Raw genomic sequence first — 43,118 nt, forward strand, 5'->3', positions numbered from 1 at the left:
AAGGGGAGGCTTTAAACCAGAATTATTTAATTATTAATTATTAATAATTGGGTAACTTAGAAATTGTATCGCAGTTGATTATGGTCAATAGCAAATTCTAAACAAGCTCTAATATCTTCTTTCGCCAGCTCTGAAAAGTCATCAATAATCTCAGCAATGGACATCCCTGATGGCACCCAGTCAGTAAGGTTGTAAACTGTAATTCACATTCGACAAATACAAAGCTTTTCCCCATCCAGTTATAATATAATATTTTGAGCCTTTATTAGACTTTATTTCCATGAACTCCAAGAAGGATCTCTTTAGGCTCTCCTTTTGCTTTATAAGTTGCATAAAGTAAGTATGGAAAACTCAACATACCTCCCAGAAAAATACTAAGAAAACCAAATATAAAGCCTTTTATAGTAAATCCTTCTCGCCAAGAAATCCAGGTTGCAAGTAAGAAAAGATGAATTAAAAAGTCGCTGTTAAACTGACTTCTCCAATCAAGATTAAGTAAATCGCCAAAATATACAGCAGGCCAATTAATGCCTTTTTTAGCTACTGCGTATATTGTTACTAGGTATATAATCACAGTAGAAATGCCAAGAAAAAACCGTAAAAATTTCATAATAACTACTTGATTTGCTTAAGAAGCCGAAAAAGAAAAAATTTTCCTTATTTTCCCCTTTCTATGTTCCCAGTTAAATATTCTCTAAAATCCTAAATATACCTTTTATCAAAACTACGGAATTTATTTTATCTTCCTATTCTACTCAGCACTTGATTCAATCAGGGGTAGCTATCCTCGCTTAATGGTGAGAATATACATTTTTTTCCTACACTCCCCACACTTCCTATAGCATTACTATGCACTACCATCCAATCATAAATATCTAGCACTTTTATAACTGTTTTTGGTGTAGGAAGCTGGTTATTAATCAGGTCAAGGTTTCCATCGCAAGCTAATCAAAATTAAACTCCTAAAATAGTTGTTAGTAGCCCTACTTGTGGTGTTAAGGTTAGCAATTATTTTTCATATTTTTTTAATACCCCTACGGCAGATAAGGAGTTATACTTAGGAAGCATTTACAAAGCACTTTCAGACTATCAGGATGCATCATAATCATCCCAGGCCAGAAATTTTCTGGTATTTCTGGGATGCCAATAGAAGAGTTTAGTTACGAAGAAACAGGACACTATTTTAGTAAATTTGCCTATAGGTTGGATAAATTTGTTGCTAATTATAGCGCTGTATCATTAGTAACTAAACTTCAACAATCTACTAGTAGTAATTTAACTTTTTTTCCAAGGTGTTATCAAGGAACAAACTTTACAATTAAATGAAAAAAATATTAGGAGTAGCAAGTAAAAACAAAGGAAAATAAAAAAATCTATTCCCTGCTGAATACCTGGAAAGTTCTGGAAATTTAAAATATAAGTATTTCACAAAAAATTACAGGAAATTATCAGATAGCTGTTTATTTTCTTGTATGATTCCATCTTCAAGATAAACTACTCTATCAGCAGAACTAACTATTCTAGGATCATGAGTTACCATAAGCACTGTACAGCCACCTTCTTTAGCTAGCTGACGCAGTAACTCAATAACTGTATGACCACTATGAGAATCTAAAGCTGCTGTTGGTTCATCCGCCATAACTATCCTAGGGTTTCCAGACAGGGCACGAGCGATCGCAACCCTTTGTTTTTGGCCACCAGATAAATCCCGTGGATGTAGTTTGGCTTGAGGAGCTAACCCTACCTGTTCCAAAAGCACCTGAGCTTCATGTTTTGCTGCCTTACCTTTGATACCCTTCATATTCAGAGCTACTTCTATATTTTCCGCTGCTGTTAATGCCGGGAACAAGTTAAATCCCTGAAAGATAAAGCCGATATTCTGAAGTCTAAACTTGGCCAATTGATGTCTAGACATTTTTGTGATTTCTTGTCCCAAGAGACACACTCTGCCAGATGTTGGTGTTAACAATCCTGCTAAGATTGACAGCAAGGTAGTTTTACCAGAACCAGATGGCCCCATCAATAGTTGGACATCACCCTTCTGTACTGTCAAGTCAATATTCTTGAGTACCTGGTAAGATTGTTGTCCGGTTTGGTAGGCCATTGTCACCCCACAAGACGTGATTGCTGCTGTTCTTAAGCTAGCAACATCTCTAGGATTACAAAGAGATAGGTTTTTAGTTTTAGTGGCAGCAGCCATGTACATATTAAAAGTAGTCATAGGTGCGACTTTTGGTAAGCTAGAGTGTTTTGGGGACATGAGGAATATACCTCTGATAGATAGTTCGCTTATGCGAAGTTTCTATAGTTTGCTTGAGTTTACTAGGTTTTTGAGTTTAACCTAAATTGAATCTCTCTCGTTAAATTAAATTTAATTTCAGGGATTGATTTAAGTTTAATGGCCTTTGAACATTTAGAAACTGAGGTAATTTACTTACATTGTATTTTAGCTTACTAAGTTTTAAGGTAATCAAGAACACTTAGAACTTAGATTAATTTTGACTAGGCTTTATCTGAGAGTTTACTAAGAATAGCTCAAGAGTAGTTGAAATTTATTCTGAAGTTACTCAATATATTTTTCTTCATTTTTCCCATTTAAAATTTCATATTTTGAGCATTTCACCTCAAAAAATGTGAAGAAAATATAATTTTTTTCTGTAGTCAAAATCATCAGGAAAAATTTTCATTAGATAATGAAAAATGAAAATTTTTCTATTTTAATGGTATCACTTAACAGCATTAATATGAGGTATTTTAGTTGTCAAAGCCATACATGAGTAACTTCAGTATTTCAATTTGTTTGGGCACCATAGTGGTACTTAAGTTTGCTACCTACAAGATATTTTAAGTATTTTCCTGGTTACTTGTGCCTACTTGATTAATAACTTTCTTTCTTGGGAAGAGAAATAAGTAATTATTAGTCTATCTATCTAAGATAACATATAGCAGTCTTATTTCGGTTTGATATTTTGGTGGCAGTTAGGAGTTAGGAGTCAGTAGTCAGGAGTCATAATTTTCAAAGTTAAGGGATAAAATTAATTATTATTAAAACTGTCACGACCAATGGGCAGATTGCTATACTAACAAACTTATAGTTAACAATAAATTCTCGTATCAAAAATAGCAGATATTAATCTCTGGTAGTGCTTAAATTGTGTATAATATTTTTATAAAAAAAGAATATATTTATTGAAAATCGTCAAATATATTGAAAAGATAGATGAGAGTATTTGCAATTTACTTTCTGCTAAACTGTTGTAATTAGTCGATAATATCCAAATATCTCAAGATTTTCATGATGGCGACATTTTTATTAGAAATTGGTACAGAAGAATTACCTGCAACTTTTGTCTCTGAAGCCATAGAACAGTGGCAAAAACTTATCCCCACAACCCTCACGGAGGCATACTTGACAAATGATGCAGTTAACGTATATGCCACACCTAGACGTTTAGCAGTGGTCATTAATGGTTTGCCAATTAAACAACCAGATCGAGAAGAAGAAATTAAAGGACCTCCGGCAAAAGCAGCTTTTAAAGATGGCAAACCTACTAAAGCAGCAGAAGGATTTACTAAAAAACAAGGAGTAGAACTTAATGACCTAGAAATACGTCCTACGGAAAAAGGTGATTTTGTTTTCGTTAATAAAAAAATTCATGGTCAACAAACAACAGCAATTCTGACAGAATTAATACCAGAATGGATTGATAAATTAGAAGGTAAAAGATTTATGCGTTGGGCAGATGGAGATATTAAATTTCCCCGCCCTATTAGATGGTTAGTAGCATTATTAGATGATGAAATATTGCCGATAAATTTAGAGAATGGTTCGGAGAAAATTACAAGCGATCGCCTCTCTTACGGTCATAGAGTTTTATCTCCTCAAATAATAAAAATTTCCCAAGCCAAAGATTATGAAGAAGAGTTGAGAAAAGCCTACATTGAAGTAGATTATCAACAAAGAAAAAGCAAAATTGAACAACAAATACAAACTGCTGCAAAAGAAGTTAAAGGAACAGCAGAAATTCCTACAGAATTATTAGCAGAAGTCACAAACTTAGTAGAATGGCCGACAGCAGTAGTTGGAAAGTTTGACGAAGAATTTTTAATTTTACCTGCGGAAGTCACAAAAACAGTAATGGTGACACATCAACGTTATTTTCCTGTTGTAAAATCTCCAAAAGCTGGTAAAGAAATAGAGTTGTTGCCATATTTTATTACCATTTCTAATGGCGATCCAGAAAAATCAGAAATTATAGCGACAGGAAACGAAAGAGTAATTAAAGCGAGATTAGCTGACGGACAATTTTTCTATAAAGCAGATTTAGCTAAACCATTAGAAAGCTATTTACCTGAATTAGAGGCAGTGACATTCCAAGCAAAGTTAGGCTCAATGGGAGAAAAAGTACAACGTATTGTTAATATAGCTAAGTTAATTGCTGAACAGTTACAAGTGAGTAAAGAAGAATCCAAAAATATAGAAAGAGCAGCTCTTCTTTGCAAAACTGATCTAGTAACTCAAATGGTTTATGAATTTCCTGAATTGCAGGGAGTAATGGGAGAAAAATATGCTCGTGCTGGCCGAGAAACTGAAGCAGTAGCAACGGCAATTTTTGAACATTATTTGCCTAGAGGGGCAGGGGATATTTTACCAAAAACTATTAGTGGTCAAGTTGTAAGTTTGGCAGATAAACTTGATACTTTGGTAAGTATTTTTGGGTTAGGAATGTTACCTAAAGGTTCCGGTGATCCCTTTGCTTTACGTCGGGCAGCGAATGCTGTGGTTAATATTACTTGGTCGGCTAATTTACCATTAAATTTACATCAGTTATTAGAACAGATTGCTGTAGATTTTGTTAAAACTTATTCTGAAATAAATTCTGAATTATTAACACAGTTATATGATTTTTTCTTGCAGCGAATTAGAACTATTTTGCAAGAGGAAAAAAATATTGATTATGATTTGGTAAATGCAGTTTTGGGAGATAATGATTCTGAATATCAGGAAAGGGCATTAAAAGATTTATTAGATGTGCGTAATCGGGCAGTTTTCTTACAAAATATTCGGCAAAATGGTATGCTTGAAAAAATCTATGAAACTGTCAATCGTTCAACTCGTTTAGCTGCTCAAGGTGAGTTGGATAAAATGCAACTTGCACCTTTAGAAGTTGTAGATTCAAAACTGTTTAAAAGTGAATCTGAATTAGCTTTTTATGATGCTTTGGTTGAATTAGTGCCTCAAACAGAAATATCTCAAAAAACCAGGAATTATCAACAGTTAGTCGATGCTTTGGCAAAAATAGCTCCCACAGTAAGTAATTTCTTTGATGGACCTGAAAGTGTATTGGTAATGGACCCCGATCCGAAAATCAAACAAAATCGGTTAAATTTATTGAGTCTGCTCCGCAATAATGCCAGGGTGTTGGCAGACTTTGGCCAAATAGTTAAAAGTTGAACTGTAGCAGGCAAAAGTTCCAGAAGGCAACCCAATAGTAGGAAAAACATTTCTTAGTCTAAGATTCATCATCAGTCTATGTCTTAAGCAACTCTTTCTTTGCTATAGGTATTAGGGGTTGGGGAAAATTACTAAAATATCAATAATATCAATGTAGTTGTGACGCTAGGCTTTGGAAATATAAAAAAGGGTATGGGGAACAGCTTAACTAGGGGATATTCAGCAATTAACAAGTAATACCATTTCTCAAAAACTTTTCAACCCGTATCTTGAACAGGGGAGTAGATATGGAGGTTGTATGCAACGTCCGTACTGGAGAAGTAAACATAAGAATAATTAACATTAACGTTACTTGTAATTATCAAAAAACTTTCATGTGCCTGTGTTAATTACTTAATAATTGAAGTTTCACCTAAGTATAGCATTAATGCATAGTAATTGGTATAAGAAGAGGTAACTATTTACCACTTTAACTGTAAAGGTTTGGTGACTCAACCAACTACCCTTTGATATAAAGGCTGGAATTTTAATACCATTTTGATTTGAAGTTGCACAGAATTATGAAATTTATTAACCTTTGTGTCTGTATATCAAAGTCAACTCTGATTTAAACTTTATTCTATGTAACTTCATATTCAAATCTTAATATAGGGTTTCTCACTGTTTTTGAGGTACAGTTATCTTTTTCTTTCTATTCCCTATTTCCTATTACTTATTGTCTTCTGTAGCTGTTGGCTAAAACAAATTTTGTAGTGAACTACTGATAATAACTGTTATAAATACAGCATTAAGTACCTTGAAAAGGGAAATAAATTCAACCAAATTTTTTGGGTAAATATTTTTTAATTAGATATTATTTCAGGAAAAAAACTAGCAACTACAACTATGTTTTATTTACTTTAGTTATTCAATAAGCATCAACTATAACACTATCTTTTATAGAAACTGTATAAATCCTAAATCCTACGGAAGTATCGTAGCTCAATCTGCTGTAAAATTAAAATAATTAGACTAAAAATTCGTTCTTCCAGAAAAATTTACTATGTCAAAAGCTCATATTATTGGTTTAGGAAAATCAGGTGTTGCTGCTGCGCGACTGCTGAAAAAAAATGGTTGGGAAGTTGAATTGAGCGATCGTAATACTTCCGACTTCCTGGAGCAACAAAAACAGCAGTTAATTCAAGAGGGTATTACTGTTAAGTTGGGTTATTCATTTCAACAAGAAACCTCTTTAGATTTAGTTGTTGTTAGTCCTGGTGTCCCCTGGGATTTACCTGCATTGCAACAATCTAGAGAAACTGGAATTGAAACAATAGGGGAAATGGAGTTAGCGTGGCGATATCTCAAGTCTTGCTCCTGGGTGGGTATTACCGGTACTAATGGCAAAACTACCACCACTGCTTTAACTGCTGCCATTTTTAAGACTGCCGGATTGTTGGCTCCTGCCTGTGGTAATATTGGATATGCTGCTTGTGAATTAGCTTTATCTGAAACTCCCCCGGATTGGATAATAGCAGAAGTAAGTAGTTATCAAATTGAGTCTTCCAATACTTTGAGTCCAGAAATTGCTGTATGGACTACTTTTACTCCTGACCATCTAAGTCGTCACTACAGTCTAGAAAATTATTTTAATATTAAAGCTGGCTTATTAAATCGCTCTCAAATACAAATTCTTAATGGTGACGACTACTACCTGCGTGAAAATGCAACAAATCTTTGGCATAATCCTTACTGGACAAGTATTCAAGGAAAAGCTAATTTGATTGGAGATATAGCTAAAGGAATTTATATTGAAGATGGATGGGTAGTAGGGTTGGAAGAAAGAATAATTCCTGTGGAGTCACTGCAAATGTTGGGAAATCATAATCAGCAGAATTTATTGATGGCAGTAGCGGTGGCGAAATTGGCAGGAATAGAAAAAGAGGCGATCGCTGAGGCGGTGAAAAATTTTTCTGGTGTCCCCCACCGTTTGGAATATATTTGCAGTTGGAATGAAGTAGATTTTATTAATGATAGTAAAGCTACAAATTATGATGCTGCAGCAGTTGGTTTAAAAGCTGTACCGGCACCTGTATTATTAATTGCTGGCGGTGAAGCTAAAGAAGGTAATGATAATGATTGGTTGCGACAAATTAAGGAAAAAGTTGTTTTTGTTTTATTAATTGGTGATGCTGCTGAGTTTTTAGCTAAGAGATTACAAAAGATTAATTTTCGTCATTATGAAATAGTGAAAAATATGGAACGTGCAGTAATTAGAGGTGCAGCATTATCGAAAAAATATGATGCTAAAGTCGTCTTGTTATCTCCTGCTTGTGCAAGTTTTGACCAGTATCAAAATTTTGAAGAAAGAGGAGACAGTTTTCGGAAGTTATCTTTAGCATTAAATCAGAAAAAAAGGTAGATTTAGGTGTTAGGTAGTAGCTGTTAAGTCTGAGGTTTTAGTTATTAGATTCAGTTGCTTGAATTAATGAAAAATACTTTTCATATATCTTTTGAGTAACTCTATTAAGTACCTAGTTATAAATAAAGTTAACTTTAAATTAGGACGAGTCAGGGAGCAGGAGTCATAATTCAGAATAGTTTAGGTAAATTGACTACCTAGAGTTTTTTAAGGTTGATTTTTCCTAGCTACTTAATTGTTCCCTATTGCCTAAGATTATATAAAAATTTAAGTTGCAAGGTTTGATTTCAATAATATATAAATAAACACAAAAAAAGGTTGATAATAATTATGTCTGGTTTAACAGTTAAAGATTTAGAAAAGCTGCAAATAGATTATCCAGATTATCGCATGGAATTAGTACGAGGAGAGATTATTGTTATGAGTCCTTCGGGTTTAGAATCAGATGAAATAGCAGCAGCAATAGTCGCTTATTTATGGAATTGGGTAAGACCAAGAAACTTAGGTAGAGTTATTGCTTCTGGTGGAGGTTTTCGCTTACCAAATGCAGATGAAGATATTCGGACTCCAGATGCTTCTTTTATTCGTGCGGAAAAATTACTTCGTCCTACAGAAGATTATGTTAAGTTAGTTCCTGACTTAATTTTTGAAGTAAAATCTAAGAGTGATCAATTACCAAAATTACGTCAAAAAATACAAGAATTTATAGAGTTAGGAACTATTGTTGGGGTGTTAGTAGATCCTCGCAGTCGGACAATGGAAGTTTATCGTTATCAGCAAGAAAAAATTGTCCTGAAAGATGGGGATGTGTTAGAAGTAGAAGAAATCTTACCAGGGTGGAAATTACCTGTATTTGAAGTATGGGCGCCAGAGTTTGGGTAGGAATTTATATGAGGTACACTGGAAAAATTAAACAAAAGATTATATAAAAAATTTAATGGAAGGAAAACAACTATTTTTATTTCCTAATTTTGAGTATCAAAGTGATAATAATTATCATAAAAAAGCTAAACTAGGTCGCTATGAGAAAATCCAATATGAATTAAACAATAACGACCTGCATATTTTTCTGATGCTACCTTTTGTCTTTCACAACTCTCTTTTGCAGATGCTTGTTTAGTCAGAATGAATGAGTTAATATTAGGCAGTAGCTTGTTAACTTTAGATAGTGATTTTCGCATTTATCGGAAAAATAAAACGGAAATAATTGATGTAATTATTCCCGATGAATTATAAATTTAGCAATTAACAGTCAGCTACCAGCTTTTCAATTTTTTTTGAATATCTAACTTTAAGAGTAGTTACTTTAATTTTATCAATATGAAAACTGCAATATCTTAACTTATAACTTTCCTTTCTTTTTGCTTTAATATTACTCTTAAAAAAACGTGATACTAGAACTATTATTATTAACAACTTTAGGATTTTTCGGTAGTTTCGGTCACTGCGTCGGAATGTGTGGTCCTCTGACTGCAAGTTTCTCTCTTTCCACAAAATCTCCAATTTCCTCTAACAAATGGCATCAATTTCAATTTCATACCCTACTTAACTTTGGTCGTCTCTGTAGCTACACCCTGACAGGTGCAGGTATTGGCGCACTAGGTTCCGTATTAGTGGCAAGCGGTCATTTAGCAGGTATTGACAGTGAGCTACGACGATGGTTAGCAATAATTACAGGTTTAATGCTGATCTGGTTTGGTTTGGCAAAAGTGCAACCGCAACTATTACCAAATTTACCAATATTTCATCCTCTGAAAAAAAGCAACCTGCATAACCGCTTAAGTGCAGTCATGGTAAACCTTTCCATGGAAAACAAATGGTGGACTCCTGCCTTACTAGGATTAGTTTGGGGTTTGATGCCATGCGGTTTTCTGTATGCTGCCCAAATAAAAGCTGCAGAAACAAGCAATATTTGGTTAGGTGGAGCGAGTATGTTCGCCTTTGGTTTAGGAACATTACCCTCAATGTTAGGAGTGGGAATGTTGACATCTTTTTTAAGTGCAGATAAACGCAGTCAACTATTTCAAATGGCGGGTTGGGTGAGTATCTTCGTTGGTATAATGGTAGTCATGCGGAATGGTGATATGGTTGACTATACTGGTCATGCTGCAATATTTTGTTTAATTTTAGCCTTGATAGCACGTCCCCTAAGTCGGTTTTGGAGTCAACCTCTACGTTATCGACGTGCTTTAGGTGTGGGAGCATTTGTTTTGTCAATGGCGCATACAGGGCGAATGTTAGACCACAGTTTAAATTGGAATATCCAGGCGGTTTCGTTTATGTTGCCTCAACATCAGTTGGCAATATGGACTGGTTTTGTCAGTCTGGGATTTATGTTACCATTAGCATTGACTAGTTTTGATGGAGCAGTCAAATATTTCGGTCAGTGGTGGCGGAGGTTACATTTATTGAGTGTACCAGCGTTTGTATTATCTGGAGTTCATGCAGTGGCAATGGGTTCTCATTATTTGGGTTCTTTAGAATGGAGTATGGAAAATCAGTTGCGAACTGTTGTTTTGGGAGTGGTAATATTAGTTGTATTAGTTGTGCGATCTCGTCGTTTTTGGTCTTTATTTTCTTTACAACGATATTATACACCTCCACTAAGGGAAATGGGGAAATGGGGAGACGGGGAGATAGGGAGATAGGGAGATGGGAAGATGGAGAGATGGGGAGATGGGGAGATGGAGAGATGGGGAGATGGGGAGATGGGGAGATGGGGAAGTTGAATATTGCAGTTAGCAGTTATAGATAGAATTATAAATTCAGATGATACCAATGGAGACAATGTCAGTCATACCACATTGATCGCCTAATCTCTTGTAAAATTAATAAATAGAAAAAAATTTTTGGAGTACAATATAATGAAAATTAGTATCAAAATTTTATTGTTAACTTTGGCATTTTCTGTTGGAGCAAAAGCAGAAATAATTAATCATAAACTGCACAATCAATTAATTCCTACTTATGCTCATAATGTAGAAATTTCTGAAGATGTAGCTTGTACTTTTCACATTACACCTAATCATAATCCGAAAGTCGGTAAATCTTCTTTAGCTTGGTTTGCTCTAACTCGTAAAGGTGGTAAAAGTCTTCCTTTTAGTGAATGTAATTGTCAGTTAAATGTTTATGCTGAACCCCGTAATTCTGATAGTAAACCGATAATGAATCCAGAATTAAAAGGAATTGATACTGAACAATATCAAGATATACCAGGAGCAGAAATCATGTTTCCCAAAGCAGGTATTTATGATTTAGAAATTATTGGTAGTGCCAAAGATGGAACAAGTTTTAAACCTTTTAAATTTAATTATTCTGTGACTGTTACTGGTGGATAATAAAAATAGGTAGTCATCAAAAAATAATCTTATATTCAGAAAATAATTAATTCTGGAAATTGATAACTGTTAAAAATTATTAGTGGAGTTTAAAAATTCAGAAGTAGGGTTAATCGGGCAAGTAAGCTAACACACATTTAAAATGAGTCTTAGCAAGTCATAAATCTGAAGTAATAAGGGTTGTACTTTTAACTTAGTACACAACAAGTTAAGTTATTTAAATGCAAAAAAGCTTACTATTTATAGTATCCTATTGATTTTATATGACCCTATAAATTAATATGTTAAACTCTAATCTATAACCTCTTAAATTCTGAAATGGGAGTAGTTTATATAGGCGATCGCGCCGTGGGAAAAACTCATTTAGCATTAGCATTGGCAAACCCCCAAGGAAATTATGTTCGGGTCGATTTAGTCAATCAAAATTATCAAAATCTCCGGGCAAATTTGCTTAATTTAGATGGTACAACTAAACCTACTCAAACTATTGAAAAGCGTTCTATTAATGTGGAAGTTAGACTGCCTATTGGTATTAGTAAAATTCCTGTAGATTGGATAGATTCTCCTGGAGAATTATTTCGTAGGTCGTGGCAGTCTGAACATATTAATGAATGGCAAGACTTTAAAGAAATAATGAGTCAAAGTGAAGGAATTTTTTTAATTGTTCCTCCCTATAGAGAAATTTTACAGCCTCATATTGATCCAGAAAATTATATTACTCGGCAACAATGGTGTAATAGATTTAATCGTTGGGCTGAGTTCTTTATTTATGATTGTCCTCAAACTCGACAGATTGTAATTTGTTTGAATAAAGCGGATTTAATAAATTGTGAAATTGATCGGGAAATTTCCAAGTTAAATTATTTGCCTCATGGCTCTCCTATGAATTGGCTACAACGTCATAATTATGTTGTTAATCGTTATTTTCAACCTGTAAAATCGGAACTAGAACAAATAAATAAAAGTCGTTCTGGTTTGTCAGTGCGATGTTTTATTACCAGCATTTATTATCGTAGTTTCTTAGAATTACCTTGGATATATTTGGCGAGTTATTTAGCTTGAATGAAGAATGAAGGAAGAAGAAAAGAGGAAGGAACTAAGAAGAATAAAAAATAAAAAAAAGTACATTTTAGACTAAACAAAGTCAGCAGATACACAGAATTAATTACACAAAAATTTTGCTGAAATCCCTATTCAATAAGGGTCTAATTTGTAAATAATTTTGTTCAGGTGTTTAATACCATAATACTTATAAATAATAAGAAATAGGAAAGTAGTTAAATTGCTTAAACATGATATAGCGTTTCTCAGGCTAGTGAGGTACACTTTATATCTTTCTTCCCTTTCGCCTGTTGCCTAGAATTTTGTCACTATTTTTGGGAATTGCTATATACACTAGATTACAATTATATGAAATACAAATATTAATAATAAAACCTTAGCCGTACTTCACTGAGATGAAATATGCTATAAGAAGTAAAAAGTAAATTTGAAATAATCTTGGGAGGATTTAAGTTTTATATTCCCTATTCCCTCTGTTATAGTTTAAATAAAATTTAGAGATTTAATCAAAAAAAATGGGGAATATTTGTATTATCGGACCTACTGGTGCAGGGAAAACAACTTACTTGGCAGGATTAGCTTATTGGCCGGAAAAAACTAATCCAAATTTTCAAATTACAGCTATTACTAATGATGCTAAAAATTTAGCTAATAAAGCTGAAACTATTATTCTGAATGGTGCTTCTTTAGAACCTACTATTATTGATGGAATTAGAATTAAAAGTTTCTACGATTTACCTTTGTATTCTTTTCACATAGAAGTCAAACGTTGGTGGCAACGAAAAACAGAAGAAATTAACCTGGTAGTTCGAGATTATCCAGGGGAAATTTTTAATGAATTACAAGGTGGAATTTCTAATCCTTTGCATCAAGAATTTCTCGATGAATGTCTGATTAAAGATAATCTTGGTTGTCTAATTTTATTTCATAAATGGGAACCAGGAAGTGACATATTTTATAGTAACGTAATGGAAAGATTTATTGACTTAATGGATGAAAGCGATCGCACTCAAGATTTACGTCTAGCTATAGCAATGAGTAAATGTGAAAGAGGGGAAATATGGCCTGGTCGTCTTGACCCAGAATTGGATATATTTAAAGTTCATTTACCCAGAACAACAAATATTTTAAAAAGGCGTATTCCTCAACAAAATTTACGGTTTTATGCTATATCTACTTTTGGTGTCTTACATCGAAATGACCCCCGCCCAAATCGTACAGATGAATTAGGCAGTCCCCACTCTATTTTAAGGGAACCTTTGAAATGGAAACCTCATGGAATTGTTTCTCCTTTGTATTGGTTAGTTCATTAATGGATAATTAATAATTAATAATTGATAATTGATAATTATTTGATTGCTAACTTTTGTACTAAATTGAATACTTTTTGTATTCCAAAAGTTTGCTTGTTACTCAAAGTTTAAAATTTTCATCATTATTAATTGTCAATTATAAAAATTATCCATTGGTAAAGTAATTTCAGTGTTTGGTAAAGACTAATGTTGAAATCTCTATTCAAACCGAGAATATATCGGAATTTAAAATCAGAAAATCACTCTGGAGTTTTACGGGTAATAGGCGATCGCGCTGCTGGAAAAACGACTTATATGGCTGCTTTGGCTAGGTGGCCAAATGCCGATTTTTCTAGTCCGGTTGAGTTAGTTACTCCCGCAAATAAAGATGGAGAATATTTAATTAAGCAAGCCCAGAATTTGATAGAGAAAGGATTGCAAATTGAACAAACTCGTTTAGCTAATGATGTGCTGGAAATTAAGGATTATAGTTTGAGAATTGTTTTAAAAAAATCAGATAATTTTAGCCTATCAAATAGTGTTTTAAACTTAGATATTAGCTGCAAAGATTATTCTGGAGAATTTTTTAGTGATGTACTTCAGGAAACAGATTCTCAGTTACTCCGAGATTACTTAAATGATTGTTTTCCAGCTACAGGAATTATGTTAATGATTGACGGAACAACTCATCGTAAAGATTTAGAATATGCGAGAGGAGTCGATCAACTTTTAGTAGCATTGGCAGGGCGGGATATTTTGGGTCAAAAACGACGAATTGCTCTAGTATTAACTAAGTGTGAATTAGCAGATTTATGGGGAAATAGACATAGACCAAAATTTTTGGCAGAAGCAAGGTTTCCTATTATTTTTAAAAGGTTAGAATCTTGGCAAGATTTGGGAATGGGAAATGTGGAATATTTTACAACTTCTGCTTTTGGTGTGACTGGAAAGAAATATTTTAAACCAAATTCTCAGCAAATTTATCGCGGTCGTGGTGGGGTAGCATCTGTATTGGAAGACTCCAAAAAATGGCGACCTTTTGGTTTAGTTTCTCCCATATATTGGATTTGTACGGGTCAGCGGAATTTAGAGTTAGATAAAGATTAATATTACTTTTTGACATCCTCCCCGGCCTAAAGGCGCGGGGATTCCTACCGAGCCGAAGCTCCTCGGTGGGTTGACGCTTCATCGACTGCTGCTACCTTGACGCTAGTCTTACGCTTGTCTCCACGTCCATTTAATGTCTCAGACTGCCCGCCCGCGACTAATATATTTATTGCTGCATTCTCGTCTCTATCGTGTTTTGCACCACAGTTGAGACACTCCCACTCTCGCACCTGAAGGTCTAACTTTCCACCTTTGAATCCACAACATGAGCAAGTTTGAGATGTTGGTTCCCAACGACTAATTACTCTAAAATCACGACTGTATTTTTCTGCTTTTCCTTCTAAAAGGGTTCGGAATTGTCGCCAACCTAAATCAGAAATAGCCCTAGATAATTTACGGTTTTTAACCATTCCAGATACGTTCAAATCTTCTAAAACAATTGTTTGGTTTTCACGAATTATTTTAGTGGATAGTTTATGTAGAAAATCTGTTCTTGTATCTTTCAATTTAGCATGAAATTTAGCAATTCTAACCCGTGCTTTTTCATATCTTTTAGACCCTCTAGTTTTATGAGATAATGATTTACTTAACTTTCGTTAGCGCAGCTCCTCTGAAAGAGGCTACTTCTTAATTCGCTTCTTGAGCGGTTTTGGTGCATTAACTTTTTCTCCATTACTCAATGTAGCAAAAGTTTTGATTCCTAAATCTATACCTACTAAATTATCAGTTTGAGATAAAATTTTAGGTAAAGTTTCTATTACAAAACTCAGAAAATATCTATTAGCAGAATCTTTAATTACTGTTACTGAGCTAGGCTGACTAGGTAGTTTTCTTGACCAAGCTACTTTCAGATTTCCAATCTTGGCTAAATAAACTTTTTCTTGATATAGTTTAAACCCCCTCAAGGTAAACCTAGCAGATTGTTTTGACTTCCTAGTTTTGAACTTGGGAGGTTTTATGGCTTTGCCTTTTCTCTTGGCTTTTGTAGAACTGAAAAAGTTTTGATAAGCTTGGTTTAAATCATTCAATGATTGCTGTAATGGTACAACTGATACCTCTGATAGCCATTCTCTGTTTTTAGTTTTTTTAGCTTGAGTAATAAAGAGTTTTTGTAGCTCAGAATTAGTCGGCTTCTTTTCTTCTGATTTGTACTTTTCCTGACAGCAAGCTAGACTATCATTCCAAACAACACGGACACAACCAAATAGTTTGGCTAATCGGTATTTTTGTCCCAGTGTTGGATATATGCGGTACTTAAATCGAGCTTTCATCATCTGACTTTTTAACTGGCCTATATGGATAACATATTTATTGAAAAAAAAACAACTAAAAAGTCGCCCTTCTAGGGCGAGGCTTCAGACCCATTTTTTCGGTGAGTAGTGAAATTTTGCTTCTATTGCGTATAGAGCAATAATAAATTCATTTTCTTAAGCACCCAGCCAGTAGAGGTGAGTAGTGAAATTTTGCTTCTATTGCGTATAGAGCAATAATAAATTCATTTCCTGAAGCACCCAGCCAGCAGAGGTAAGTAGTAAAATTTTGCTTCTATTGCGTATAGAGCAATAATAGATTTATTTTATGAAGCGCCCAGCTAGCAGAGGTGAGTAGTGAAATTTTGCTTCTATCTGTACTTCAATATTCAATCCCCCCTATCTCCCCCAACTATATAATAAGTATTCAACCAAATTTGATATTAGCGGAAGGGTTTGGAGACCAAACCCTACGGATTATTTTTATAAAACGGTATTTAAGTGAATTGGTATTAGCAAATGGAAAATATTGAAATTCACGAATTCAGCACAGGTATAATTCCCGAAATCTTACCCGATGGTAAATGGATTTCCAGAGGATTTAAAGTAGGAGAATATATGAATTTAACCTTGCCTAAAGTCCCCCATTCTGTAGGAAGAGCAATTGCTAATAAAGGTTTTGAAGTAGGCAAAGATCGTAATAGTCAAGAGCCTACTTTTGTGGGGCGAGTTGTGTTGAGTATGACTAAAGAAGAACCAGATTATTCAGTGGTTGCTGTAGTGACATCTGGGCAAGATGAATATGGGCGTTCGACTTCTTTTTATCGTTATTTTTTCTGTGTTGGAAAAGATAATATTTGGCAAATATTAGATTGGATAAAGACTCAGCAGCAACAGGGAATTAACCCGAGATTTAATCCATCTGAAACTAGAGAGATTGGAAAACCAAACCAGCATCAAGTTACTCGGAAACCAGAAATAAATTTACCTACAGATTGGCAAGATTGGCTGAATACTCAAACTTTGCCTGTAATAATTCCTACTGAATTATCTGACTTACAAATTATTAATAAAATTGCTGAATTCAAAGCTAATGGTCAGCCTATATCATGGGTTTATAATGTCGAAGCTGTTGAACGACCAGAACAATTTATAATTATTCATCCGGCTAATTCGGAAGTAGCAGCAAGTCTGACAGAAGTACAGACAAAAATAATAGAAAATTCCCGGACGAATATCTCAAAAAATATAGATGAAGCAGCTATAGAAACGGCAATTAAAGGATTAATTAGTGGTTCTCAAATAAAGCAGGAATGGATAGAAAATTTAATTTTAAAATTACAGACTGGTCAAGTTACATCAGAATATTTAAACAACTTATTTGATAATTTGGGAGCGAGTAATGCTGTCAAACAAGGAAATGCTAATGCTCAGATGGTTAGATTATTAACTTTAAGGGCAATTTTTATTCCAGAAACTTTACCAGAATATCTGCATTGGTTAAATATTAATGGAGATGTAAATAAGGAAAATGAAAAGCAAAAAATATCTCTACAATTACAATCACAACTGAGAAATTATCAAAAATTATTAGAACCATTAATTGTAGGAGGAGCAGATCGCGCCTTCTATCAAATATTAGGGAAAAAAATATCTGTTCCTGCCTTCTGTTGGCTGTTAAAAACTAAAAGCAGTTTATGGTCAGCATATTCCCAGAAAATAAAAAAACAAGTTCGCCACGATTTAGAATATTTAGGAAATAGTCTATTAAACAAAACTCTTAGTCAAGAAACAGATGAGTTAGTCTATGGCAGTGGGATTTGGAAAAAGTTAATTTATTGGTTAAAATCTCGTCGTTATCCCTGCAATTATTATCAACCTTTTGCCGATTTATTTTCTCAACTACCTGATTATGAGTTGGCAGCTTATTTTCATCAAGTTAGTAATGGAAAAGTACCAAAAGAAATTTTCACCACAGCGTTTCCAAAATTAAAGTCTACTTATGAAACAATTATTTTTGGGTTAACGGTTCAGAAGCAATTAGCTTTTTCTGACCGGATAACTATATTAATTAGAAAGTATGGACGATCAGCAGCAGTAACTTGTTTGCTTTTGCTTTCTCATGGTTTATTTTTTGCTTTGGGATATCAGGTAGGTAAGTTTAATAGTGGAAATATTACTGAAGGGGAAACTCTAGAATATCCTCTTGCTTCAGAAGAAATATTAACTGATGTAGAAATAATTACTGTGAGTGAAATTTCGATAGAAAAAATGGAGAAAGCACTAGAAAAATTTCCCACTACTAGCAGCGTAATTCAAGAAATTTTCCGGGAACTAGAGGAAGAAATATTAGCTCAAAATTCTACATTAGTTACAATAGAAGAGGCACGTTTAGAGATTATTCAAGCAATTAAGAAAATTCTAGAAAATGATGTAAAACTGCAGTATACTGGGGCGATAGAAGATGATTTAGTAGGTGATTCAATTAAATATATAGAAGCTAAAAAACAATGGATAGCAGCGATTTATTCCTATCAGAAAAAGTTTTTTAGTGATGGTTTTGGCTATATTGAACCAGATAAAAAAACCGCAGATAAATTAAAGTGTGATGTAGCAGATTTGTTGGAAATTAACTTACAAATACGACCTCGACGTTGTAGGGAAAAATCATAATTATGGCAATTAGCTATCAGCTAGTTCACTTGTATTACAGCGGTTTTCATATGAATAAACCACAATGATACTAACTCCTAATATCAAATCCGGTTAAATAACCTCACTATCAATTTAGTAGTCAATAGTCAGTAGAAAATACTCAACCACTTATTTCTAGGGCGTGTCAAGAAGAAAGAAGCTCAACTGCTGCCGACTATCCTCAAAAGAAAGTAGATGCGATTATTGTATGTGCAATTAAACGGATTTGATATAACTCCTAACTCCGTACGGATGTTGCATGCAACGTCCCTACATCCTGACTCCTGACTCCTAACAATGAGTTTAGTAGTCTACTCAACTGAAAAGCGCTGTAATGTACTAACACTTGGTGGCAAATGAACGTAATCATTACCCCATAGAACCTTTGGGTGTAGAATTGGGTATTTGGGAAGGCGAATATCAGAGTCAAGTATGGCCTTGGTTGCGTTGGTGGGATGTACAGGGGAATCTATTGTTGACAGTAGATGAAGGTGCAGAACAAGAACGTCAACGTGCCGATCGCTTGGCAGAGCAGTTAAAAGCTTTAGTTGTGGAACCGGAGTTGTAATAGGGGAATGGCGTTGGCGGAGCCTAGCGGCAGCTATATCGCTACTGTAATCTGAAAAGAGCGATTCGCCTTAACCCATAACCAACCGAAAACCAATATCCTCATCTTGCCCCATAGGAAATCTTCTAACACGGTTAGCACAACGACAACTTTTAGGAAGGTCATACCAAGAGCCACCACGGAGTACCTTACTATCACTATTACTCTGTTCCCCACTTTCCCAAACACTGCCATCTGTGGGAGCAGTGTCATAGTTATAATGCCAAACATCTTGACACCATTCCCAGACATTACCGTGCATATCATATAAACCAAAATTATTGGGAGGAAAACTACCAACTTCTGTTGTCTTTTGTATATAGCTCCCTGTTGGTGCAGAAGCATAGGTGTAGTTACCACGATAATTAGCTAACTCAGTTGTTATAGTTTCCCCAAAATAAAACGGTGTAGTCGTTATATTTCCCGTTCTTTTATCTTCAGGCAAATGATGCGGTTTCCTTCCTGTCAATGCCTGAATTCCAATCATCCCCACTGCATAAATATCACTGCTGAATTTGGGTTTGCCTATCGCCTGTTCGCTTGGCATATATCCGGGAGTTCCCACTGCCACAGTGACAGTTGTTTGTCCTGCTGCATTTATTACTAAAGTGCTAATTTCTTTTACTGCCCCAAAGTCAATTAAAACTATTTTCCCATCCTGGCGACGGCGCATTAAATTTTGTGGTTTAATATCCCGGTGAATCACATTTTCCTGATGCACAAATGCCAAAACTTCGAGAATATCTTTGAGTAACTTAACTGTATAAGATTCACTTGATTTTTTATTAGGGATAAGTTCTTTGCTAATATCTTCCCCATCTATATATTCTTGTACTAAATAAAATTCTCCTTCTTCCTGGAAATGTGCCAAAAGTTCAGGAATTTGTTGATGATATTTGCCTAATTTGTCGAGAGTATTTGCTTCTCTTTCAAATAAAGTTTTAGCTATGGGTAATATTCCTGGATTTGAGGATTTTGGTCTGAGATGTTTGACTACACATTTTGGTTTTCCTGGTAAGTCTTCATCTTGAGCTAAATAAGTATCACCAAAACCTCCTTTTCCTAGAGATTTAATGATGCAATAGTGATTTCTTAAAGTTATTCCAGGCTGCATTTTATTGACTCAGGGCAAAGACTATTTTTATAGATTTTTAGACCACTATATTGTGACTATATATGAGCGCACTTTTCCATTATGTTTAGAATATCTTGTCAAGTCTACTTTGTCAACCTATATTTTGAATTTTTTGAGATTTTTTTGATTTTCTAAGTTAAAAATTATCCTCGAAAATAAAGCTAATTTATTGGTACAAAAATGGCAATAAATTTCTATTTGCTAATCCAAAGTAACTAAACTTAAAAAACTAAGTCTGGCCATCAAAAAATGAGCAATAAATGAGTAATAAAAATTTGCAAATCACCATAAATATTTCAAAATAACTTGTATTTATTGCTGAAAAGTAAAGTGTGGTATGCTTACCGTGAAGCTAGCAAAATTGAATTGGAGTTAACACAGGTATGTTATCCTTAACAGTTGGCGAAATTGTTCAGAAACTTTATCTAGAACTGGATAGCTTTGGCAGTGGTATTATTAAGGGAGGTGCTAGTAATTATCATGATCAACTGGGTCATGTAATCGCTGCTGTTTTTCTAACCAATTGGCCACGAGAATACAGTTTCATTTCTTCGCCTGTAGTTTTTAGCACCCAAACTTTAGTTGCCGAACAAATTGCAGAACTCGTTCAGCGGATGATCGTTCGATGCTCTCCAGGAAGTATAAGAAACCATAAACTTTTGTACAGTGGATCGCTTAACCAGAAAAAAATTACTCCAATTCAAGATAATGTATGTTCTAAATTGAACGATCATCAATGCCAGATGAGCGTTCCATCTCCCAATGGGAATAAACTATCCAAGAATGAAGCATTGTCTTGGGTTTTCCTATTTGCAATTGAAGATCTTCATCTCTTTGCGAAATATAAAATTGGAAAGATAATTGACGGTCTTGATACTTCCCTCGCTAATAACTTTAAAATTCGAGAAAAGCTTTTTGATAGTTCAACTTCGTTTAATAAATTTAAAGAGCAAGTTGCACAATTAATGTACTATATGGCTGCCAATCCAGAAGTTTTGGAGGAGACAAAAGATTATCGAAAGTACCTCATGGAAAATTGTCTTTCTCTGATGAGTCTTGAAGACTATAGTTCTTGTATGAATCCAATCATCGGTAAGTATTTAAGTGATGAGGAACTGTCTGATTTCTATGATACTTTTATTGAATATTTTGATGATTTAGATGAAAGAGGTATTTCTGACTTTGGCAAACCCTTTTCTTGCCTGACGATTGAACAACTTGATACCCTACCGATTAGCTATTTCTTGCCATCTCAAGAGATTCCTTTTAAGCTGCTCTTTAAAGATGAGCTTCCTCAAGCAACAGATAATTGGGTGGGAATTACTAAATATGAAGCTCGAAGAGATATTTACCTGATCGAGGATATTTTACCTCCTTATTCTTTGAAGCATCAAGGCACAAAGGGTGATAACCAGTAATAGTTTTGAGCTTCTTTTTACCCATCAGGCTAAATCATGTTTGCAGAGTATTTGGGCACGGAAAACTCAGTGATAGATTACTTTTACAGTCTATTCCATGTAAGTGTGGTACAGTGATTATAGTAGATTTGATTAATAATAATGAAAACTTTATTCTATACTTCAAAAACTATTTAAAAATTTAGTGCTACTGTACCTCATAAACCTGGAATCCGCTGTAAGTTTTGCATGAGTGAATTGTGACTTGCACGTAACGCTATACTATTTAAAATACAAACTGTTTCAAAAATTTGTATACTTACTAATTACCTGTTAATTCTGGCTCTATCAAAATCAAAATTAACCATAAATCATGAGAATATACCTATATATTCTGTCAGGAATTACATCCGCATTAATCGGTTGGAGTCTCGGTCAATTTATCCTTAGCGATTTAGGCTGGTTACAAAAATTTCCCGAACTAGCATTATTTCCTTGCATTGCAATTTCTCTTGCAGTTGGCATAGTAGCTACAGATATATTTTTAAATAATCCCACCCGGTTTAAACGCAACTTCAGCAGAGGTTTAATACCTCTAAGTATTGCTGCCGGATTAGGATTTTTAATTGGCATTAGTTCTGGGGGATTAGTACAAATATTACTTAATCCACAATTACGAGATAAAGTCATAACTATACCCGATGAATTTGTCAGAATCATCGGCTGGATATTAATTGGCGGAGCAGTGGGTTTAGCTGAAGGTTTGACTTGGCGCTGGCGCAGTATAGAAGCAGGAGATAAACGACGTTTTGTCCAACGACTTACTATTAGTTTAAGTACCAGTATTCTGACTGCTTTAATTGCAGCTATTATCTTTGAATGGATACGACAAAAAATGGGAGGAATTCCCATAGCTTTAAAAGCTTGGGAAGATACAATAGGGTTTTCTTTATTGGGAGGTTTATTAGGTTTAGTATTAAGCTTTTCTACTTCTCCTAGTCATCTAGTTGCCCTCAGAGCTGGAGCCGGTTTTGAATATACTGAAAATCTCAATATTACCCAAAATAAAACACCTAGTAATTATCCTCATATTCAGAAAGAATTATCACCTATACTCAAATTTGTGAGTAATGAATTTACCGATAAAATTGAAGAAGGATTATCCATTCAATTACCAACTAGAGGCAAAGTTAAAATAGGTTCGGCTCAGTTAAAAATTTTAGGTAGTCAACAATTTGGCGTAAATATTTGTATTCCTGGTTTGCCATTACATATTGCTGACTTAGACTTAGCACCTAGCCAAACAATTCTAGTACCTAATCTCAAATTTTTTAATAGAATAGAATATCAAGGCGATCGCTTGAAGGAAAGTACACCAATTAAACTCAAACATAACGACTTAATTACATTTCATGCTGAAAATGGTGTCTATAATGGTAAAAAATTATTCAGATTTATCTACTACAATCGCTTCTTGGACCCCCAAGCTTAGTTTGTCTTTATTAATAGTAATTTGCTACATTAATCCTAGTTTTGCTATAGTCAAAAATCTGGAAATTATTGAGCCTATTCCTGACCGAAATGAAGGAAAAGTTACGCTACGTGTGAAAGCATACAACCAAAACAATAAGCCAGTAAGAGGTCTGCAAAAAGATGACTTTAATTTAACAGTTTGTCCGCCGAAAGCCGACAGCAAAACTGGAGAATGTCAAACTTTAAATCAGGCAGATATTAATTTAAAAGTTCCTCAACCTGAAGAATTACCTCCTGCTTGGGTAATTGTTTTATTAGACTTTAGTGGCAGTATGAAACAATTAGATAGTAGTGGTGGAAAAACAAAATTAGCAGGAGCGATCGCTGCTATGAGAAAGTTCAATCAAGATTTAGCCAAAAAGGGGGAAAATACAAAAATTTCTATCGTACCTTTTGGCAAAGGAGGCAAAAATTGTCCGGGAAATCAAGTAACGAAAAAAGAACTAGATAACTTTGTTTTAGCTGGCAAGAAAAAAGTCGAACAAACTCTCAAAAAATTAGAGAGTCAACTAGATAATCTTTGTGCAGCGACAGATATTTATGAACCTTTGCGTCAGGCAGTACAATTTTTTGGTAATCGTGAAGATACTCGTTTTAATCTACCAGTAAATTCTAATTTGCCCCAGCCAAGACGTTCAATAATTTTACTTTCTGATGGCTATCATAGTATTTATGGAGAGAGAGAAAATGAACCAGAATTAGAAGCACAAGACTTTGAAAAACTGGTGTTTATTTTGAAAAGTTATCCTAATATTACTGTACATACTTTAGGTTATGGTTTGACTCCCCAACAGTTACAAAAAAAATATAATTTAAAGCAACCTCCAACTATTAGAGATATTAGTCAAAGAGGCGGAAAAAAAAGTAATGACTCGGAAAGCTTAACCGAACTTGCAGCGGAAGAATTTGTCGATCAAAAGCGACTCCAACAAATAGCAGGAGTAACTAACGGTATTGCTGAATTTTCTGGAAATGCTGAAAATATTTCTACCAGTTTGACTGAATTTTTAGAGGCTTTATTTGATGAGTATCAAGTTAATTATATTCAACCAATAAATGCTGACCGTGGTTCGTTACATACTGTGCAAGTTAGTTTCAAATTACCTAATAATTCAATATATTCTGAATTAGAGCCTTATGTATTTCCTTGGGTGTCGCGCTCCCTACCTCGTATGACTAGAATTATCATTTTTTTATTCACATTAGCAGCATTATTAGGAGGTGGTGTAATACCATTTTTATTATGGGCAAAATCAATTAAAAAAGAGTATCATTAATGAAGTTAGAAGTCAGAAGTCAGAAGTCAGAAGTTGTTTTTATAATGGGGATTTAGAGCAAGCCTCCACAAATATTTCGCCGATACTCGCGGGATGGCGCGACCTAATTATTTTGATCAAAGTATAGGTGTGATACTAATTAACTTTAAATATGTAAAATAACTTCCGGAAATTACTGTAGCGTCAAAGTTATGATTCTACCAAATCTTACTTTTGATTTTTAACTTCTATAAAATAGTGTAAGTAATTATGAATATACAAATTGAATTGAAAGAAAAGCTAGAAATTGGGGCAAAACTTACAAAACTAGGGAAGATATCTGAAGCAATAGAACAATATTCTTTAGTTCTAGAATTACAACCAAACTGTACCGATGCTCTTATAGCATTGGCAAATATTTATAAAAAAAATCAAGAACTAGATAAAGCTATTAACTATCAAGAGCAGGTAGTAAAATTAATGCCAAAAAATAGTGATGCTAAAGTCAAATTAGGGTCATTAATGCTAGCTGTGGGAAAAGCTCAAGAAGCCATAGATTATTATCAGCAAGTCATAGCTCTGAACTCTGAGCAACCAGCAGAACTATATTCTCAATTAGGGTCTGCTTTAAACAAAATTGGGAAAGCAAAAGAGTCAATAGCAGCTTACCAAAAAGCCCTAAATATCTCTGAAAAAGAACTTTTAGCTTTCCGAAAAGATCTCAATAAAAAAGAAGAATCAAAAGTTGTAGGAAATGTTGAAAAAAGAGGAAAACTAGCTCATAAATTAATGCAGCAAGGAAATATTACTGAGGCTATAGAAAGGTATCAGCAAGCTTTAATTATTCCTGGGGAAAAACCAGTATGGGTTTATCGAGAACTTGCAGATGCTTACCAGAAAAATGGGCAGCTAGAAAAAATAGAAACACTATACCGAGAAGCTATTTCAGTCAATCTCCAAGAGCCTCATTTTTACTTAAAATTAGCACAGATATATTCTCAACAAAATCGCTTAGAGGAAGCAACTTCTCAATATGAGCAGGTACTTTTTTTGAATCCCAATCATCTGGCAGCACTTAATCAATTAGGTGGGATAAAAAAGAAAATGCAAAAATATCAGGAGGCGGAAACTTACTATCAGCGACTAGCTCAACTTAATCCCAAAAATCCTCGAGTCAGACTAGAATTAGGAGATATTTTAACTAAGCAAGAAAAATGGGAAGAGGCAACAAAAGCTTATCATCAGGTAATAGATTTGAAATTAAAACTTTCAGAAGCTTATCTAGGTTTAGCAAATGTTCTTATGCTTAAAGGAGACACTTTACAACAGCAGGAAAAATCTTCAGAGGCGATCGCTTCATATAACCAAGCATTAGATATTCCTACCAATATTCACATAGAAAAACAAATACATTCTAAGTTGATGTCAATTTATCTCAAGGAAGGAAAATTAGAAGAGGCAGAATTAAGTTACCAGAAATCAATTATTAATAGATACTTAGTTAATCACAAGTTAAAAATTATCTATTGCCCCATTCCTAAGAATGCTTGTACCATGTTTAACACCATAATGGTTGAACACAGTGATTATTCTCAACAATACAAAGAGTCTTCTGAAGATATTCATGAATATATTGGCAGACTAGAGGTAGAAATGAGACTTACCGAGCCATCCTATATGCAAAATCCAGACTACTTTAAATTCGTTATTTTGAGAAACCCTTTTAAGAGATTAGTGAGTGCTTATTTAAACTTAATTGTTAAAAGACCAAAACCAATAAGCTTTGCCTATAAGCTAGTTATGGATGTATATAAAGATTTAGGGATGAAACCTGATATCCACAAGTCTATTACTTTTAGTCAGTTTATTAATTATCTAGTCAAGACAGATAACGATCGGTTAAACGCACACTGGCGTCCACAACACACATTTTTGTGCTTAGGGCGATTTCAGTTTGACTATATTGGACAGTTTGAAAATCTCAATCAAGTAAAAAAAGACTTAAATCAAAAATCTCAACTGAAAATCCCAGAAAATATCTTGGAATATAAAAGAACCAAATATAGTAATTATAAATTGGAAAACAAGTTACATAAAAAACATCCCGATGAGTTAAGAAGGCTAATTAAAAAGGTAGGTGGATTTCCTAAGTCTGAAGTTTTCTATACACCGGAAATAGAAGCAATGGTAAGGGAAAAATATGCAGAAGATATCAAAATATATGAATCTGAATTTAACCAGATTGTGGAATTTTAGTCATGGTCATTTGGGTTATCAGTTATTAGTAAAGACGGCTTTGTTAAGAATTTTTTTTGCAGTTCTCTAATCTGAAAAGCTCATCTAATGGTTCCATAATTTATAAATTTTGGCTTTATTTGAACTATATTGAGTTATCAGTACTTCCGGAGGCTTTATACCTTAATTTCTTGCTCAAATAGAAATTGAAAGATGGTCAATACTTTATTAAAAAGTTAATACAATTATGCAAGAATTGGTACAATGCGCAGTTACCCTCTTTTAGTGAAATGAAGTTTACTTTGATTACTCGAAAATACATAAATAGAAATCAAGCAATTAGACAATACAACCAAATACATAATACCTAAAAGTATTTAGTTAAAAAACAAACATAGTAACTGAGAAAAATATTACTACCATCTTAAATTTATTTCATTTATCCTTTCTTGATTGCTTCTTCCTTATGATGGATAAACCGACAGACTATGCTGCAATTATTCGAGCTGGAAATCAACTACCATCTCCTCCAGAATGGTTAAAAATTGGTGCAAAAATTTATTCCCCCGAATATGGCATAGGTCAAATTACAGCCGTATTAGGAAAACGCTTAATTGTAGACTTTCTGGAAAATCATTCTCCAGTACATTTTTCAGATTGGCAAATAGCAATTAATGAGAAACACATTAATCGTAGAGATAGTGCAATTTTTAATCAGAAAAAATTCAAACAGCCACAAAAATCCCAGATTCCCGTAGCAGAAATAGAAGCTATTTCCCGACCAGTATTTCAAACAATTGCTCAAGAATTTATAGATAATTTAGTAGCGATAGAAAATACACCACCAACTCCTGGAAAACTTTATCCTTTGCCAAAAGATTTACCAATAACTCTACAAAATTCTCTCGCTCAACAAAATATTACGGAACTCTACGAACATCAAATTGAATCATTAACTGCTCTACGGCAAGGATTAGATATTTGCATTTTTACTCCCACAGCTTCTGGCAAAACTCTCTGTTATAACCTCGCTATTTTAGAATCATGTTTACAACAACCTGAAACTACAGCATTATATATTTTTCCCCTCAAAGCATTAGCATTAGACCAGATGCAAAAGCTAGAAAAAATGGTCTCATATTTTCCTAAAAATTCTGTCAAAATTGGATTAATTACAGGTGACATCTCCTCAGCAAACAGAAAAAAAATATTTATTCCTAATCCACCTAATATTTTAGGAGTCAGCCCAGATTTATTACACTATCAACTATATAGAATTAGAAGCAAAGATGGAGAAGGATGGCGCAAATTTTTTCAACAACTTCGCTATGTAGTTATAGATGAATCTCATACTTATAGAGGTGCTTTTGGCGCACATTTTTCCAACCTAATGCGACGATTAAAAATGGCAGTAGACAGAGTAGGAAGTAGTTCAGAAAAATTACAATTTATCTTTAGTTCAGCTACTATTGGAAATCCCGCAGAAATGGCAATGGGATTTAGCGATCGCTCCCACAAAGCAGAACGACTTCATCTAATCTCAAAAAGTGGTGCTGATACTTCAGGAAAAACTATTTTATTTCTGGAACCAACTGATACTGCTAATCCTAATGCTTGTCAAATAATTCTGTCTTGGTTGCGCCATGATTTGAGTGGGGTAGTATTTTGTAATTCCAGGGGTGCAGTTAAAAAGTTATTGGGGATAATTAAACGAATAGCTGATAAAAATGGAGAGAGTTATTTAGCAGATAAAGTAGCAATTTTTTATGGTTCTTTAGGATTTGATAGGCGACAGGATATCATCCAAAAATTACAAACTGGGATAGTAAAAGTTATCCTTTCTACCTCTGCATTAGAAGCAGGAATTGATTTACCAGAACTTGACTGTTGTTTAATCCGTGGTTATCCAGGAAGTTTAATGTCTTGGAAACAAAGAATTGGTAGGGTAGGAAGGAGAAATCCAGGATTAGTTATGTTTTTGCCAGTAGCTCAAAATCCTTTAGATAATTTCTATGGAAATAAACCAGATTTATTATTAAATGGTGAGGCTGAAAGTGCTACTTTTAATCCAAATTATCCAACAATTTTAGGCAAACATTTAGAATGTAGTTGTGTAGAAAGTGGTGTACCTTTGCATGAAATAACAGCACGTTTTGGAGAAGTAGCTGGAGCAATTGCCGATAGTTTATTAAAACAGGAAAAAATATATATTAATAAGTCTAATCAACTTTGGGGATATGGTTACCCTCATCGAAATGTTAATATTCGCGGTCATGCTCAAAATGATGTGGAGTTGATCGATATTAATACTGGAAAAAGTTTTGAAAAAATGCACATGAGTTTGGCACATAAAGAAGTATTTCCAGGAGCAATTTATTTTGCTCAAAATTATGATGGTGAGTTAATAACTTATCGTTCTGAGAATCTCGACTTAAATAAAAACCAAGCAATCTTAAAACCTGTCGGCCAGAATTATAATTTAGAAACTTTAGCAAATAATGAGTTAACTTTTAAAGAAATTCAGCAACTAGCTAAACCTCAAATAATTAAAACAAATATTTCCAACGCTAGACTAAGATTAAGTTTATTCTGGGGAGAAATTACGTTTTCCGTCACAGGTTATCAGCTACTTTCCACTAAATCAGAAAAAGGAGTTGAAATTACTACAGTTATGGATGAAAATAGGTTCGATCCTCCTTATCAAAGTCAATATCAAGCTCCAGTTGTTAAAGTTGAAATAAATGAGACTTTTAGTCAAACTATACGAGAAAATATTACACCAATCAAGGAAAAAATTAAGGATACAAATAAAGGAATAATTCCAGATGATTTCAAAGATTTATGGAGTTGTCATCCAGATTTTATTGCATTACATAGTATGGGGCATCAAATTATATCTGCTATTCCTTTAGTAGTGTTAAGTTCGAGTCAAGATGTCGAATGCTTTGTTCAGCGAGAAGGAGGAGAAACAGTAGGTTATTTTTTTGATACTTGTGATGGTGGAAATGGAGCAAGTGAAGCAATTTTTAATCAATTGTTGAAATTTGCACAAAAGGCAACAGAATTAGCAAAAAATTGTGATTGTGAATATGGTTGTCCTAGGTGTTTAACTCAACATCGTTGTCCTCAGCAAAATCGAGGTTTGTATAAAGATTTGGGTTTGTTACTTTTAGAAGCGATCGCTATATAATACTATTTCTCAAAAACTTTTTAACCTGCATCTCGATCTGGGGAGTAGAGGAGTTATATCAAATCCGCTGGCTTTGGTATTATAAGAAACTGGATAATTAGTCGCTGTACAGTCATTGCGACTGGAACAGAGTGGAAGGAAACAATCTCCTACAATTTATGAGATTGCTTCCTCTCGTCGCAATGATGACTTTTCAGCCGGATTCTATATTATAGGAAACCGGGTTTGTGGGAGGTCGATTTAGTATTTTAGGGCATTTGATACAAACCCGGTTTCTCTAAACTGTATTGCCATATGCCATAGATAGTAGGGGTTAATGGCCGTCAACCCCTACAGATGCTGTCTAATTTAATCTTTTATGTAACTCCTGTAGATTTAGAAACGGGGTTTTGGAAAAAATTACTTGTGTTGGGTTTCGTTACCTCAACTCAACCTACAAATACTTATTTTTGTTCTTGCAGTAATTCAATAATTGCTACTTTCAGCAACTCTTTTAGTTTAATCTCGTCTATAGTAATTTTAGCCATCGGTTTTTTTTTGATAATTATTTGGTTGAATTATAGCAATTATAGTTGATAAATAAAAATAGATTTAGAGAGAGTGTTTTGGCAAAAATTGCTTGTGTTGGGTTTCGTTGCTTCAACCCAACCTACAACCTTTAAAACTTCAGCGACTATAGCGTATATTTCTCAAGAAATGATAACGATCTGGTCTTGTAACTCCACAAACGTTACTACCTTTTTGCTCGCTCCAGTAAAAGTCTAAATATTTTTCACTTTTCCTGCTATCTCTAGCCATTTCTAAAAATTCGGGTCAGTCGAGACCATGAGCGGGATGAGTAGAGTAAATAACAAAAGTGCTTGGTTCTCTACCAGTTTTATCATCGTATACTTTAACAACAGCTAGGTTATGACCTTTTAAAACACCATAGTTTTCTGTACATTCCCACATATTAATTACTCTTCCTCGCAAAGGACCACCTTGAGCATTCGTAGAAGTTGCTGATAATAAAGTTACAGCAGATGTAGCAGCAACAGTTAAAGCTAAAGAACGAACCAAGCTTTTTTTTGTTGAACTAATAAATTCTGTAATTGCTTTTGACATTTTACTACCTTAATTTGTTTACTCTTTTTTTCCTGTAATTATCCATCTAAATACAATTCTAATTCTCTCATTTTCATATCTACAAGTCGGAAAAGGACGGAGAAAAACGGAGATTTTGTTAAGAAAATGTGAAAAAGACGGATAATGAAGGATAATAGCGGATAAGCTATTCAGAAGAATTAATTGTTAAGACAATGGACTGGCAAACAGTTTTAAATTCAATTGATGAGTTGGTCTTTCAGCAAACCGGAAAACACCTAAATAATCTGCAAATGGGAATTTTAAAGGGTGTCTTGAATAACGAAAAATACAGAGAAATTGCAGAACAATATAAATGTTCCAACGGTCATGTCAAAGATGAAGGATACGAACTGTGGCAACTTTTATCAGAAGTTTTTGGAGAGAGGTTAAATAAGTCGAATTTTGTCGCTACAGTAGAACGTTTAGGATTTGCAAATTACCACTCTCGGTTATTTAATCCAGTACAAATTGGTAATCTTAATCTATGCAATAATCCCGAAACAAAAGAATTAAAAAATAGGGATTTCGTAAATACTAAATCAGATGATAAAAACACAACCTATAACCAACCCATCGTTGAAAATGTCTTGCATACAAATAAATTAAATACTGTTTCTAAATTAATCAAAATCGGTTTAACAGCAGATCAAATTGCTGAAGCAGTGGATTTACCATTAAATGAAGTACAACAATTAATGGAGTAAACTTGTTTATTGGATATCTGCTGAAAAAGAATTTAGGCACTGTCTATGGAACATTCCTAATAACGTTTTACTATTATTTATTATGATGCACAATTTCATTCCAGCAGAAAGATTTTTTCCCTATCTCACCTGGCAAGATATTGAGACAATGCCAGATAAAGAAAATGTAGTAATTATTCAACCAGTAGGTTCCATCGAACAACATGGACCCCATTTACCCTTAATTGTTGATTCAGCGATCGCCACTTATGTCACTGGCAAAGCACTTGCAAAACTAGATCGGAATACTCCTGCCTACGCCTTGCCCACCCAATATTACGGTAAATCTAATGAACATTGGCATTTTCCAGGCACTATTACCCTTACTGCCCAGACTTTAATGGCTGTTTTGACAGAAACAGCAGAAAGTATCTATCGCTCTGGGTTCCGTAAATTAGTATTTTTAAACGCCCATGGTGGGCAACCACAAGTTATTGAGATTGTAGCGCGAGACTTGCACCAAAAATATGAAGATTTTTTACTATTTCCGCTCTTGGCTTGGCGCGTGCCTAATCCTAGTGAGGAATTATTGACCCAAAAGGAAATTGAATTAGGGATTCATGCTGGAGATTCTGAAACTAGCATGATGCTATCGATGTTGCCAGATGTAGTCAAGATGGATAAGGCGGTGTGCGAATATCCTCAAGGTTTGCCAGAAGAGAGTATGTTAAGTATGGAGGGAAAATTGCCTTTTGCCTGGTTGACGCGAGAGTTGACTCGTAGTGGTGTGTTGGGTGATGCCAAGGTGGCTACTAAGGAAAAAGGCAATCAGATACTTGAGGCTTTTACTGATGGTTGGGTGCAGGTGATTAAGGATATTTATGAGTTTCGGCAGCCAAGTTAAGGAAGTCAGAATTCAGAAGTTATTTTTGTAATACCAATTATCATGCATTAATGCTATACTTACGCTTATACTTCAACAGCTCATAAGTTAGCAAAATTCAAAGTCTGTTTTTGACAATTCTTAGTCAGTTAGTCATCATTATTCCTATTGTTAATCCCTCCCCCCACCTCCCACACTTCCCCTCCTGGGAGGGGTTAGGGGTGGGTCTCCACACTTCCCCACCCAATCAGATATAGAAATATTTTTGAGAAATGATAATAAGGGGGATTTTGAGCAATCCTCCAAAAACATTTCGCCTTAAAAGGTGGGATTTTAGACCCAATTATATACAATCCGGGTAATTAGTTATCGTATAACTAAGGAAAGTCAAAAGTTAAAAGTAATAATTTACAGCAGTTTAGGAGTTAGTGAAATACAAAGTTTTATCACTTTAGTAAATAGGGAAGGTAAATAGGGAAGAGAGATTAGTTTTCAACTGTACCTCACCATCCTAAAAAGTGTGTAAGCTGTGGAAATTGTTCAAGAGTATTACTAACTCAGGTCTGTCTTGACGGGAGCAGCAAATGCGATAACTGTATAACCGGATTTTATATTATTTTGATAATTTTATAGATTTGAAAAATTAGGGCGTTGCTTAACTAAGGGATAAATCTTTGCACAAAAAGTAAATCCCATCTTTTACCAATGGATAATGGATAATGGATAATTGACAATTGATAATGAGAGATAGTTTTTATTAATTAATAATTGATAATGAGAGATAGTTTTCATTATCCATAAATATCTAATTATAGCAATATGATTTGAGTTGTGAGATATTGGATACTTTTAGTGAACAGAGAAGAAGGAAAAAATGAATATGATAACTGCTATATTCTATCCTTTTAAGGGACAGTCAAATTCTCACATCTGATTCCTGATTGCTATATGTATAATTATGTCTAATTTTTTAACTTCTGTAGTTAGCCCCCATCACACGCCTTGAGAGCTGAATGCTGACTGCTACTTCAATCACACTGAAATTGGCAATATCTAATACTGATTTCAAAAAATATTGTTACAAAAGTGTGGTTATAGGGAACAAATAATAGGGAAGAGAGAACAGATCAAATCTTTTATATGGAACAGATAACAGAAATAAAGAGAACAATAATTTGTAGCAAACATTGATATAAATAGTATAATCTAAGTAAAATTCGGGATTTAGAAGAATATAAACCATGAAAGCTTTATTACTTTACCCACGTTTTCCCAAAACCTTCTGGTCTTACGACAAGTTTATGAAAATAGCGGGTCTCAAAGCATTTATCCCGCCTCTAGGAATTATTACTGTCGCTTCCTTACTACCTTCAGATTGGGAAATTCGCTTTTGCGATCGCAATGTCAAAATAGAGACAGAAACTGATTGGGAGTGGTGCGACTTAGTAATTCTCTCTGCCATGCTGGCGCAGAAACAAGACTTTATCGCCTTAATTCAAAAAGCAGCTCAGTTAGGCAAAAAAGTAGCTGTAGGGGGACCTTATCCAACTTCAGTGCCAGACCATGCTCTCAATGCTGGCGCTAATTATTTAGTATTAGATGAGGGAGAAATCACAGTTCCCCAATTTATAAAAGCGATCGCCAAAGGTCAAGGACAAGGAATATTTCGCGCTCTGGAAAAGCCTGACGTGACAAAAAGCCCCATGCCACGCTTTGATTTACTCAAGTGCGATGATTACCTGATGATGGCGCTCCAATTTTCTCGCGGTTGTCCCTTCCAATGTGAATTCTGTGACATTACTAACCTCTATGGTCGCAAACCCCGTACCAAAGAGCCAGCTCAAATTTTAGCAGAACTCCAAACACTCTATGACTTGGGCTGGAAAGGATCTATTTTTATGGTAGATGATAACTTCATTGGTAATCAGCGTAATGTTAAACCCATGCTGCGGGAATTAATTCCTTGGATGCAGGAACATCACTATCCCTTCACTTTTCTTACTGAAGCTTCTGTCAATCTAGCTGAAGATAAGGAACTATTAGAACTAATGGTTAGAGCTGGTTTCTACGCAGTATTTTTAGGCATTGAAACTCCTGATCAAGACAGTCTACAAGTAACTCGCAAGTTTCAAAATACTCGTCATCCCTTGATAGAAGCTTGTCATATTATCAATCAAGCAGGGTTGCTAATTTATGCAGGATTTATTATTGGTTTTGATGGAGAGCGAGCTGGTGCTGGTGAAAGAATTCAAGCTTTTGTAGAACAAACCAGTATTCCTCAACCTATGCTAGGTATACTGCAAGCACCACCTAATACCGCTCTCTGGCAAAGGCTCAAACAGGAACAGCGATTATTAGATGGCACTGGAGGCGAAGAGGTGGGAGATCAGAATTCTTTGATGAATTTTATCCCCACTCGTTCGATAGCTGAAATTGCCAAGGAGTATGTAGAGGGAATCTGGACGATGTACGAACCGAAAAATTATCTCCGACGTTGTTTTGAGGAATGTCTCAAAATTACACCCAATCCAAACCTACAGCAGACGATGTATTTTCCCCCTGGTAAAGGAATTAAACTTGTTGCTCAGTTGTTATGGCTTCAAGGTTGGCAAAGACCGGAAATTCGCGCTCAATTCTGGCAGCAGCTTTGGAGTATCTTACGCACCAAACCTCAATTCCTGAATATGTATTTAGGTTTGTGTGCTGCTGGCGAACATTTCTGGGAGTATCGTATTTTAGCTAGGGAACGTATAACTCAACAGTTAGGATTTGATCCTTTGAGTGAGTTAACTTTCAGGGAAAAGCAGTTTACTACCCCCTTCTTAATCCAGTGATTAAGATGTTATTCAAAATCAATGCGAATTTTACTTATATCAACAGCCTTTAATGCCTTAACTCAGAGGTTTTATACTGAATTAATGGATGCTGATTACGAAGTGTCTGTGGAACTTCATCATGGTGATCGTGAAAAGTTATTAGCAGGTATAAAACTTTTTCAGCCTGACTTAATTCTTTGTCCTTTTTTAACGCGATACCTTTCAGCAGAAATCTATACAAACTATCCCTGTATTATTGTTCATCCAGGCATTAAAGGCGATAGAGGTCCATCCTCTTTAGATTGGGCAATTCAAAATAATTTAGCTGAATGGGGTGTAACCTTATTCCAAGCTGATGAAGAAATGGATGCAGGCTATATATGGTCTAGTAAAAATTTTCCTATGCGTACTGCCTCAAAAAGCAGTCTTTATAATCGAGAAGTTACTGAAACAGCAGTTAAAGCTTTATGGGAGGTTTTAACCTATTTTGAATCGCCAGACTTTAAAGCTGAACCTTTAGATTATAAAAAAGCCGATGTTATGGGACAATTTCAATCCTTCATGAAACAACATGACAGAAGCATCAATTGGCAAACTCAAAAAACCGATGATATTGTAAGATATATATTGGCAGCAGACGGTACGCCGGGGGTTTTAGATGAAATCTATGGACAAGCTGTGTTTCTATATAATGTACATAAAGAAGATAAATTGACAGGTAAAGCAGGAGAAATTATCGCTACCGCTAATCAGGCTATTTGTCGGGCAACAATAGATGGGGCGGTCTGGATCGGACATTTAAAACGCAAATTGGCGAAGGGTGAGAAAGGCATAAAATTACCCTCAACTCAAATATTAAAAGGTTTAATTCCTAAAGATGTTAACAATATTGAGATTGATTATTGTCAGATAGGAAAACAACTTGCTTGTCAAGAGCTATGGTACTCACTGGAAGATGATATTGCTTACATACATTTTGATTTTCATAATGGTGCAATGAATACTCAGCAATGCCTGTTAATGTTAAAAGTCTATCAGTATGTAGCTACTTTACCCGTTAAAGTGATTGTCTTACTAGGTGGTGAAAATTATTGGTCAAATGGTATTCATTTAAATGTGATTGAAGCAGCGGATAACTCGGCTAATGAATCATGGCATAACATTAATGCAATTAATGACATTATTTACCAAATCATTACCACAACTGATAAATTAATCATTTCTGCTATGGCAGGTAATTCAGCGGCGGGTGGGGTAATGTTAGCTCTAGGTGCTGATTTTATATTCGCAAGAAGGGGCGTTATTATGAACCCTCACTATAAAAGCATGGGAGGTTTATATGGCTCTGAATATTGGACTTATTGTTTGCCCAAACGTGTTGGTGATAAAAAAGCAATAGAGTTAACTGAAGAATGTTTACCAATTAGTACTAATTATGCCTTGCAGATTGGCTTAGTTGATAAGGTACTTGATAATAATCACACACTTTTTTATGCACAGGTGAGAAATCTTACGAAACTGCTTATTTCAGATAATGTATTGCTACAGCAGATATTAAATACAAAATCAGTCAAACTCTGTGCCGATGAATCAAACAAGTCTTTAAATCTATATAGAAAAGATGAGCTAAAAAGGATGTATGTTAATTTTTATGGTAACGATCAATATCATAAAGCGCGGCATCGTTTTGTTTTCAAAATTTCATATAATGAAACACCTACCAATATTGCACTTCATAGGAAGTAAAACCTGAATATTTGGTAGAGGTTTATTGGTTCGGAGAATGTTGTGCTTGAGTTAGTTAATGGTAGGAGTGAAATTAGCGAGATGCAGGCTCAGGTATTGGGTATTTTTTTCAGGTTGATTCTAGTTTGTTTCGGTAGAAATACTACTTTGAAAAAAGAATATTACAAATAGTTTATGCAAGGAAAAAGGGAAAATAAAGAATAAATAATACCAATTTTATGTGAGGCTGCACAGAATAAGGAGTCAGGAGAAAATCATGATGGTCAATAGGAATAAATAAGTAAGTATTTCTGTTTTTACCTACAGTCAACTCTGATGAAAATTTTATTCTATGCAACTTCATATTAATTTGGTATAAGAAAGAAAAAAACTATAAAAAGGCGGGATTCTATTATTGAATAGGATGGTTAGTAATTTAATTTACTATGCTGGCAATATGAGGATTTTCTTACTACCTACCTAACACCTACCACCTAACACCTAACACCTAATACCTAAAATTTATTATCTACCCACACCGAAAATATAAATATCAGTGTGGGTTTTAATATCTATTGAAGAGCCTATATCTGACAATAACGTTGTAAACCTGCTGTTTCCTGACTATATGCTTCCATATCAATTTTCACAGGCTCAACATTCCAGATTTCCTGACAATATTCCCAGATAGTACGGTCAGCAGAAAACTTACCCATATTAATCGAATTAATAATTGACATTCGAGTCCAATATTCGGGGTCGCGATAAGCTTCATTTACTCGTTCTTGACAATCAATATAAGATTGATAATCAGCCAACAACATATATTCATCTTTTCCTAGTAAAGATGCTACAAGTGGCTGGAATAAATTTGGCTTACCTGGTGAAAAATAACCAGAAGCAATACGGTCAATTACCTGCCGTAATTCTTTGTTAGAAGTATAGTATTGCTCGGGATTATATCCCCGATATTTTAATGCTTTAACTTCTTCAACAGTCAATCCAAATAAGAAGAAATTCTCAGCTCCTACAGCTTCCCGAATCTCAATATTTGCTCCATCGAGAGTACCAATAGTCAAAGCACCATTGAGGGAAAATTTCATATTTCCAGTACCAGAAGCTTCTTTTCCAGCAGTAGAAATTTGTTCAGAAAGGTCGGCAGCAGGATAAATTCGCTGACCAATAGATACGGAGAAATTCGGAACAAAAACTACCTTGAGGCGATCGCGCACGTCTGGGTCATTATTCACTATTTCCCCTACAGCATTAATTAATTTAATAATTAACTTTGCCATATAATAACCTGGTGCTGCCTTCGCTCCAAAAATAAAAGTGCGGTGCAAAATATCCGTATCTGGATTTTGTTTGATTCGATTATAAAGAGTAATAATGTGCAGCACACTCAACAATTGACGCTTATATTCATGGAGTCTTTTTACCTGAATATCGAACAAAGAATTAGGATTAACTACAACCCCAGTCTTTCCCTCAATATAAGTAGCCAAATCTTGTTTATTCTCATATTTAATCTGACTCCAATTATGGCGAAATTCTGGGTCATCAATAAACCGCTCAAGCTGTTTAATTTCCTCTAAATTCTTAATCCAATTTTTGCCAATTTTATCTGTAATTAGTAATGCCAACTTAGGATTACTAATTAACAACCAACGACGGGGAGTAATTCCATTAGTTTTATTCGTAAATTTCTCCGGCCAAAGTTCGTAGAAATCTCTCAAAACATCTGTTTTCAAAAGTTGAGTATGCAATGCTGCCACACCATTAATAGCATGAGCGCCAGCGCAAGCCAAATGAGCCATCCGTACACGCTTTTCGGGAAATTCTTCAATCAGTGACATCCGTGCTAAACGCCCATCATCCCCTGGATAACGTTTTTTGACTTTCTCTAGGAAATGGAAATTAATTTCATAGATAATTTCGAGATGTCGTGGCAGCAGAGTAGCGAACATACTAACTGGCCAACGTTCCAGGGCTTCTGCCAACAGAGTATGGTTAGTGTAGCCAAAAGTATTTTGGGTAATATTCCAGGCTTTTTCCCACTCCATATCATGTGCATCTATCAGTAGTCGCATTAATTCTGCAACGCCAATGGAGGGATGGGTATCATTCAGCTGAATAGCTGCTTTTTCGTGGAAGTTGTCTAAATTGGGATTTCGTGATAAGTGAGTGCGGATAATATCTTGTAGGGAGCAGCTAACAAAGAAATACTGCTGCTGTAACCGCAACATTTTGCCTTGGAAGATGTTGTCATTGGGATAGAGAACTTTGGAAATATTTTCAGAGACAGTCTTATCTTCGACGGCGCGGTTGTAGTCGCCAGAGTCGAAAATTTGTAGGTCAAATTCATTACTAGCTTTAGCACTCCAGAGGCGCAGGGTATTAACTGTGTTGGTATTGTAGCCTGGTACTAGAGTATCATAAGGCATTCCAATGACTGTCCGTGCAGGTATCCACCTAACGCGGTAGTTGCCTTGTTTGTCTGTGTAAGCTTCGGTGTAACCGCCCAGTTTAATTTCTACTTGGTCTTCATGGCGGGGTATTTCCCAAGGGTTGCCATAACTTAACCATTTGTCTGGTTGTTCTACTTGGAAACCATTATGAATTTGTTGTTTGAAAATGCCAAATTCATAACGAATACCGTAGCCCATTGCCGGAATTTCTAGGGTAGCAAGGGAGTCAAGGAAACAGGCAGCAAGCCGACCTAAACCACCATTGCCTAAACCTGGTTCTGGTTCTTTTTCAATCAAGTCATAAAGTTCAAGACATGATTCTTCTAAGGCTTGACGCGCTACTTCCCAACAGCCGACGTTAACTAGATTTTTGGCTAGTTGACGACCCATAAGAAATTCTGCTGAGAGATAATATACTGTTTTAACGTTTTGGTTGGAGTAGGTTTTAGTAGTTTTTAGGTAACGATGCAGGAGACGATCGCGCACTGTATAGGCCAATGCCATATAATAGTCATAGGGCGTAGCAAATTCTAGGTCTTTCCCCTGTATATAATATAAGTTGTCGGCGATCGCTCGTTTGATGGTATCGAGACTGGTACCTGTGCGATCATCCTCTACTTGAATTTTTACTTTTTCTGTGTAAGTTTGTTCTTGGTGTACTTCTTGCATAATTTTAGAATTTACTAAACTATTTATTGACAACGCTCAAACTATATCGACAAGCCTTTTTGAGACTTAATAATAGTCACTTCCATGTTTGCTCAATGTTAGCCAATACTTATGGAGATAAGTTTAGTTATATTAATTTATTTCAAGACCAAAACAATAATATTTTAGTATAATGTAATAATATTTAGCCAAATAATTGATTAATTATCAAATTTAATTTATTAACAAGTTTTTAATTTTTACCAATCCCAAAGAAAAGATAAAATATTAGATAAATAAAAAAAATTGGTGTAAGAGAATTATTGATCTCAAGGTTGGTTGGAGACCTGCGCTCTCCCGTCGGGGAGCGTCGGGAGGAAAACCAATCAATCTTGCGGTTTCACACATAATCTGTTAAAATGTAAATGTTGAGAAGTAAACAGTAGATGGTTGAAAAAGCGTACAAATTTATATTTTACCCAACTCCAGAACAGGAAAATCTGTTGCGGAGGACGTTGGGTTGTGTACGCTTGGTCTACAACAAAGCTTTAGCTGCTAGAACTACTGCATGGTATGAACTACAAGAAAGAGTAAGCTACAATAAAACTTCAGCTATGCTTACGAATTGGAAAAAGCAGTAAGATTTAGATTTTCTGACACAAGTAAGCTGTGTACCATTGCAGCAAGGTTTGAGGCATCTACAGACTGCTTTCACGAACTTTGTTTAGTGGGCGTGCTAAATATCCTAATTTTCAGAAGAAGCGGAATGGCGGTAGTGCTGAATTCATAAAATCTGCATTTAACTAGAGAAATGGTCAAGTATATCTAGTTAAATGTTGTGAAGCATTACCTATCACGTGGAGCAGGCAATTACCCCAAAACTGTGTACCTAGTGCAGGATGACGGAAATAAGTGACCAGTAACAAAATACTCAAAGCCTTACCAATCAAAACTTCTGAATTCTGAATTCTGAATTCCGCGTAGCGGTACTAGTAGAATTACTGTAAAACTTGACCCAAGTGGTAGATGGTCTGTATCTGTGAGAATCAATGACACCAGAGATTTAAAACTCAAACCAGTGAGCAAACAAGTAGGTATTGATATCAAATCGGGTTGAATACTTATTATATGCTTGGGGGGATGGGGGGATAGGGAGATGGGGAGATGGAGACAAACCCGTAAACACTCTCCAGTGCGGAATTTAGCGATATATCTATTAAAGTAATTGAAAAAATTATAAACACATATCCTATGACCAGATTCTATGTGCAATTAACCGGATTTGATATGACTTAGGAGTTACCAGTTTACTAACTACCAGTGATGGAGAAAAAATTACTAACCCAAAGAATCTCAACAAGTTACACAAAAAACTGAGGTTAGCTCAGAAATCTCTGTGCAGAAAAACCAAAGGATCTAATAACTATCAAAAAGCTAGACTTAAAGTAGCCAAGATACACGCCAAGATTAAAGACTCAAGACTTGACTACACCCATAAGCTTACATACGTTGCCAATCCGACGGCTCCCCTACAACTAATCAGAGAAAATCAAACTATTGTGGTTGAGGATTTAGCAGTAAAAAATATGGTTAAGAATCACAAGTTAGCTAGAGCAATAAGTGATGCTAATTGGGGAGAAATAGTCAGACAATTAGAGTACAAAGCTGAATGGTACGGAAGACAATTGATAAAAATCGACAGATATTTCCCTAGTTCTAAGCGTTGCTGTAATTGTGGTCATGTAGTGGAGAAATTACCTCTAAATATTAGAGAGTGGGATTGCCCAGAGTGTAGTAGTCACCACGACAGGGACATTAATGCAAGTATAAATATTTTGCGGATGGGAACCCGCGTCGGCGTAAAACGCAAGCGGTCAGACCCCGCCCTGCCGACAGGCGCAAGCGGTCGGAACCCGCGCCGGCGTAAAACGCAAGCGGTCAGACCCAGCGTCGCCGACAGACGCAAGCGGTCGGAACCCGCGTCGGCGTAAGAGGCAAGGGAACGCCGACCAAGAGAGGGAATGCCCACCAAGAAGGATCGAGACCCGCAGTCTCAGTCTGTGGAGCGACCGTAAGACCCGTTGGCGAAGCCTGTGTGAAGCACATAGGGAGCAAATCTCGGAAGGCAGGTGCTATGTTTCGCTTTCCTACGGAATGCTAACGCAAACGCGACATAAAAAGCGTTAGCGCAGCTACTCCGCAGGAGGCAGCTCCTCTGCAAGAAGCAGCAGAAAGCTTCTATCATTGATGTTAGGGAATCCCGCGCTGTCTCGTAAGAGCAGCCTCGGGAGGATGTCAAAGGTATCAGCTTAATTGCTGTCCTACCTGTTTCACCTAATTGATAATGGTAGTATGAGCTACGCCAGTGACTCGACTAATTCCTCGGAAACCTATACCATTGACGTATATCTTTAGACACAAAGCTTTAACCCGTTCGAGTATATCCAGGTGGATCATAGAAATCTACAAACTGACGACTAGATTGGAAACAAATGTAGTTTTGCTTATTTCTTTGATGACCATTTTTATGGATATGTTTCTCATACACTTTGGAAATTGCATCAAAAATGAAACTCCAACTCTATCTACTTACAGATTTTACCCTATCTATAGCTTTCACTTCATCTTTCTATATTACCGAATAATTATTAATTATTAATTATTAATTAAATAATTCAGGTTTAAAGCCTCCTCTTTCAAGAGGAAAAAGCGGTCGTTTGCGGAGCAGTCCGTTAGGATGGGATGGCGAGGTTTCCCGCTCTTACAGAGCCGCTCCGCTAACGCCATATCCAATCGACCAAGAGAGCGGTCGTTTGCG

Annotated in this window: 29 protein-coding genes and 3 pseudogenes; 23 read left to right on the forward strand and 9 right to left on the reverse strand. The window is 35.2% G+C overall.

Features of this window, described 5'->3' with window-relative positions; all coding sequences use genetic code 11:
• Positions 1 to 56: 56 nt before the first annotated feature.
• The 3 genes from ACP6PL_RS03795 to ACP6PL_RS03805 form a co-directional block, all read right to left on the reverse strand.
• On the reverse strand, positions 57 to 203 hold the full coding sequence (locus ACP6PL_RS03795) for a DUF433 domain-containing protein (protein ID WP_426542758.1): 147 nt from the start codon (positions 201 to 203) through the stop codon (positions 57 to 59).
• Between the two features lie 62 nt (positions 204 to 265).
• Entirely contained in the window at positions 266 to 610 is a 345-nt protein-coding gene (locus ACP6PL_RS03800) for a hypothetical protein (RefSeq protein ID WP_426542708.1), read from the reverse strand.
• A gap of 825 nt (positions 611 to 1,435) precedes the next feature.
• Positions 1,436 to 2,260, reverse strand: coding sequence for an ABC transporter ATP-binding protein (locus ACP6PL_RS03805; RefSeq protein WP_426542710.1), 825 nt, complete (start codon positions 2,258 to 2,260; stop codon positions 1,436 to 1,438).
• Between the two features lie 1,038 nt (positions 2,261 to 3,298).
• On the opposite strand from ACP6PL_RS03805, the gene glyS reads away from it, so the two are divergent.
• The 10 genes from glyS to ACP6PL_RS03855 all read left to right on the forward strand — a co-directional run bounded on the left by glyS (position 3,299) and on the right by ACP6PL_RS03855 (position 14,655).
• Positions 3,299 to 5,455: a glycine--tRNA ligase subunit beta gene (gene glyS / locus ACP6PL_RS03810; RefSeq protein ID WP_426542760.1), complete on the forward strand. Its 2,157-nt coding sequence runs from the start codon at positions 3,299 to 3,301 to the stop codon at positions 5,453 to 5,455.
• A 1,042-nt stretch (positions 5,456 to 6,497) separates the two neighbouring features.
• Positions 6,498 to 7,856 (forward strand): UDP-N-acetylmuramoyl-L-alanine--D-glutamate ligase, encoded by a 1,359-nt coding sequence (gene murD, locus ACP6PL_RS03815; RefSeq protein ID WP_426542712.1) that lies wholly within the window; start codon positions 6,498 to 6,500, stop codon positions 7,854 to 7,856.
• A gap of 330 nt (positions 7,857 to 8,186) precedes the next feature.
• Positions 8,187 to 8,738: a Uma2 family endonuclease gene (locus tag ACP6PL_RS03820; protein WP_426542714.1), complete on the forward strand. Its 552-nt coding sequence runs from the start codon at positions 8,187 to 8,189 to the stop codon at positions 8,736 to 8,738.
• A gap of 55 nt (positions 8,739 to 8,793) precedes the next feature.
• On the forward strand, positions 8,794 to 8,976 hold the full coding sequence (locus ACP6PL_RS03825; RefSeq protein ID WP_426542716.1) for a hypothetical protein: 183 nt from the start codon (positions 8,794 to 8,796) through the stop codon (positions 8,974 to 8,976).
• 268 nt (positions 8,977 to 9,244) lie between these two features.
• Positions 9,245 to 10,504, forward strand: coding sequence for an urease accessory protein UreH domain-containing protein (locus tag ACP6PL_RS03830; protein WP_426542718.1), 1,260 nt, complete (start codon positions 9,245 to 9,247; stop codon positions 10,502 to 10,504).
• The gene (locus tag ACP6PL_RS03835) at positions 10,477 to 10,611 is read left to right on the forward strand and encodes a hypothetical protein (RefSeq protein ID WP_426542720.1); all 135 of its coding nucleotides are present in this window, start codon (positions 10,477 to 10,479) and stop codon (positions 10,609 to 10,611) included. Before ACP6PL_RS03830 ends, ACP6PL_RS03835 begins: the two co-directional genes overlap by 28 nt.
• Positions 10,612 to 10,720: 109 nt before the next feature.
• Positions 10,721 to 11,194: a hypothetical protein gene (locus tag ACP6PL_RS03840; protein WP_426542722.1), complete on the forward strand. Its 474-nt coding sequence runs from the start codon at positions 10,721 to 10,723 to the stop codon at positions 11,192 to 11,194.
• Between the two features lie 318 nt (positions 11,195 to 11,512).
• Positions 11,513 to 12,256 carry a GTPase domain-containing protein gene (locus tag ACP6PL_RS03845; RefSeq protein ID WP_426542724.1) on the forward strand — a complete coding sequence of 248 codons (744 nt, stop codon included), beginning with the start codon at positions 11,513 to 11,515 and terminating at the stop codon, positions 12,254 to 12,256.
• A 515-nt stretch (positions 12,257 to 12,771) separates the two neighbouring features.
• Positions 12,772 to 13,569, forward strand: a complete 798-nt coding sequence (locus ACP6PL_RS03850) for a hypothetical protein (protein WP_426542726.1) — start codon at positions 12,772 to 12,774, stop codon at positions 13,567 to 13,569.
• 186 nt (positions 13,570 to 13,755) lie between these two features.
• Complete coding sequence (locus tag ACP6PL_RS03855) at positions 13,756 to 14,655, forward strand: hypothetical protein (protein ID WP_426542728.1); 900 nt, start codon at positions 13,756 to 13,758, stop codon at positions 14,653 to 14,655.
• A 44-nt stretch (positions 14,656 to 14,699) separates the two neighbouring features.
• Here ACP6PL_RS03855 and ACP6PL_RS03860 read toward each other — a convergent pair.
• Positions 14,700 to 15,929 (reverse strand): annotated as a pseudogene (locus ACP6PL_RS03860) (RNA-guided endonuclease InsQ/TnpB family protein).
• 495 nt (positions 15,930 to 16,424) lie between these two features.
• Between ACP6PL_RS03860 and ACP6PL_RS03865 the strand changes: the two are divergent.
• Both ACP6PL_RS03865 and ACP6PL_RS03870 read left to right on the forward strand, forming a co-directional pair.
• Entirely contained in the window at positions 16,425 to 18,578 is a 2,154-nt protein-coding gene (locus ACP6PL_RS03865) for a hypothetical protein (protein WP_426542730.1), read from the forward strand.
• A gap of 370 nt (positions 18,579 to 18,948) precedes the next feature.
• Positions 18,949 to 19,167 (forward strand): hypothetical protein, encoded by a 219-nt coding sequence (locus tag ACP6PL_RS03870; protein ID WP_426542732.1) that lies wholly within the window; start codon positions 18,949 to 18,951, stop codon positions 19,165 to 19,167.
• A 70-nt stretch (positions 19,168 to 19,237) separates the two neighbouring features.
• Here ACP6PL_RS03870 and ACP6PL_RS03875 read toward each other — a convergent pair whose 3' ends face one another.
• The gene (locus ACP6PL_RS03875) at positions 19,238 to 20,320 is read right to left on the reverse strand and encodes a bifunctional serine/threonine-protein kinase/formylglycine-generating enzyme family protein (RefSeq protein WP_426542734.1); all 1,083 of its coding nucleotides are present in this window, start codon (positions 20,318 to 20,320) and stop codon (positions 19,238 to 19,240) included.
• Positions 20,321 to 20,724: 404 nt separating this feature from the next.
• On the opposite strand from ACP6PL_RS03875, the gene ACP6PL_RS03880 reads away from it, so the two are divergent.
• The 5 genes from ACP6PL_RS03880 (at position 20,725) to ACP6PL_RS03900 (ending at position 29,952) form a co-directional block, all read left to right on the forward strand.
• Complete coding sequence (locus ACP6PL_RS03880) at positions 20,725 to 21,759, forward strand: hypothetical protein (protein WP_426542736.1); 1,035 nt, start codon at positions 20,725 to 20,727, stop codon at positions 21,757 to 21,759.
• Positions 21,760 to 22,111: 352 nt separating this feature from the next.
• The gene (locus ACP6PL_RS03885; protein ID WP_426542738.1) at positions 22,112 to 23,230 is read left to right on the forward strand and encodes a hypothetical protein; all 1,119 of its coding nucleotides are present in this window, start codon (positions 22,112 to 22,114) and stop codon (positions 23,228 to 23,230) included.
• A complete protein-coding gene (locus tag ACP6PL_RS03890; protein ID WP_426542740.1) occupies positions 23,172 to 24,548 on the forward strand; it encodes a vWA domain-containing protein in 1,377 nt (458 codons plus the stop codon). Before ACP6PL_RS03885 ends, ACP6PL_RS03890 begins: the two co-directional genes overlap by 59 nt.
• 249 nt (positions 24,549 to 24,797) lie before the next feature.
• On the forward strand, positions 24,798 to 26,783 hold the full coding sequence (locus tag ACP6PL_RS03895) for a tetratricopeptide repeat protein (protein WP_426542742.1): 1,986 nt from the start codon (positions 24,798 to 24,800) through the stop codon (positions 26,781 to 26,783).
• A gap of 445 nt (positions 26,784 to 27,228) precedes the next feature.
• Complete coding sequence (locus tag ACP6PL_RS03900; protein WP_426542744.1) at positions 27,229 to 29,952, forward strand: DEAD/DEAH box helicase; 2,724 nt, start codon at positions 27,229 to 27,231, stop codon at positions 29,950 to 29,952.
• A 443-nt stretch (positions 29,953 to 30,395) separates the two neighbouring features.
• On the opposite strand, the gene ACP6PL_RS31190 is transcribed toward ACP6PL_RS03900, so the two are convergent.
• The 3 genes from ACP6PL_RS31190 to ACP6PL_RS03910 form a co-directional block, all read right to left on the reverse strand.
• Positions 30,396 to 30,479: a hypothetical protein gene (locus ACP6PL_RS31190; RefSeq protein WP_473965212.1), complete on the reverse strand. Its 84-nt coding sequence runs from the start codon at positions 30,477 to 30,479 to the stop codon at positions 30,396 to 30,398.
• A 139-nt stretch (positions 30,480 to 30,618) separates the two neighbouring features.
• The gene (locus ACP6PL_RS03905) at positions 30,619 to 30,750 is read right to left on the reverse strand and encodes a hypothetical protein (RefSeq protein ID WP_426542746.1); all 132 of its coding nucleotides are present in this window, start codon (positions 30,748 to 30,750) and stop codon (positions 30,619 to 30,621) included.
• Between the two features lie 15 nt (positions 30,751 to 30,765).
• Positions 30,766 to 31,056 (reverse strand): hypothetical protein, encoded by a 291-nt coding sequence (locus ACP6PL_RS03910; RefSeq protein WP_426542748.1) that lies wholly within the window; start codon positions 31,054 to 31,056, stop codon positions 30,766 to 30,768.
• Between the two features lie 194 nt (positions 31,057 to 31,250).
• Between ACP6PL_RS03910 and ACP6PL_RS03915 the strand changes: the two genes are divergently transcribed.
• From ACP6PL_RS03915 to ACP6PL_RS03930, 4 genes are all read left to right on the forward strand, one after another.
• Positions 31,251 to 31,781: a helix-turn-helix domain-containing protein gene (locus tag ACP6PL_RS03915; RefSeq protein WP_426542750.1), complete on the forward strand. Its 531-nt coding sequence runs from the start codon at positions 31,251 to 31,253 to the stop codon at positions 31,779 to 31,781.
• Between the two features lie 85 nt (positions 31,782 to 31,866).
• Positions 31,867 to 32,664, forward strand: a complete 798-nt coding sequence (locus tag ACP6PL_RS03920) for a creatininase family protein (RefSeq protein WP_426542762.1) — start codon at positions 31,867 to 31,869, stop codon at positions 32,662 to 32,664.
• A gap of 1,220 nt (positions 32,665 to 33,884) precedes the next feature.
• Positions 33,885 to 35,477: a B12-binding domain-containing radical SAM protein gene (locus ACP6PL_RS03925; RefSeq protein ID WP_426542752.1), complete on the forward strand. Its 1,593-nt coding sequence runs from the start codon at positions 33,885 to 33,887 to the stop codon at positions 35,475 to 35,477.
• Positions 35,478 to 35,498: 21 nt separating this feature from the next.
• Positions 35,499 to 37,205, forward strand: coding sequence for a hydrogenase maturation protein (locus ACP6PL_RS03930; protein WP_426542754.1), 1,707 nt, complete (start codon positions 35,499 to 35,501; stop codon positions 37,203 to 37,205).
• A 563-nt stretch (positions 37,206 to 37,768) separates the two neighbouring features.
• Here the strand turns inward: ACP6PL_RS03930 and ACP6PL_RS03935 are convergent.
• Complete coding sequence (locus ACP6PL_RS03935) at positions 37,769 to 40,321, reverse strand: glycogen/starch/alpha-glucan phosphorylase (protein WP_426542756.1); 2,553 nt, start codon at positions 40,319 to 40,321, stop codon at positions 37,769 to 37,771.
• 425 nt (positions 40,322 to 40,746) lie between these two features.
• Here ACP6PL_RS03935 and ACP6PL_RS03940 point away from each other — a divergent pair.
• Together ACP6PL_RS03940 and ACP6PL_RS03945 are read left to right on the forward strand one after the other, a co-directional pair.
• A pseudogene (locus ACP6PL_RS03940) lies at positions 40,747 to 41,194 on the forward strand (RNA-guided endonuclease InsQ/TnpB family protein); the annotation flags it as partial.
• Between the two features lie 404 nt (positions 41,195 to 41,598).
• Positions 41,599 to 42,291: pseudogene (locus ACP6PL_RS03945) on the forward strand (RNA-guided endonuclease TnpB family protein); the annotation flags it as partial.
• Positions 42,292 to 43,118: the final 827 nt, after the last annotated feature.

Source organism: Dapis purpurea BLCC-M126 (assembly GCF_050015975.1).
Taxonomy (GTDB): domain Bacteria; phylum Cyanobacteriota; class Cyanobacteriia; order Cyanobacteriales; family Microcoleaceae; genus Trichodesmium.

Bases quoted from the DNA above. Each gene is read 5' to 3' on its own strand.
- ACP6PL_RS03800 (WP_426542708.1), bottom strand. From the start codon at position 610: ATGAAATTTTTACGGTTTTTTCTTGGCATTTCTACTGTGATTATATAC.
- ACP6PL_RS03805 (WP_426542710.1), bottom strand. From the start codon at position 2,260: ATGTCCCCAAAACACTCTAGCTTACCAAAAGTCGCACCTATGACTACT.
- glyS (WP_426542760.1), top strand. From the start codon at position 3,299: ATGGCGACATTTTTATTAGAAATTGGTACAGAAGAATTACCTGCAACT.
- murD (WP_426542712.1), top strand. From the start codon at position 6,498: ATGTCAAAAGCTCATATTATTGGTTTAGGAAAATCAGGTGTTGCTGCT.
- ACP6PL_RS03820 (WP_426542714.1), top strand. From the start codon at position 8,187: ATGTCTGGTTTAACAGTTAAAGATTTAGAAAAGCTGCAAATAGATTAT.
- ACP6PL_RS03825 (WP_426542716.1), top strand. From the start codon at position 8,794: ATGGAAGGAAAACAACTATTTTTATTTCCTAATTTTGAGTATCAAAGT.
- ACP6PL_RS03835 (WP_426542720.1), top strand. From the start codon at position 10,477: ATGGGGAGACGGGGAGATAGGGAGATAGGGAGATGGGAAGATGGAGAG.
- ACP6PL_RS03840 (WP_426542722.1), top strand. From the start codon at position 10,721: ATGAAAATTAGTATCAAAATTTTATTGTTAACTTTGGCATTTTCTGTT.
- ACP6PL_RS03845 (WP_426542724.1), top strand. From the start codon at position 11,513: ATGGGAGTAGTTTATATAGGCGATCGCGCCGTGGGAAAAACTCATTTA.
- ACP6PL_RS03850 (WP_426542726.1), top strand. From the start codon at position 12,772: ATGGGGAATATTTGTATTATCGGACCTACTGGTGCAGGGAAAACAACT.
- ACP6PL_RS03855 (WP_426542728.1), top strand. From the start codon at position 13,756: ATGTTGAAATCTCTATTCAAACCGAGAATATATCGGAATTTAAAATCA.
- ACP6PL_RS03865 (WP_426542730.1), top strand. From the start codon at position 16,425: ATGGAAAATATTGAAATTCACGAATTCAGCACAGGTATAATTCCCGAA.
- ACP6PL_RS03875 (WP_426542734.1), bottom strand. From the start codon at position 20,320: ATGCAGCCTGGAATAACTTTAAGAAATCACTATTGCATCATTAAATCT.
- ACP6PL_RS03880 (WP_426542736.1), top strand. From the start codon at position 20,725: ATGTTATCCTTAACAGTTGGCGAAATTGTTCAGAAACTTTATCTAGAA.
- ACP6PL_RS03885 (WP_426542738.1), top strand. From the start codon at position 22,112: ATGAGAATATACCTATATATTCTGTCAGGAATTACATCCGCATTAATC.
- ACP6PL_RS03890 (WP_426542740.1), top strand. From the start codon at position 23,172: ATGGTAAAAAATTATTCAGATTTATCTACTACAATCGCTTCTTGGACC.
- ACP6PL_RS03895 (WP_426542742.1), top strand. From the start codon at position 24,798: ATGAATATACAAATTGAATTGAAAGAAAAGCTAGAAATTGGGGCAAAA.
- ACP6PL_RS03900 (WP_426542744.1), top strand. From the start codon at position 27,229: ATGATGGATAAACCGACAGACTATGCTGCAATTATTCGAGCTGGAAAT.
- ACP6PL_RS31190 (WP_473965212.1), bottom strand. From the start codon at position 30,479: ATGGCTAAAATTACTATAGACGAGATTAAACTAAAAGAGTTGCTGAAA.
- ACP6PL_RS03905 (WP_426542746.1), bottom strand. From the start codon at position 30,750: ATGGCTAGAGATAGCAGGAAAAGTGAAAAATATTTAGACTTTTACTGG.
- ACP6PL_RS03910 (WP_426542748.1), bottom strand. From the start codon at position 31,056: ATGTCAAAAGCAATTACAGAATTTATTAGTTCAACAAAAAAAAGCTTG.
- ACP6PL_RS03915 (WP_426542750.1), top strand. From the start codon at position 31,251: ATGGACTGGCAAACAGTTTTAAATTCAATTGATGAGTTGGTCTTTCAG.
- ACP6PL_RS03920 (WP_426542762.1), top strand. From the start codon at position 31,867: ATGCACAATTTCATTCCAGCAGAAAGATTTTTTCCCTATCTCACCTGG.
- ACP6PL_RS03925 (WP_426542752.1), top strand. From the start codon at position 33,885: ATGAAAGCTTTATTACTTTACCCACGTTTTCCCAAAACCTTCTGGTCT.
- ACP6PL_RS03930 (WP_426542754.1), top strand. From the start codon at position 35,499: ATGCGAATTTTACTTATATCAACAGCCTTTAATGCCTTAACTCAGAGG.
- ACP6PL_RS03935 (WP_426542756.1), bottom strand. From the start codon at position 40,321: ATGCAAGAAGTACACCAAGAACAAACTTACACAGAAAAAGTAAAAATT.